General features: G+C 40.8%; 47 protein-coding genes, 1 tRNA gene and 1 riboswitch (1 of these 49 running past the window's edge). Of the genes, 21 read left to right on the forward strand and 27 right to left on the reverse strand.

Annotated elements, in window-relative coordinates; genetic code table 11:
- Positions 1 to 435: 435 nt before the first annotated feature.
- The 5 genes from ACHFIY_RS14735 to ACHFIY_RS14755 all read right to left on the reverse strand — a co-directional run bounded on the left by ACHFIY_RS14735 (position 436) and on the right by ACHFIY_RS14755 (position 8,449).
- Positions 436 to 4,032, reverse strand: coding sequence for an efflux RND transporter permease subunit (locus ACHFIY_RS14735; RefSeq protein ID WP_410846874.1), 3,597 nt, complete (start codon positions 4,030 to 4,032; stop codon positions 436 to 438).
- Between the two features lie 294 nt (positions 4,033 to 4,326).
- On the reverse strand, positions 4,327 to 5,580 hold the full coding sequence (locus tag ACHFIY_RS14740; protein ID WP_410846875.1) for an efflux RND transporter periplasmic adaptor subunit: 1,254 nt from the start codon (positions 5,578 to 5,580) through the stop codon (positions 4,327 to 4,329).
- Positions 5,581 to 5,590: 10 nt separating this feature from the next.
- Entirely contained in the window at positions 5,591 to 7,006 is a 1,416-nt protein-coding gene (locus ACHFIY_RS14745) for a TolC family protein (protein ID WP_410846876.1), read from the reverse strand.
- Between the two features lie 34 nt (positions 7,007 to 7,040).
- Positions 7,041 to 7,688: a TetR/AcrR family transcriptional regulator gene (locus ACHFIY_RS14750; protein ID WP_410846877.1), complete on the reverse strand. Its 648-nt coding sequence runs from the start codon at positions 7,686 to 7,688 to the stop codon at positions 7,041 to 7,043.
- Between the two features lie 365 nt (positions 7,689 to 8,053).
- Complete coding sequence (locus ACHFIY_RS14755) at positions 8,054 to 8,449, reverse strand: hypothetical protein (protein WP_410846878.1); 396 nt, start codon at positions 8,447 to 8,449, stop codon at positions 8,054 to 8,056.
- Between the two features lie 264 nt (positions 8,450 to 8,713).
- On the opposite strand from ACHFIY_RS14755, the gene rpsP reads away from it, so the two are divergent.
- Positions 8,714 to 9,163 carry a 30S ribosomal protein S16 gene (rpsP, locus tag ACHFIY_RS14760; protein WP_410846879.1) on the forward strand — a complete coding sequence of 150 codons (450 nt, stop codon included), beginning with the start codon at positions 8,714 to 8,716 and terminating at the stop codon, positions 9,161 to 9,163.
- A 107-nt stretch (positions 9,164 to 9,270) separates the two neighbouring features.
- Here rpsP and ACHFIY_RS14765 read toward each other — a convergent pair whose 3' ends face one another.
- Together ACHFIY_RS14765 and ACHFIY_RS14770 are read right to left on the reverse strand one after the other, a co-directional pair.
- Positions 9,271 to 12,336 carry an efflux RND transporter permease subunit gene (locus ACHFIY_RS14765; RefSeq protein ID WP_410846880.1) on the reverse strand — a complete coding sequence of 1,022 codons (3,066 nt, stop codon included), beginning with the start codon at positions 12,334 to 12,336 and terminating at the stop codon, positions 9,271 to 9,273.
- Positions 12,337 to 12,546: 210 nt separating this feature from the next.
- Positions 12,547 to 13,602 (reverse strand): efflux RND transporter periplasmic adaptor subunit, encoded by a 1,056-nt coding sequence (locus ACHFIY_RS14770; protein ID WP_410846881.1) that lies wholly within the window; start codon positions 13,600 to 13,602, stop codon positions 12,547 to 12,549.
- Between the two features lie 1,652 nt (positions 13,603 to 15,254).
- On the opposite strand from ACHFIY_RS14770, the gene ACHFIY_RS14775 reads away from it, so the two are divergent.
- Positions 15,255 to 17,816 carry a zinc-dependent metalloprotease gene (locus tag ACHFIY_RS14775; protein ID WP_410846882.1) on the forward strand — a complete coding sequence of 854 codons (2,562 nt, stop codon included), beginning with the start codon at positions 15,255 to 15,257 and terminating at the stop codon, positions 17,814 to 17,816.
- 487 nt (positions 17,817 to 18,303) lie between these two features.
- Here ACHFIY_RS14775 and metG read toward each other — a convergent pair whose 3' ends face one another.
- Complete coding sequence (gene metG, locus ACHFIY_RS14780; protein WP_410846883.1) at positions 18,304 to 20,514, reverse strand: methionine--tRNA ligase; 2,211 nt, start codon at positions 20,512 to 20,514, stop codon at positions 18,304 to 18,306.
- A 271-nt stretch (positions 20,515 to 20,785) separates the two neighbouring features.
- Here metG and ACHFIY_RS14785 point away from each other — a divergent pair, with 271 nt between their 5' ends.
- Positions 20,786 to 21,157, forward strand: coding sequence for a Uma2 family endonuclease (locus tag ACHFIY_RS14785; RefSeq protein WP_410846884.1), 372 nt, complete (start codon positions 20,786 to 20,788; stop codon positions 21,155 to 21,157).
- Between the two features lie 293 nt (positions 21,158 to 21,450).
- Here ACHFIY_RS14785 and ACHFIY_RS14790 read toward each other — a convergent pair whose 3' ends face one another.
- On the reverse strand, positions 21,451 to 22,107 hold the full coding sequence (locus ACHFIY_RS14790; protein WP_410846885.1) for a hypothetical protein: 657 nt from the start codon (positions 22,105 to 22,107) through the stop codon (positions 21,451 to 21,453).
- Positions 22,108 to 22,449: 342 nt separating this feature from the next.
- Here ACHFIY_RS14790 and ACHFIY_RS14795 point away from each other — a divergent pair, with 342 nt between their 5' ends.
- Positions 22,450 to 25,203, forward strand: a complete 2,754-nt coding sequence (locus tag ACHFIY_RS14795) for a PAS domain S-box protein (RefSeq protein ID WP_410846886.1) — start codon at positions 22,450 to 22,452, stop codon at positions 25,201 to 25,203.
- Positions 25,204 to 25,231: 28 nt separating this feature from the next.
- Here ACHFIY_RS14795 and ACHFIY_RS14800 read toward each other — a convergent pair whose 3' ends face one another.
- On the reverse strand, positions 25,232 to 25,594 hold the full coding sequence (locus ACHFIY_RS14800; protein WP_410846887.1) for a response regulator: 363 nt from the start codon (positions 25,592 to 25,594) through the stop codon (positions 25,232 to 25,234).
- A gap of 101 nt (positions 25,595 to 25,695) precedes the next feature.
- Here ACHFIY_RS14800 and ACHFIY_RS14805 point away from each other — a divergent pair, with 101 nt between their 5' ends.
- From ACHFIY_RS14805 to ACHFIY_RS14815, 3 genes are all read left to right on the forward strand, one after another.
- Positions 25,696 to 25,902 (forward strand): YtxH domain-containing protein, encoded by a 207-nt coding sequence (locus ACHFIY_RS14805; RefSeq protein ID WP_410846888.1) that lies wholly within the window; start codon positions 25,696 to 25,698, stop codon positions 25,900 to 25,902.
- A 103-nt stretch (positions 25,903 to 26,005) separates the two neighbouring features.
- A complete protein-coding gene (locus tag ACHFIY_RS14810) occupies positions 26,006 to 26,365 on the forward strand; it encodes a hypothetical protein (RefSeq protein ID WP_410846889.1) in 360 nt (119 codons plus the stop codon).
- Positions 26,358 to 26,693, forward strand: coding sequence for a hypothetical protein (locus ACHFIY_RS14815; protein ID WP_410846890.1), 336 nt, complete (start codon positions 26,358 to 26,360; stop codon positions 26,691 to 26,693). Before ACHFIY_RS14810 ends, ACHFIY_RS14815 begins: the two co-directional genes overlap by 8 nt.
- 32 nt (positions 26,694 to 26,725) lie before the next feature.
- Here ACHFIY_RS14815 and ACHFIY_RS14820 read toward each other — a convergent pair whose 3' ends face one another.
- Positions 26,726 to 27,325: a glutathione peroxidase gene (locus ACHFIY_RS14820; protein ID WP_410846891.1), complete on the reverse strand. Its 600-nt coding sequence runs from the start codon at positions 27,323 to 27,325 to the stop codon at positions 26,726 to 26,728.
- Between the two features lie 989 nt (positions 27,326 to 28,314).
- Here ACHFIY_RS14820 and ACHFIY_RS14825 point away from each other — a divergent pair.
- The 4 genes from ACHFIY_RS14825 to ACHFIY_RS14840 all read left to right on the forward strand — a co-directional run bounded on the left by ACHFIY_RS14825 (position 28,315) and on the right by ACHFIY_RS14840 (position 32,136).
- The gene (locus ACHFIY_RS14825; RefSeq protein ID WP_410846892.1) at positions 28,315 to 29,190 is read left to right on the forward strand and encodes a UDP-2,3-diacylglucosamine diphosphatase; all 876 of its coding nucleotides are present in this window, start codon (positions 28,315 to 28,317) and stop codon (positions 29,188 to 29,190) included.
- A gap of 15 nt (positions 29,191 to 29,205) precedes the next feature.
- A complete protein-coding gene (locus ACHFIY_RS14830; RefSeq protein ID WP_410846893.1) occupies positions 29,206 to 30,282 on the forward strand; it encodes a glycosyltransferase family protein in 1,077 nt (358 codons plus the stop codon).
- Positions 30,283 to 30,462: 180 nt separating this feature from the next.
- Complete coding sequence (locus tag ACHFIY_RS14835; protein WP_410846894.1) at positions 30,463 to 31,272, forward strand: glucose 1-dehydrogenase; 810 nt, start codon at positions 30,463 to 30,465, stop codon at positions 31,270 to 31,272.
- 78 nt (positions 31,273 to 31,350) lie between these two features.
- The gene (locus ACHFIY_RS14840; protein ID WP_410846895.1) at positions 31,351 to 32,136 is read left to right on the forward strand and encodes a glycosyltransferase family 2 protein; all 786 of its coding nucleotides are present in this window, start codon (positions 31,351 to 31,353) and stop codon (positions 32,134 to 32,136) included.
- A 209-nt stretch (positions 32,137 to 32,345) separates the two neighbouring features.
- Here ACHFIY_RS14840 and ACHFIY_RS14845 read toward each other — a convergent pair whose 3' ends face one another.
- The 5 genes from ACHFIY_RS14845 to ACHFIY_RS14865 all read right to left on the reverse strand — a co-directional run bounded on the left by ACHFIY_RS14845 (position 32,346) and on the right by ACHFIY_RS14865 (position 36,170).
- Positions 32,346 to 33,134, reverse strand: coding sequence for an MlaD family protein (locus ACHFIY_RS14845; RefSeq protein ID WP_410846896.1), 789 nt, complete (start codon positions 33,132 to 33,134; stop codon positions 32,346 to 32,348).
- Positions 33,131 to 33,874 (reverse strand): ABC transporter ATP-binding protein, encoded by a 744-nt coding sequence (locus tag ACHFIY_RS14850; protein ID WP_410846897.1) that lies wholly within the window; start codon positions 33,872 to 33,874, stop codon positions 33,131 to 33,133. Before ACHFIY_RS14850 ends, ACHFIY_RS14845 begins: the two co-directional genes overlap by 4 nt.
- Positions 33,875 to 33,880: 6 nt before the next feature.
- Positions 33,881 to 34,657 carry an MlaE family ABC transporter permease gene (locus ACHFIY_RS14855; RefSeq protein ID WP_410846898.1) on the reverse strand — a complete coding sequence of 259 codons (777 nt, stop codon included), beginning with the start codon at positions 34,655 to 34,657 and terminating at the stop codon, positions 33,881 to 33,883.
- Positions 34,658 to 34,870: 213 nt separating this feature from the next.
- Positions 34,871 to 35,479 (reverse strand): RdgB/HAM1 family non-canonical purine NTP pyrophosphatase, encoded by a 609-nt coding sequence (gene rdgB, locus ACHFIY_RS14860; RefSeq protein WP_410846899.1) that lies wholly within the window; start codon positions 35,477 to 35,479, stop codon positions 34,871 to 34,873.
- Positions 35,480 to 35,615: 136 nt separating this feature from the next.
- Positions 35,616 to 36,170 (reverse strand): hypothetical protein, encoded by a 555-nt coding sequence (locus ACHFIY_RS14865; protein WP_410846900.1) that lies wholly within the window; start codon positions 36,168 to 36,170, stop codon positions 35,616 to 35,618.
- 69 nt (positions 36,171 to 36,239) lie between these two features.
- Between ACHFIY_RS14865 and ACHFIY_RS14870 the strand changes: the two genes are divergently transcribed.
- The 5 genes from ACHFIY_RS14870 to ACHFIY_RS14890 all read left to right on the forward strand — a co-directional run bounded on the left by ACHFIY_RS14870 (position 36,240) and on the right by ACHFIY_RS14890 (position 40,357).
- Complete coding sequence (locus ACHFIY_RS14870; protein ID WP_410846901.1) at positions 36,240 to 37,307, forward strand: branched-chain amino acid aminotransferase; 1,068 nt, start codon at positions 36,240 to 36,242, stop codon at positions 37,305 to 37,307.
- Positions 37,308 to 37,631: 324 nt separating this feature from the next.
- Positions 37,632 to 38,012 carry a 30S ribosomal protein S12 gene (gene rpsL / locus ACHFIY_RS14875; protein ID WP_410846902.1) on the forward strand — a complete coding sequence of 127 codons (381 nt, stop codon included), beginning with the start codon at positions 37,632 to 37,634 and terminating at the stop codon, positions 38,010 to 38,012.
- Positions 38,013 to 38,039: 27 nt separating this feature from the next.
- Positions 38,040 to 38,507: a 30S ribosomal protein S7 gene (gene rpsG / locus ACHFIY_RS14880; protein WP_410846903.1), complete on the forward strand. Its 468-nt coding sequence runs from the start codon at positions 38,040 to 38,042 to the stop codon at positions 38,505 to 38,507.
- 268 nt (positions 38,508 to 38,775) lie between these two features.
- A complete protein-coding gene (locus ACHFIY_RS14885; RefSeq protein ID WP_410846904.1) occupies positions 38,776 to 39,975 on the forward strand; it encodes an anhydro-N-acetylmuramic acid kinase in 1,200 nt (399 codons plus the stop codon).
- Positions 39,976 to 40,081: 106 nt separating this feature from the next.
- Positions 40,082 to 40,357: a hypothetical protein gene (locus ACHFIY_RS14890; protein WP_410846905.1), complete on the forward strand. Its 276-nt coding sequence runs from the start codon at positions 40,082 to 40,084 to the stop codon at positions 40,355 to 40,357.
- A 54-nt stretch (positions 40,358 to 40,411) separates the two neighbouring features.
- Here the strand turns inward: ACHFIY_RS14890 and ACHFIY_RS14895 are convergent, their stop codons facing one another.
- From ACHFIY_RS14895 to ACHFIY_RS14945, 11 genes are all read right to left on the reverse strand, one after another.
- Positions 40,412 to 41,629 (reverse strand): DegT/DnrJ/EryC1/StrS family aminotransferase, encoded by a 1,218-nt coding sequence (locus ACHFIY_RS14895; RefSeq protein WP_410846906.1) that lies wholly within the window; start codon positions 41,627 to 41,629, stop codon positions 40,412 to 40,414.
- Positions 41,630 to 41,683: 54 nt separating this feature from the next.
- Positions 41,684 to 41,989 (reverse strand): cell division protein ZapA, encoded by a 306-nt coding sequence (locus ACHFIY_RS14900; protein WP_410846907.1) that lies wholly within the window; start codon positions 41,987 to 41,989, stop codon positions 41,684 to 41,686.
- A 79-nt stretch (positions 41,990 to 42,068) separates the two neighbouring features.
- A complete protein-coding gene (locus tag ACHFIY_RS14905) occupies positions 42,069 to 42,356 on the reverse strand; it encodes a hypothetical protein (protein ID WP_410846908.1) in 288 nt (95 codons plus the stop codon).
- A gap of 99 nt (positions 42,357 to 42,455) precedes the next feature.
- Positions 42,456 to 44,876, reverse strand: coding sequence for a phenylalanine--tRNA ligase subunit beta (gene pheT / locus ACHFIY_RS14910; protein ID WP_410846909.1), 2,421 nt, complete (start codon positions 44,874 to 44,876; stop codon positions 42,456 to 42,458).
- A gap of 126 nt (positions 44,877 to 45,002) precedes the next feature.
- Entirely contained in the window at positions 45,003 to 45,650 is a 648-nt protein-coding gene (locus ACHFIY_RS14915; RefSeq protein ID WP_410846910.1) for a hypothetical protein, read from the reverse strand.
- 302 nt (positions 45,651 to 45,952) lie between these two features.
- Positions 45,953 to 47,803, reverse strand: coding sequence for a tetratricopeptide repeat-containing sensor histidine kinase (locus ACHFIY_RS14920; RefSeq protein ID WP_410846911.1), 1,851 nt, complete (start codon positions 47,801 to 47,803; stop codon positions 45,953 to 45,955).
- 521 nt (positions 47,804 to 48,324) lie between these two features.
- Complete coding sequence (locus ACHFIY_RS14925; protein WP_410846912.1) at positions 48,325 to 48,597, reverse strand: Trm112 family protein; 273 nt, start codon at positions 48,595 to 48,597, stop codon at positions 48,325 to 48,327.
- Positions 48,598 to 48,608: 11 nt separating this feature from the next.
- Positions 48,609 to 49,250 (reverse strand): thiamine phosphate synthase, encoded by a 642-nt coding sequence (locus ACHFIY_RS14930; RefSeq protein ID WP_410846913.1) that lies wholly within the window; start codon positions 49,248 to 49,250, stop codon positions 48,609 to 48,611.
- A gap of 68 nt (positions 49,251 to 49,318) precedes the next feature.
- On the reverse strand, positions 49,319 to 50,383 hold the full coding sequence (locus ACHFIY_RS14935; protein WP_410846914.1) for an AIR synthase family protein: 1,065 nt from the start codon (positions 50,381 to 50,383) through the stop codon (positions 49,319 to 49,321).
- Positions 50,384 to 50,536: 153 nt separating this feature from the next.
- Positions 50,537 to 51,235: a class I SAM-dependent methyltransferase gene (locus tag ACHFIY_RS14940; RefSeq protein ID WP_410846915.1), complete on the reverse strand. Its 699-nt coding sequence runs from the start codon at positions 51,233 to 51,235 to the stop codon at positions 50,537 to 50,539.
- A 62-nt stretch (positions 51,236 to 51,297) separates the two neighbouring features.
- The gene (locus ACHFIY_RS14945) at positions 51,298 to 53,694 is read right to left on the reverse strand and encodes a TonB-dependent receptor (RefSeq protein WP_410846916.1); all 2,397 of its coding nucleotides are present in this window, start codon (positions 53,692 to 53,694) and stop codon (positions 51,298 to 51,300) included.
- A gap of 74 nt (positions 53,695 to 53,768) precedes the next feature.
- A riboswitch (TPP riboswitch) is annotated at positions 53,769 to 53,885 on the reverse strand.
- A 79-nt stretch (positions 53,886 to 53,964) separates the two neighbouring features.
- Here ACHFIY_RS14945 and ACHFIY_RS14950 point away from each other — a divergent pair.
- The 5 genes from ACHFIY_RS14950 to ACHFIY_RS14970 all read left to right on the forward strand — a co-directional run.
- Entirely contained in the window at positions 53,965 to 54,699 is a 735-nt protein-coding gene (locus ACHFIY_RS14950; protein ID WP_410846917.1) for a head GIN domain-containing protein, read from the forward strand.
- 192 nt (positions 54,700 to 54,891) lie between these two features.
- A tRNA-Met gene (locus ACHFIY_RS14955) sits at positions 54,892 to 54,963 on the forward strand.
- A gap of 177 nt (positions 54,964 to 55,140) precedes the next feature.
- Positions 55,141 to 56,013, forward strand: a complete 873-nt coding sequence (gene era / locus ACHFIY_RS14960; protein WP_410846918.1) for a GTPase Era — start codon at positions 55,141 to 55,143, stop codon at positions 56,011 to 56,013.
- Positions 56,014 to 56,134: 121 nt separating this feature from the next.
- Positions 56,135 to 57,451: a ribosome biogenesis GTPase Der gene (gene der / locus ACHFIY_RS14965; RefSeq protein ID WP_410846919.1), complete on the forward strand. Its 1,317-nt coding sequence runs from the start codon at positions 56,135 to 56,137 to the stop codon at positions 57,449 to 57,451.
- A 76-nt stretch (positions 57,452 to 57,527) separates the two neighbouring features.
- On the forward strand, positions 57,528 to 57,671 hold the 5' portion of the coding sequence (locus ACHFIY_RS14970) for a hypothetical protein (RefSeq protein WP_410846920.1). Its footprint extends 72 nt past the window's final position; 144 of the gene's 216 nt are visible here — the first part of the coding sequence; it begins with the start codon at positions 57,528 to 57,530; its stop codon lies beyond the right edge, outside the window.

A 57,671-nucleotide genomic window follows, 5' to 3' on the forward strand; every position in this document is an offset into this window, starting at 1 on the left:
AGGGGGCGTTTAGCCCCCTTTATACTACTTTTTTCTCAATTATTTTCTCGGACAACAGTGGAAAGAAACCTAAATTTATTATACACAATTATTTATATGCACAGCGAAACAAGAAAAATACATTTAATAGAAGAAGTGCTAAAAATAAATAAGAAGAAGTGCTAAAAATAAATAGCAATGCTACTTTATTAAAGCTAGGGGATATATTAAAGGAATTGAATAAAGTGCCTGTGAAAAAAAGAAACCTACTATTTACGATTTTGTATGTATGCTTAGCAAAGATGAAGCTAAAGACTTGAGGAAAGCAATCAAAGAAACCAGCGAATAGCCACACAAAAAAAAGCCCGGCTTCCCTAAAGAAACCAGGCCTTCAATTAAACCACCCTACTTATTTACTAGAAAAAATCGTTCCATCTTTTCTGTTTTTTGAAAATTCTAGAACCAACTGCTAATAAAGGCATTATTAACGTTTTTATCGTCCTTCAATTTCCTTGCGCGCCTTTTGCGCTTGATGCGGTGTGCAACCATTGTTACAATAATCATGGGCAGGAATATAAATGTCAATGGCGGTATGCCCATCATGCTTATCCATTTGCCACCATACATATTGCGCATTGGTCGGCGGAGGCGCTCGGTAATCAGGTACATGCTTGGCACAATAATCAAGGTCATGAAGAAGGCGAATGCAAGCCCAAAAATGATTGTCCAGCTAAGTGGTTTCCAAAACACCACATTGTCACCACCAAAGAAAATATGTGGTTTCAATTCACTGAACAAGGTAATGAAGTTGATATTGAACCCTACCGCAATAGGGATGAAAGCCAATATTGCAGCCAATGCCGTCAACATTACTGGGATAATACGGGTTTTGCCTGCTTCTATAGCGGCCTCCCTTGTTTTCATGCCACGGCCACGAAGCTCATCTGTAAACTCTATCACTAGTATACCATTTTTTACCACTATACCTGCCAAGCCTACAATACCCAAACCAGTCATCAATACTGATACTTCCATGCCACTGATAGAAAAGCCAAGGAATACCCCGATAACACTGAAGATAATCTCGGTAAGTATAATGATGGATTTGCTCACGCTATTAAACTGCAACACCAATATAAACAGGATGCCTCCCAAAGCATATATCAATGCGTTTAACAAGAACGCCCCAGTCTCTGCCTGTTGCTCGCCTTCCCCGGTTTGCTTGATGGTTACGCCATCGGCTTTGCCTTTGAAGTTGTCGATATACCCTTTGAGTACTTGGTTTACTGCTGTTGCATTGTACCCTTGTGTTGTCAATACATTCGATACCAAGCTAATCAATCGCTTTTGGTTCTTGCGTTTTACACTGCCCAATGTACTGGATGGCTCAATAGTAACCAAAGAACTGATGGGGATATTTTTAAACCCACCGGTGGTAAAGTCCCTAAAGTAAATCTTCATGTTCAGCAGCTCGGATAGGTTCTTCCTCTGAACTTCGTCGTTGCGGAGCTGTATTTTATATTCCTCTTTCCCTTCTTTTATCTTGGATACTTCCCTGCCGAATAAAGCCGTGCGGATAGATTGCCCAATTTGCGCAGTGGAAACGCCTTCTGTCAATGCACGTTGGCGGTTTACCTTCAAGGTTATCTCCGGGTTATTCAAATCCACACTCATCTTCAATTCTTCTACGCCCGGCACTTGTATCGAATCTAAATAGTTCTTAAGTGCATTGGCGGTTTTTATCAGCCCGTCAAAATCTTCGCTTGCTATTTCTATATTGATGGGTGGGTCTGTGGGTGGCCCGCCGCTTTCTTGGTCAACGGTTATTTGCGCACCCGGTATGCCTTTCATCTGGGCACGGATAGAATCCATGTAAGGGCGAGTGCCTACGCCATCCCTTTTTTCAAATTCAACGAACGATACCTGTATCCTGCCTAGTTCGCTACGGGTGCTGCGATCGCCACTGCTTGGATCATTAGCACCTAGTGCCACATTGCTAATTACGCTTTCTACCACAGGGTTCTTTTTGCCATTTTCTATGCCCAATACCTTTCTTACCCTGCCTTCCAGCACTTGGGTAATGCTGTCGGTGTATTCCACATTGGTACCTACTGGTAGCTTTAGGTACACATATACTTGATTGGGATCGCCTTTAGGGAAGAAGCTAATAGGGATACGGCCAGCCTTGATACAAGAAATAAATATAAATAAAGAAACAAAGAACAAACCTATCACGCTTAACAGCAAATACACGGGCTTCCAGCCTGCCAAAGCCCAACGGAGCAGGTTTTCATAGTGGCTCATAATCCAAGGCAATGCACGGTTTTGGAAACCATGGATGGCATCGTCCAACACATAAGTGTTCAGCAGCATCAGCAGGAGGAAGAAAATAAGCAAGTTGCCCATGAAAGGAGCACCAATCAAATCAAGCACTACACCACATATCAACACAACCCAAAGGATGGGCCTTTTAAAAATATCGCTTTTCTTTTTTGCGCCTTCATCGTCTGCATGGTTCATGAAATCCACAGCAAATACAGGGTTCATTAAGAACGCAACTAACAAAGAAGCTGCTAATGTAAAAATCAACATAGTAGGTAGGTAAACCATGAACTTACCAATAATACCCGGCCAAAACAGGAGCGGGAAGAATGGTGCAAGCGTGGTTAAAGTACCGGCTAATACAGGCACGAATACTTCCCCGGCAGCCATACGAGCGGCAATAACAGAAGATATTTTACCTTTTCCTTCAACAAATATCCGGTGGGTATTTTCTATTACAACAATGGCATCATCTACTATTATACCTAGCCCAAACAGCAGCGCAAACAACACGATGAAGTTTAATGTAACGTGCGTGCCTACAATCAAATCTGCCGCTGGCAAAAAGAGGAAGGCAACGAACATGCTCAACGGCACCGACAATGCCACAAAGAAGGCATTGGTAACGCCCATAAAGAACATCAGGATAATTAATACCAATACAAACCCAATAATGATAGAAGTAACCAAGTCATTAAAAGAAGTTTTTGTTTTAATGCTTAAATCGCCCGTGATAACGGTGTTCAAGTTTTTGGGATACAATACCCCTTTGCTTTCTTCTACTATTTTCTTTACCCCATCGCTGGTTTCTATCAAGTTCTCGCCACTACGCTTGATGATGTTTAATGTTACAACATTCTTGCCATCTAGGCGGGCATAGCTTTCCCGTTCCTTTGTCGTATCGATAATGGTGGCAATATCTTTTAGGTAAATAGGATTGCCTGTGCTGTTCCTAAGGATAATCTGCTGTATGTCAGCGGCTGTTTTTAACTGCCCTTTTAATTGCAGGTTCCTTTTCATAGTGCCTACATCCAACAAACCACCGGAAATATCCATATTTTCCCTTTGCACGGCATTGCTGATGTCGTCAAACGTAAGGCCTGCGCTTTGCATCCGGTAGTTGTCGACATTTATCTGAAATTCCCTTTCTGGTGCACCCACCACATCCACGCGGGTTATTTCTTTCAGGTCTTCCAGCTTATCTTTCAGGTCATCGGCATATTTTTTCAAATGCACTAGGTCAAAGTCGCCGCTTAGGTTCACATACATGATGGGTTGCTCGCTAAAGCTCACTTCCAATGCGGTAGGCTCCTGTGTAAGGTCTGTAGGCAAGTCCTGCTTGGCCTTGTCCATCGCATCCTTTACTTTTTGCAAGGCCACATCTGTTTTTACATCGGTATCAAATTCTACCATGATAGCACTGTAGTCCTGCTGGGACGTGCTGGTGAATTTCTTGATTTTTGCCCCTGTGATTCCCTTGATTTGTTTTTCTATCGGCCTAGTTACCAAGTTCTCAATATCCTTGGGCGAGTTGCCTACATAGATGGTTTGCACATATATGGTAGGGATCACAATATCGGGGAACTGCTCCTTGGGCAGTGTCAAGAACTTGCCTATCCCTACCAGCGATACAAATAGCATGGCTAGGTAGATAGTGGTCTTGTTGGTAATACTCCATGTCGTGGGGCCAAACTCTTTGAATTTGTCCTTTATGTTTTCGAGCGCACTCATAAAAGTTCGTTTTTATTAAATAAATTATTTTGCACCCAGTGTTTTGCCGCTGATTCTCCCCGTCATTTCGACGAAGGAGAAACCTAACTGAACTTAATAAACCTGATATCTTATAGCAGGTTACTTCTTATATCCAATTAGAAGTCTCTGTGCAATGAGATTTCTCCTTCTCGCCGAAATGACGGGGAGGGAAAACCTCAAAATCAAAGAAGATAGCGTGTTTAATTGGGTTTCTTTTTTACAGTAATCCCTATTGTGTCTATGTGGCAAAAAATAACCTATGTGGTGAAATTTTTACTTCGTAGTCAATAGCAGCCCTTCATACAGCCCTTGGTAGCCCTCGGTTATGATGGCATCTCCCACTTCTAAGCCGCTTTTTATTTCTAACTTGTCGCCATACAACTCGCCGATGGTTACCATTTTTTTCTTGGCTACTATTCTCTTGCCTTCTTGTAAGGCTACCATCACATACTTGCCTTTTTCATCGTTTTGAAGTGTATTGATTGGTACCGTAATGGCTTGCCCATTGGTATAATCCTGTATGTTTACTAATGCCACTTGGTTTGGATGGAAGTCTTTGTCGGCGGGTATCTTGGCTTCTATATAAAAACTACGGTTGCTGGCATCAATAATGCTACTGGCTACGGTTACTTTAGCATCTATGGTTTTGTGTATGTCGGGCAGGGTTATTTTTATATGGCTGCCTACCACTACTTTATTCAAGTAATTTTCTGGCACATTCACCGTTATTTTCAAGTCGCTTGTGTTCACTATTTTTATTTGCGGCGCATTGCCTAGCACGCCAGTAAACATTTCGCCAACCCGCACGTTTACATCGTCTGCCACGCCATCAACATCGCTATATATATTGGCAAAGTTTAGTTGCTCTTGGTATATTTTCAATTGTGCCTCAGAGGTAGCTAATTGTGTTTCCAAGTTGTCAACATTATTTTTAGCCGTTATTAGCTGCACTTCGGTGCCAATATTTTGGTCCCACAAGTTTTTTTGTTTTTGATACAATGTTTTTGCAAAACTCAGCTGTGTTTTTAACGTTTGCAAGCCCTGTTGCGATGCCGCTAACGTTTGCTTTGCAATAGTATTGTCCAATTGCAGCAGCAATTGCCCTTTTTTCACAGCATCGCCTTTCTTCACGTACACGGCTCTTACTTGCCCTCCACCATTTTTTGGGGTGATGTAGGAAATATTCACAGCGTCTATCTTTCCTTGCAAGTCGATAAAATGGCTAAAACTACCTTTGCTAATGGTATCGATGGTTACCAGTTTGGCTTTTTCTACTACCGACGAGGGGTCAAGCTTAGCTACTTCTGCTTCTAGTGCAGCAATGGCAGTAGTCAATTTAGTTTGCTGCTCTTTCATTTCCGAAAGTTGCTTTTTCTTTTTGTCAACCTCCGACAGCTTGCCGCCGCAGGCCGTTGCAATAGCTATTACTGTTAATAGCAGTACTATTTTGTGTATTTGCTTCATATTGATTGTGGTTAAATGTTTAAAATAATAATAATTGCTTCCGTTCACTAACTCATAACTCATAATTCATAACTTATAACTTGCCAACCGCTTTTGAATAATCTACCTTAGCAACAATGGCATTGTACAACGCATTGATGTAATTGGTCTGGGCAGTTATCAAATCTGTCTGGGCGGCGGTTATTTCTGTATTGCTGCCTGTGCCAGCCTCGTATTTTTTCCTTGTCTGGTCATAAACCGTTTCGGCCAGTTTCATGTTTTGCTTTTGGAAATCCATGGTGGCAATCGCTGTTTTAAAATTAAAGGTGGCCTGCTGCACCTCATTGTCTATAGTATGTTTCAGGTTGTCTATATTGTTGTCAGTTTGCTGCATTTCTAACCGGGCCTGCTTTATTTTTGCATCTTTTGAAAAGCCATCAAATAATGGTACATTCAAATTCAACCCTATATAAGAAGATGCATACCAATCCCCCTTTTGGAAGAAAGAATAAGTATTGCGTTGCGCCTGCTTGCTATAGTTGCCAGCTAGGCTAAGCCCTGGCAGGTAAGCCATTTTGTAACGCCTGATATTAAACTCGTTCAGTTTCCTGTTTAGTTGCAAGTACTGGTATTCGTGCCTGTCTGTGTAATTGTAAGCAGCATCCTGTAAAATGCCATCTTTTATTTGGGCTTCGCCCAATGTATCTGTTAATACCAATGCGTCGCTTATAGGCATACCAATCAACGTTTTTAAACCTAGGTAACCAATTTCTATATTGTTCAACACACTTAACTTTTGTGTTTGCAGGTTGGCGGTTTGCACGGAAATTTTATCAACATCCAATTTCTCGGCAAAGCCATTTTTGTACAGTTCCTTTGTGTCGTGCTGTAGTTTGTCTAAACGTGCAATATTGGCATCTATCAATGTTATTTGTGTTTTGGCCACCACTAGTTGATAGTACACCTTATAAACATTTGCTTTGATGGTTTGCGTAGTTACCTCGATATTCTGCTGTTGGAAATCCATGGAAGTCTGGCGGGCTTTTAAGCCAATAAACACTTGCCCATCAAACAAAATCTGGGATAGGGTTACGCCTGCCGAAGCGGTGTATTTAGTGCCAAACTGAGCAGCTACAATGCCAAAATCCGTAGGTGACTGTATAGGTGCACCACTGCCATTTTTAACGCCTTCGTGGGTTAAAACGCCATAAGTAGCTTGCGAAATAAAGTTAGGGAAACTTTGCACCGCAATATCCGGAAAATAGGTATTGGCTACATTACCATTTAGTTGCGGATAAGCCGCAGCTGTGATCCCCCTATTTTGTTGTTCCTGTATTTGCAGGCTCAGCAGTGCATTTTTCACTTGCACATTGTTCTTTTTTGCAAAATCCACTGCTTGCTGCAATGTGAAGCTATGGGAGGTAGCTGGGGCTTGTGCCATTGCAACACCCGACACCACCAATAAAACCATGCACAGCCAAAATGTTTGTAATTGTTTTCGTTTTATCATAATCCTTCTTGTTTTGTTTTTATAATTATTGTGCCTATGTAGTGAGTAGTACCTTGCTCCGTTCCATTTTATATTTCGTAATCCATTCCTTCCCTTTTGGCGTAGCCAAGCCATGTAAGAAGTTGTCCGTTATCTCTGAGCATAAAGTAGCTAGCGGATACTTTCCATGCGGAAAAAAATTGGCATTAAATATCATCAGCATCGTACCTATCCTGTACTTGCACATAATATCAATATTAATCTCTGGCCTGTACAACCCCTCCATGATGCCCCTTTCTATATTTGCTTTGTTACAATCATACAAATAGGTGTTATGGTGGTCGGTAAACTTTGTATATGCCTTTGGGTGGTATTTTTCCAAATCGTACAAGATGGCAGGGTTAAACCCTTTGAACATTTCTTCTACAATATCCATTGCCAAAAAAATTTCATGCACTGCATTGTTGCCTTCTATCCTGCTGCAAGTACAATCTATCTCCATCCGCCGCATCTCAATATCCAGCACCCCTTCCACCAGTGCATCTTTGTCCTTGTAAAACTGGTATATCGTTTTTTTTGATATACCTAGGTGGCCAGCTATTTCGTCCATGCTCACGCTGCGTATGCCAAAACGCATATACAGCTCGTGTGCCTTCTTCACTATCCTTTCATCCGTTTCCATTTCCTTATAAATCTGAAGCAAAACTAAGGAAACTTTTATTGTAACTAAAGTTTCTGGGAAAATATTTTTTTATTTTCTTTAAAAGATTTTGACCTGTGGTGAGTAGCAAGAAAGATTCAGCTAATTTATATAATAAAAATTGTTACTATCTGGGTGCAAGGTTGTTTAATCTGCCACGAAAGCTTGAATACATAAAGAGTCACAAAGATTTAAAGGAAGAAGAATTATGTCTTCAATACCTTTTAACCTTCTTTTTCTTTGCGCCCCTTCGTGTTTTTGTGCCTAAAAAGGCATATTAGATGTAGTGATTTGTAACTAATAATTTAAAATCAAGGCTAATTTTTTTGAAATGTCGATAGTTGTAAAAACACCCATGGCTATTGCTGCTACTGCCCGCCCCGCTGCTGGATGGCTTTTTGCCTGTTTAAGTAAAATGTTTCCACTTTTTTTATTTCTTCATCGCTAAGGCTTGCTGCTTTCCAGCGTTTTTTCCTTTGTTCACCAAGGGTTTTTAGTTTTGTTTTCTTGTCTTCTTCGGTAATGGTAGCATCCGCCATTATTTGTTTCGTTTTTGCATGAAAGTCCAGCTCTATTGCTGCTACTGAGTCTGCCTTTGCATCGCTTAGCTTTATTTCTTCTTTCATCCTCACCTTTATCATGTCCATTTTTTGCATAGGCCGTTCGCTGGGGTAATACTGCGGCTCGGGTGTTTGCCCAAGCACAACTGTACAGGCAGCAGAAACCAACAACGATAACAAGGTAAAAAAGCCCATTCTTTTCATACAAACCATTTCATTTAATAAGGAACGTAATTGCAAGATACTTATAAAATTTAATAATTTTCTTTACAAAAAAATAATTGCAATTCTATAACACTGTTAATGTTTAGCCTTTTATAGGCTTTGTGTTGCCCATTTAAACAAAATAAAAGCCTTTTGGCACTTTTAAATTTTTTAATTACAAACAGATGATTATTTTCGCAACCACAAATTAATTAACCCTATTTATTAACGCCACTAAATTTCTATTTAAACATGGCAGTAAAAATGAGATTACAAAGACACGGAAGTAAAAAAAGGCCTTTTTACTTTATAGTAGTAGCCGATGCCCGTGCGCCAAGAGATGGTAAATTCATCCAAAAAATTGGAACTTACAATCCTTTGACAGTTCCTGCAACCATTCAGTTAGACCGTCAAAAAGCCTTGGAATGGCTACACAAAGGTGCACAACCAACTGATACCGTTCGCCGTATCCTTTCTTTCAAGGGCGTATTGTATTTGAAGCACTTGTTGCGTGGCGTGAAACTTGGTTTGTTTGATGATGCCGCTGCGATGGTTAAGTTCCAGGAATGGCACTTGCAGCATGAAGCAGATTCTGTCCGCAGGGCCGAAGCACACAAAAAAGCGCAAAAAGATCGTCGCAACATTCCTGCAGTGCGTAAAGTAGTAGCTGCTCCAACGCATGTTGACGCAGAACAAGCTGGCGAAGAAGCATAGGCCTTTTTTAGCAACTTTTGGTAAAGTCCCCTGATTGGAAACGGTCAGGGGACTTTTTTTATAGCATTCCTTTACAAAAATAATACCCTACTTCCCCTCAAATCCCCTTACTCCGTTACCTCTGTTTCATGCACTTTATGCTTGCCACTAATATAGGTATATACCGCAGGTATAACAAACAAGGTAAGTATCAATGAGAATAAGATACCGCCTACAATTACAATACCCAATGGTATACGGCTGGTAGAGGAAGCCCCAAGGCTCAAAGCAATGGGCAATGCACCCAAGGATGTTGCCAAACTTGTCATCAATATGGGGCGTAGGCGTTGCTTGGCAGCTTCTACCACGGCTTCCATCTTATTTAGCCCTATCTCCCGTTTCTGGTTGGCAAATTCTACTATCAGGATGCCATTTTTGGTTACCAAGCCAATTAGCATTATCATCCCTATCTCGGAGAAAATGTTAATGGTCTGGTTGAAAATAAATAGGCTTAGCAATGCCCCGCTCAATGCCAATGGCACGGTAAGCATGATGGTAAGCGGGTCTGTAAAACTTTCAAACTGGGCAGACAGAACTAGGTATATTAATATTAATGCCAACCCAAAAGCAAACAATATATTGGAATTGCTTTCTGCATAGTCCCTAGATGGGCCGTTCAATGCTGTTTGGTAAGTATCGTCTAGCAGTCTTTTGGCAATAGCTTGCATGGCATTGATGCCATCGCCCACTGTTTTGCCTTCTGACAAAGAAGCGGAGATAGTTGCCGCCTTATACCGATTGAAGTTATACAAAGTGGCTGGGTTGCTGCTTTCTTCCAAATGAACAACTTCGCTTAGCGGCACTTGGTTGCCGCTGGCATTGCGCACATAAAGCTTGGTAATGTCGGCTGTTTGGTTTCTGTCTTCCCTGTCCACCTGGGCTATTACTTGGTATTGGTAGCCATTCATGATAAAATAGGCCAAACGCCCACCACTAAAAGCACTTTGCACGGCAGACTCCACATCTGTGCTAGAGAGGCCAAGGGCTTTTACCTTTGTCCTGTCAATGGTCAATTGCACTTCTGGTTTGTTGAATTTTAGGTTTACGTCGGCATTGGCAAACGTATTGTCTTTCCTTACTTCGTCTAAGAATTTGGGTATAATGGCCTTTAGTTTGTTCAAATCTTGATTTTGCAGCACAAATTGTACAGGCAATGCTGTCTTTGCCCCACCACCTACGGCAATGGTTTGTTCTTGCACAGCAAATATGCGTGCATCGTTAAAGCGACCCAGTTTCTTTTGCAAGTCGTTGGCAATATCTGCCTGGCTTCTTGTCCGTAATGTAGGGTCTATTAAGGAAAGACGAGGTTGTGAGCTATTGATGCTGCCATTGCCAGGAACACGCGAAAACACAAAATCCCTTTCGGGTATGGAGTCATAGAGATAGTTGCTTATTTTATCCGTAAGGTTTTGCATGGCATTAAAGCTCATGCCTTCTGCCCCTGTTACGGTAAAGCGGACGCTGCTCCTATCTTCCAATGGAGCAATTTCGCTTTGTAGGCTTTTCATGATAAAATAAATCATGCCCGCACAAATAGCTATGATTAGCCAAGCTATCCATCTGGCTTTCATAAAGCCCTCCAACAGGCGTTTGTACCCGTTTTCCATTCCTGCAAAGAAGGGTTCTGTTTTGTTGTACAGCCATCCATGCCCTGCATCTTTCCTATTAAGGTAAACGTTCAACACAGGCGTTATGGTAAGCGATACAAAAGCAGAAATTAATACCGCCGCAGCCAGCGTTACACCAAACTCACGGAACAACCTACCTACAAAACCTTCTAGGAAAATTACCGGTAAGAACACCACAGCTAATGTGATGGAAGTAGATACCACCGCAAAGAAAATCTCCTTGCTACCTTCTAGGGCAGCCTTGCGTAGGGGCAGGCCTTCTTCTATTTTACGGAAAATATTTTCCGTTACTACAATACCGTCATCTACCACCAGCCCTGTTGCCAATACAATACCCAGCAAGGTTAGGATATTGATAGAAAACCCAGCTATGTACATGATGAAGAAAGTAGCTACCAGAGAAATGGGTATGTCTATGAGTGGCCGCAATGCTATCAGCCAATCCCGGAAGAAAAAGAAGATAACCATTACCACCAAGGCAAAGGAAATAAGGAGGGTTTCTTTTACTTCATTCAATGATTTTCTGATGTTTACCGTATTGTCTACCAAAACATTTAACTCAATATCCGACTTATTGTTTTTCCGTATTTGCTCCAACCGTTTATTAAATTGGTTTGCAATCTCAATATTGTTGGCACCGGGTTGTGGAATGATGGCTAGGCCAACTGCATTCACACCATTGTATTTCCAGGATTGCTCCAATGTTTCGGGAGCAAGTTCTACCCTTGCCACATCGTTCAGCCGAACTATGCCAGCACTATCTTCCTTTAAAATCAGGTTTTTGAAATCTTTTTCCGAAGTAAGCCTACCCAATGTCCTAATCGTTACTTCTGTTTTATTGCCATATATTTTTCCGGGCGGCAAATCAACATTTTCCTTGTTCATGGCCGTTTTAATGTCAGAAAAATCAATATTATGGGCATTCATTTTATCTGGGTTCAACCAAAGGCGCATAGAATAGCGTTGCTGCCCAAAAATGTTTACCGCACTTACATCATTAATGGTTTGTATTTGTTGCTGCAATACATTTTCAGCATAGTCGCTCAGTTCCATCAGGTTCTTAGTACGGCTTTGGATGGCGAGTATCAAAATGAAATCACTATTGGCATCGGCCTTGGTTACTACGGGTGGGGCATCTATGTCCAGTGGAAGGCTCCTAGTGGCTTGCCCTACTTTGTCCCGCACATCGCTGGCAGCGGTTTCTAAATCTACCCCTAGGTTAAACTCAACCGTAATATTGCTACTGCCCAAAGTGCTGGAAGAGCTAATCGTCCTTATGCCCGGTATGCCATTGATTTGCTTTTCCAATGGCTCGGTAATTTGGTTAGAGATAATATCTGCATTGGCACCTGTATAGGAAGTGCTAACAGTAATAATAGGTGGGTCAATTGCCGGGTAATCCCTAATGGCAAGGTAGGTAAACCCCACTACCCCAAAAAGGATAATGGCCAGGTTCATTACCGTTGCCAGCACAGGCCGTTTTAAAGAAAGTTCAGAAATATTCATTCTTAATTATGAATTATGAGTTATACCCCCATCCCCTAAAGGGGTGTATTAAAGAAAGATTGTTGCGATTAGCCACCCCGGACTAAATGCCACCCCTTTGAGAGCGGAATTAGATCTCAAACAAATACACCAGCCCGCTTATCAGAGGCTAAATTCCCCTCTCGAGGGGTGGCCTTTAGGCCGGGGTGGGCCTGTTGAGGTGGGTGGTACTTACTGCGTTGTAAGGTCTTTTAAAGACTTCACCGCCCTTATTTTTGCATTACTGTTGGGTCGGGCAAATAATACACCTGTAACAATAACACTATCGCCCACATTAATGCCTTTGGTTACCTCTACCAAGTTGGCTTCCCTTACCCCGGTTTTTACATCCACAAATTTTGCCTTGCCGTTTTTTATGATGATGGCTTGGTTGCTCTTGTCGTTGGCAATCAAGCAATTGGTGGGTATCATAATGCCTTTTTTATCATCGCCAGCATCGAGATACACTTTTGCAAAACCACCGGGGTTGGCTTTTGCATTTTCCAATATAGCACGTACTTTCAGGTTTCGGGTGCTGGCATTGGCTTGTGGCTCTATCGCTACAATGCTGGCTTTTTGCTGTTTGCCATTGCCATCGTCTAAAATAACATTTACCTGTTTGCCCCTTTGAATCATGCTGCTGTAAATTTCAGGAACATTGAAATCTATTTTCAACTTGTCTATCTGCTGCATGGTAGCTATTAATGTGGTGGTTGACACAAATGCCCCAAGGCTTACTTGCCGCAAGCCCACCACGCCGCTAAAAGGGGCTTTCACCACTGTTTTATCAATTAAAGTTTGTGTATATAGAAGGTCTGCCTTGTAGCCATTTACTACATTCAATGCAGCATCGTAGTCGGCCTGGTTAATGCCATTAATGTCCAATAACTTGCGGTTGCGCTGCTCTGTCAGTTGCGCCAAGTCTAGCAGCACTTTGGTTTTGGCTAATTGTGCTTTTAGGTCTGCGTCGTTTACACGGGCTATCAACGTGCCCTTTTCTATACGCTTGCCTTCTGGCACGTCTAAGTAAGTGAGCCTGCCGCCCACTTCTGGGTGCAGTTCCACGTATTCATTGGCAACTACAGAGCCGTTTAGTTCTACCGTATTGCTAATAGGCTGGGTCGATGCCACCACCACATCTACCACCGTAGGAGGCGTGGCCGTAGGCTTGGGGTCTTTTTTGCCATGGCAGGCAACAGCAGTAATTACAACAACAGATGCAGTAGCGAACCATTTCAAAATATCCATTATGCTGCTTTTCAGTAAAAACAAAAGTGGTTAAATAAGGTTAAACCCGGATTTTGCAGTTGACTTCGTTACGAAAGGCTCAAATGCAATAAAGACAAGTATTTGAGCCGAATTTTTGGTCGAAAACATAGTGTACTATGACTAGGCCAAAAAATCAAGCAAATGCTTGTGTTTGAAGTAGTTGGGGCTTGCAATAGATTTCAACTGCAAAATCCGGGTTAAAGATAACTGCAATAATAGATGCAAAGATTTGCCAATATGGATGAATGGTGCAAAAGGGGATTGTGTATCGGTTATAAATTGCCTGTTAGGGGCAATTTATCTAAATTTCGAGAAAATGTATGTGCACCTTTTGAGTAGGGTGCATTTCAAATCTTCGCTTTTTATTGGCCTTTTTATTTAGAATGAGCTTTACTATGTGATTGTGAAAGCCCCACACTACATCCCGACTTTAGCCCAGCCCAACCTCACCCCAACCCTCTCCAAAGGGAGAAGGAGCAAGAAAAAAGGAGGGGAATGTGAAAGATTATGCGAATATTTGAAATGGGTCATTTTTTGTTTTTCGATGATTTATTTTTTTTGCTATCTTCCTTTTTGCCTTTAACTCATTGATATTCAGTTGTTTATATTTTTTTAGCCTCATTTTTTATGATAATAAAAGTAAATTTTATGATAGTTTATTGATAATAGAATGATAGTTTTATGATAGGAAAATCATATTTTATTGATAAGAAACTGATAAGATTTTGTTAGTGGATTATCATTTTCCTAAGCCAAATAACATCCGATGCTGCTGGTAAGGCCAAAATGCCCCTAGTTGCTACTTTAACCCAGATTTTAACTGCAATATCTGGGTTTACCGCAAAATTGGTATGGATAGGTATATAACCCCAAAAAAAAATCCTATATGGGGGAAATATGCCCCCATGGGTATCCCAAATTTCCCCCATATAGGATGCTTGCTTGGCAGCAAATGGCAGGGAGCATAAAACTTTTTCGGTTTGTCCTGATAGCCCCCAATGTATAAAAATCTTATCTTTGTACTAGAAATGCACTTGATACAAACTACTTACCAAACTAGTTTCTTGGCTTCCTAATCGTAGCTCTTTTTTTACTAATATTAAGATAGTTGTAGTCCCAAAATTTGTTCTTTTATTTATGGCTATAAAATAGGCATAAAATAAGCACAAAATGAGCATAAATTATGCACAAATCAGGCACAAATTATGCATAAAATAAGCATAAAATAAGCACAAATCACGCACAAAAATTTGATGTTATTGTTGATAATCAATGGCTTACAAGGGCGATAACGATTTTTGAAAAAAGAAACAAAGTAAAAATCCCACAAAAATGGCAAAACTGAAACTATTTTAATATAACACTAGGAGATATTGATATTATAAAATATGTAAATATTGTAACCTTGCCCTGTTCCTGTTACCTTTTCCTTTGGGTAACTTGTCCCGTTTTTCGGAAGGGGTGAGGTTGGGCTGGGTTGATTTTTCAATAAAAAAGCGAAAAGTTTTATGCACCCTTTTCAAACACATCTATATCTTTTTAAATGAAGCCGCTAATCACTTTAGCTATTTTTTAATCTTTCTCCCACTTATCTTTAAAAATTAATTATCATTGTTATTAGATACATGCTTATGCGGAAATTGTTTGTAACCACAGCCCTTTTAATAACTTTTAGTGCTTTTGCCCAGAAAAAAATACCCTTGCCAGACACCGCCAAGACAAAGCCAATGCCCACAAGGGCAGAACTCAATGCTTTCCTTGGGGTAAAATCATCGTCTGATGGGCCAAAGCCTTACAAGGATGTGATTACAGACAAAGCCATTTCTAAAATTGGGTTGTTTGTTGTGCACAAGGTAGAAGACAAATACTATTTTGAAATACCAGACACGTTGTTAGGGCGTGAAATATTGTCGGTAGTCCGTTTTGTAAAAGTGCCATCAGGGGCGGGCTATGGTGGCGAAATTGCCAACCAAAACACGCTGTCTTTTGAAAAAGGGCCCAATAATATGTTGTTCATCCGCACCATTACGCTGGTAAACACGGCCGACTCTTCCCAAGTTATATACAAGGCGGTAACCAATTCTAATGTAAACAGCATTGCAGCGGCTTTTCCCATTGCAGCAAAGGGCAAAGACAGCCTCCACCCCAGCAGCATTATAGACGTTACAGAGTTTTTTAAGGGCGACAATATGCTGGTAAGCATAGGTGCCAATGCCAAGCGAAAGTTTAGTTTTGGGGGGCTATCGCCAGATAGGTCTTATACCCAAACCATCAATACTTACCCCATTAACACAGAAATAAAAACGGTAAAAACATTTAGTTCTTTTGGTGGCGGCGGCTTTGGTTTGCCCTCCTCGCCATCTGCGTCTTTGACTGCAGCTACCGGGTCTGGGGCGGTAACGCTGGAACTAAACACATCTTTGCTATTACTGCCTAAAACACCAATGGCTAGGCGGCCAGCCGATAAAAGGGTAGGCTATTTTACTGAGGATTTCACGCAATACAACGATACCCAGCAGCAGGTAGAAAACAAGGAGTTTGCCATACGCTGGCGGTTGGAACCCAAGGAAGGGGAATGGCAAAAATGGATGAAAGGCGAACTGGTAGAACCACAAAAGCCATTGGTTTATTATATAGACCCTGCTACGCCCAAGCAATGGAGGCCTTACCTGATAGCGGGCATAAACGACTGGCAAAAAGCATTTGAAAAAGCGGGTTTTAAAAATGCCATTATAGGCAAAGAATGGCCAGAAAATGACACTACCATGAGCTTGGAAGACGCACGCTTTTCTGTATTGAGGTATTTTGCCTCCGACGTGGAAAATGCTTACGGCCCCAATGTACACGACCCCCGCAGCGGCGAAATAATAGAAAGCCATATAGGCTGGTACCATAATGTAATGAAACTGGTTCACGACTGGTACATGATTCAAACCGCAGCCGTGGACCCAAGAGCTAGGAAAATGAAGTTTGACGAAAGCCTAATGGGCGACCTGATACGTTTTGTTTCCTCCCACGAAGTGGGGCACACACTAGGCCTTAGGCACAACATGGGCAGCAGCAGCCGCACGCCAGTGGAAAAACTAAGGAACAAGGCCTGGGTGGAAGCCAATGGGCATACAGCATCTATCATGGATTATGCCCGCTTCAACTATGTGGCGCAGCCAGAAGATAGCATTGGCAAAATGGGGCTATACCCCCGCATTGGCGATTACGATTTATGGGCCATTAAATGGGGTTATAGCTTTATACCCGGCAGTACTGACGAGGAACTAAAAAAAGCAAGCAATAAAATGATTATTTCGGCCTTGAAAGAAAACCCAAGGACTTGGTTTGGCACCTACGAAGGCGGAAATACTTCCGACCCAAGAACCCAAAGTGAGGACTTAGGCGACAACGCAATAAAAGCCAGCGAATATGGCATTAAAAACCTGCAACGGATTCTGCCCAATCTTCCCCAATGGACAAAAGAGGAAGCAGGCCTAAACGAAAACCTAAGCGACATATACGGGCAATTAGTAACGCAATTCCGCCGCTATATTGGCCATGTAACAAGAAACGTGGGTGGTGTTTATGAAACATTCAAAAGCGTGGAAGAACAGGGTGCCGTGTATGAAATTACGCCCAAAGCCATGCAAAAAGATGCTGTTGCTTTTTTGAACAAGCAAGTATTTGCCACGCCCAAATGGCTAATAGAAAAAGACATCTGGGACAAAATAAACAACCCCGTTGGCGGCGACCCAATTGCCAGTTTGCAGGAAAATGCACTTAGCAACCTGATTAGTAATGAAAGGATGGTACGAATGCAGGCATGTGCCGAACGGTTTGGTGCAGACAAAGCATACAATGCAATAGAACTATTTACAGATGTGCAAAGCGGCTTGTTTACAGAGTTAACCAGCCACAAGCCCATTGAGCTATACAGGCGGTTGCTGCAAAAAAGCTATGTGGACAAGCTGGCTGCTATCGTGAACCCGGCACCTAGTTCTGCGCCTACCTTTAGTTTTCCTGGTTTTTCTTTTTCTATTGGAACAGATGCCAGCCGCAGCGACTTGCCAGCCATAGCAAGGGGGCAATTGCAACAATTGCGCAGCCAAATAATAGCTTCTATACCGTTAACCACAGATAAAATGAGCAGACTTCATTTGCAAGACTTGCAGGAAAGGATTAAAAGGGCGCTGGAGCCGAAGTGAGTGGTCAGTGGTGAGTGGTCAGTCATAAGTGGAAAGCCTTTAGAAAAGAATGTTACAGGTAGGGTTCAACTTTAGGTAATTAGCCACGAAGAGGCACAAAGTTTTAAAGAGAAGAGGAATACGTTATTACTCAACACATAGGCATATAGGACACATAAATTTAACCCGGATTATGCAGTTGACTTCGTTATGAAAGGCTCAAATGCAATAAATAGAAGTATTTGAGCCGAATTTTTGGTCGAAAACATAGTGTACTATGGCAAGGCCAAAAAATCAAGCAAATGCTTGTGTTTGAAGTAGTTGAGTCTTGCAATTGATTTCAACTGCAAAATCTGGGTTTAAGCAAGTAAAAAGAAAGAAACATAGTTATTTACCTCGGTTTTTTTATAAACTCTGGCAGGGGGTAAACAAAAGAGAAACATTATGTTTTCTCTTTTTCATTTCTTATCTATGTGTTCTGCATGTCTATGTATTGAAATTAAAGAAACTATTTTACACCAGCCCCATTTGTAATCGCTGTTTCAGGATTGATGAAATGTAATTTACCCGTACTATCTTCTGCCATTAAAATCATCCCATTACTGTCTATACCACGCATTTTACGTGGTGCAAGGTTGGCAACAATAGTTACTTGCTTGCCTACAATTTCTTCCGGGGTAAAATGCAGGGCAATGCCACTAACAATTGTTCTTGTTTCAAAACCGAGGTCAACAGAAAGCTTTAATAGCTTGTCTGCCTTTGGTACTTTTTCTGCGGCTACTATCGTGCCTACACGCAAATCAATCTTTGCAAAATCGTCAAATACTATTTCGGCAGCTATTGGCGCTGGTTCGTTTGCTACTACTGGTTGTTCTATTGTTGTTTTTGCTTCTTCCACTTTCTTTTCTGTTGATGCTTTTAATTTAGCCAATTGAGCTTCTATTTCTTCGTTCTCTATTTTCCTGAATAGCAATTGCGGTTCACGCAGGCTGTAGCCTACTTTTAGTAAATCTAACCTTCCTGCATTTTCCCATTCCAATATTTTATCTACCACTTTCATTATCTTGCAAAGCTTAGCTGCGGTAAATGGTAAAAATGGATGGATTAAAATAGCCAAGTTGGCTGTTAATTGCAAGCACAGGTGCATACAATTATCAATTCTCTTTTTCCCAGCTTCAGAAAGTTGCCCATCAATGGTTTCTTTTTTGGCAACAATCCATGGCTCTTTGTCCTGCATGTATTTATTTCCCTTCCGGGCTAAATCAATCACTTCAAACAAAGCATCCCTAAACTTATAAGCTTCCAATAAGCTTTCTACTTTTATAGCTGCTTCTTTAATATCTGCTATCAATTGCTTGTCAGCATCATCTATAATATCATTATGAAATGGTGGCACTTTTCCGCTGCAATGTTTGTGCATCATCACAAAAGTGCGGTTCACAAAATTGCCGAAGATGTTCGATAATTCATTATTGCTTGCATCTTGAAAACCCTTCCATGTAAATTCACTATCCTTTGATTCTGGGGCAATTTGCGTAAGGTAATAACGCAATACATCTGCCATGCTGTCGCCACCATTGTCTTTTTTTATCCAGCCGTTTATATAATCCTCTATTTCTATGCTCCATCCTCGGCTCGTACTCATTTTATCGCCTTCCAGGTTCATAAATTCGTTGGCAGGAACGTTGGTAGGTAATATATTGCCATGCAATTTCAGCATTACTGGGAAAATGATGCAATGGAAAACAATATTATCCTTACCTATAAAATGAACGAGTTTGGTATCAGGGGCATACCAGTAAGGCATCCAGTCTTTTTCGTTGTTGATGGCCCATTGTTTAGTGGCACTTATGTAACCGATTGGTGCATCGAACCAAACATAGAGGACCTTGCCAGCAGCATCTGTTTGGCTAACAGCTAACTGTTGACGGTCAACAGACTTTGTGGAATCGGTCAACGGCAAATGTATCCCCCAATCTAAATCCCTAGTTACGGCACGGGGTTGCAAGCCGCCATCAATCCAGCTTTTGCATTGACCAACAACGCTGGTACGCCAGTCGTTTTTATGGTCTTCTAAAATCCATTGCCTTAAAAAATCTTCGTGCCTATTCAGTGGCAAGTACCAGTGTTTGGTCGATTTTTTTATAGGTGCATTACCGCTCAAAGTACTTACTGGATTAATCAACATTTCAGGACTTAACGAACTGCCGCATTTTTCGCATTGATCTCCGTATGCATTTGGGTTGGCACATACCGGGCAAGTTCCTTTTATATACCTATCAGCCAAAAAAGTAGCTGTTGCTTCATCATAATATTGCTCGCTTTCCTTTACTTCCAAATCGCCATTGTTGTTTAGCACCGTAAAAAATTCCTGTGCCGTTTCGTGGTGAAGGGGGGAAGAGGTTCGGTGGTAAATGTCAAAGGCAATACCCAAGTCTTTAAAATTCTGTTCTATAATGGGATGGTACTTATCAATAATAGCCTGTGCAGTAGTACCTTCCTTCATCGCTTGGATGGGGATGGCTGTTCCATGCTCGTCGCTGCCGCAAACAAAAGCAACATCACGCTTCTGGGCTTTTAAATAGCGCACATAAATATCTGCTGGCAAGTAAGCCCCTGCCAAATGCCCAATATGTTTTAGCCCATTGGCATAGGGAAGTGCCGCTGTTATTAAATATCGTGCTGGTTTGCTGTTTATCGTATTGTTGTTGCTGTCCATTTTTTTCTGCGATTTTTTATTCTATAAACGTCCCGTCATTTCAACGAAGGAGAAATCTTTTAAAGTTTGCACCAATTTCTTTTCTTGCCTATAGCAAGGTGAGATTTCTCCTTCGTCGAAATGACGGGGAAAGATGATGTTTTTGAAGGGTGCAAAAATAGGTAAATACAAAGTAAGGAAAGGATTTTGGAAATATGCTATTGCTTAAAAAGCAGTTTGCTTGCTATCTTTCTACGGCTATTTTTTTGAAAAAAATCTTTATTTTTAGTTCATGGGGCTAGTAAACACTTTACTTAAATACACTTACAGCGACTACCTTGGCTGGGAAGGCAGGTGGGAACTCATTAATGGGCATCCTATAGATATTAGCCCATCGCCTGTGCCGCTGCATCAGGTGATAGCTGAAAACATAGCTTATGAATTTGGCAAGGCAATTAGGGAGGCAAAATGTAAGCATTGCAAAGTAGTACAGGCACTAGACTATAAAATAAGCGAGGAAACAGTGATATGCCCCGATGTATTAATTATGTGCAAACCAGCAAAGAAGAAATTCCTCGATTTTTCCCCATCACTTGTAGTTGAAATATTATCTCCTTCCACAGCTTTGCGGGATAGGAATATAAAATTCAATATTTACGAATAATAAGGCGTACCTTTTTACCTAATTGTAGATATAAACAAGGAACAAACGGACATATTCGTTTTGAAGGATGGAAAATATGAATTGGTTGCTATAAATGATGTTGATACCCCTTTTGCCTTCACTTTAGATGAAGGATGCAAAGTATCGCCTTACTTGCATGAAATATGGTGAGTTTTACATCACTAATTAAATGATTAGGGTAATGTTGAAGAAAGCACTTTCCCTAAGTTGGTATTTCACAAAACCTGTTTGATTGGCCACTTGAATGTGATACAAAAACCTTGGCGCTTATTTTATTTGTTTACCACCATAAAGCCTCCATAAAAATCGTCTGTAACCGGTACTTTTTTCCCGTAGTTGTCCATATAGCCGTTGCAGATATAAGCCACATGCTTTTTACGCCAACCTACCACGTTGCATTTGTCGCTAAAATCGGGGTGGTAGCCCAGCATCACAATATTGTTTTCAAGCCCCAGCTTATAAAAACTTTTCTTGCCACTAGATATGCGGACCAATCTATAAATTGATGCGTCGTAAGTAGGTATGTTTTCCAATGTTTGCTTTACCTTGGCCATCACTGCAAAGCACCGTTTGGCATACTGCATCACTTCGGGGATGCCTGCATCGCCTTTCCTGATGTGCATAATGGTGTCTGCAATATTAAATTCCCGTTGGCTAATATTGTAAGTTGCCCCATTTTTCAGGGTTACCTCCGTGAGCGTGTCATTCACAGGGCGTTCTTTAAAAACACCATAAAGGCCAAAAACACTGATGGCAGCTTTTATAACGCCTATAGAAACACAGTCGCCATGGTCGCCTTGTTTAAAACAGCTAAATATCAGCTCCTTGTCCACCGGTTTTATTTCGTGGGTTTGCGCTTTTGCCACGCCACTTACAGCAAGCAATAGAAGCAATAAATTCTTTTTGAACATTACACCCTGTTTATCCATTTTTTTTGGTGATTGAAAAATTGGTTACCAATTACAAGGTGTGCCGCGATGCTAATTTGTAATATAGCTTTGGCTAAGTTCTAAACAGCTTTGTAGGATTCAAAAACCTATAAAGGTTATCAAGGCATCATCTTCGCAAACTATCGTTGCAACTTGGCGTAAGGTTTGTTCAAAATATGTAGAAAAAAGAATACAAATTATAGCTATTAATGCTTTGTTGCTTGAATAGGCATGTTCTTAATTAAAAATTGGTGAAAAAATGCCCTTAAATTTTATATTGTAGAATATATTCCACAATATTTATTTATTGGCACGTTTTAATAAAATAACTATTGGCACTTCATGGAAAATACATACCTGCAGCAGAATTTAACAGCTATTTTTACGCAATTGCCCATTGCAATATGTATTTTAAATGGGCCTGACTTTACTATTGCAATGGCCAATGACAAAGCACTTGAGTTATGGGGTAAAACCAAAGAGGAGGTAATGAACAAACCTACATTCCAAGTATTTCCAGAACTGGAGGCACAAGGTTTTTTAGATATACTAAATGGCGTTTATACTACAGGCAAGCATTTTATTTCTAGTGAAAACCCAGTAAAACTAATACGTAATGACAACATAAAAGAAATATTTGTACACTTTGAATACAACCCTATATATGGTACTGATGGTAGAATAACAGGCATTATAGGCACATCTATTGATAATACAGCACAAATAGAAGCGAAGAAAAAAATAGAACAAAGCGAACAGCAACTAAAAATTGCCCTAGAAGGGGGCGAATTAGGCACTTTCGATTATAGCCCACTTACAAACGAGCTAAACTGGTCGGGCAAAACAAAGGAATTTTTTGGATTGCCAGAAGATGCACCAGTAAGCTATGATTTATATGTAAAAGCAATACACCCGCAAGACAGGATAAACTCCAAAGCTATTTTGGCTAAATATGAAAAAGACATGCAGCGTAATGGGTTGTATGAATTGGAATATAGGGCTATTGGCATAAAAGACGGAAAAATAAGGTGGTTGCGATCTAAAGGAAAAGTTACGCACGATGAAGGCGGCAAGCCAATACGCTATACAGGCATACTACAAGATATTAGCAAGCAAAAAGAAGCTGAGGATGCTTTAAAAGAAAGCGAAAACGAATTTCGCCAACTAGCAGATTTGCTGCCTGCGCTAGTGTGGACTACAGACAGCAAAGGACAGCAAACTTTTGCATCAAAACGCTGGAAAGAATTTACGGGGCTGGACCCTTGCGATGCTAGTACATTTGAAAAAATGGTGCATCCAGACGATTTGCCAGAAATTATTAAAACATGGACTCATTGCCTTGGCACAGGCAAACCATATAAAACCTATTGCCGCCTAAAAAATAAAAATGATGAATATGAATGGTTTTATGTAAACGGCGAGGCGATAAAAAATGACAATGGGGATATTGAAAAATGGATAGGCACCTTTACCAATATAAATGAGCAAAAAAAAGTAGAAGAATACCTTACTACTGCATTGCGTAAAGTAGCGGAAAGCGAGGAGCGGAGCAGGCTAGCAATAGAGGCAGCAGACCTAGGCACTTTTGACTGGAATTTATTAACCCAAGAATTTATTAGCTCGCAAAGGCTAAATGACATTTTTGGTTATCAGTTTGAATCAAAAATTACGCATGAACAGTTAGTAGCAGCTTTTCATCCTGAAGATATAACTATTAGGAACAAAGCTGTGTCCATGGCACCTGAGAAAGGCTCTTTAATTTATGAGGCAAGAACTATATGGCCAGACAAATCAATACATTGGGCAAGGGTTTATGGCAAAATCATATATGATGCAAATAATGTAGCGCAACGCATGTATGGGACGGTGATGGACATTACAGAACGGAGAATGGTAGAAAAAGAATTAGAAGAAAAGGTAATAGCCAGGACATTGGAGCTAAAGAAAAGCGAAGAAACAATTTTTAGGATGGTAAACGAAGTGCAAGACTATGCTATTCTTTTATTAAGCAAAGAAGGCATAATTGAAAACTGGAACAAAGGTGCCCAAAAAATAAAAGGATACACTAGCGATGAAATAATAGGGAAGCATTTTAGCATATTTTACAACTCGCACGATTTGGAGGCAAGCGTGCCAAACGAACTGCTTAAAAAAGCTGCAACCGTAGGTAAGGCAAGCGATGAGGGGTGGAGGGTAAAAAAAGATGGCAGCCTTTTTTGGGCAAGTGTTGCCCTTACTGCCTTGCACGACCAGGAAAACAATATAATCGGTTTTTCTAAAGTTACCCGCGACCTTACCCAAAAAAAAATTGCCGAGCAGGAACTAGAGGCAAAATCTGCCGACTTAGAAAAGGCAAATCTTGCCTTGGAAAAATCGAACAGCGAGCTGGAGCAGTTTGCCTACGTAGCAAGCCACGATTTGCAAGAGCCACTCCGGAAAATCCAGTTTTTTATTGAACGACTGAGAATTGCTTTGCCAACAACAGATACCAATGCTATCCTATATTTCGACAAAATTAAAAACAGCACCATGCGTATGAACACCTTGATAAACGATTTGCTCGATTTTTCAAGGCTATCCAGCATGAATGAACAATATGTAACGGTTGATTTGAATGCGGTGCTTCAAAACATTAAAACAGACTTTGAATTGATGATCCTGCAAAAAAATGCAACGGTTACCGTTTCGGCCCTGCCAACCATCGATGCTATACCGCTTCAAATGCAGCAGTTGTTTTATAATTTAGTAAGCAATGCTTTAAAGTTTTCTAAAGAAAGCGTACCCCCAGTAATATCTGTTGGGTGCGGCAGGCTTACAGAAGCTGAAATAGCAGCATCGCACCCAAACCTAGATCCAAACCTAAGTTACTATTGCATACAAGTAAAGGATAATGGTATTGGCTTTGACCAGCAATATGCAGAAAAAATATTTGTAATTTTTCTGCGCCTCAACGATTTTTACACTTACGGCGGCACAGGCATAGGATTGGCACTTTGCAAAAAAATAATGATTAACCACCATGGGGATATTTATGCAAGAAGCGTGGAAAACGAAGGCTCGTCTTTCTATGTAGTCATCCCTGAGAAGCAATCTTAAACCCGGATTTAAATAAGTGTGTAAATATTTACCCAGTCGTTGTGTGTATAATATTGTCCAATTGCAACAATGACAGTGGTTTTAAATAACAGGATATGCGCTCGTCCTTTTTGTAGTATGTATTATTTGACTTTTCAAAACTATTTTTAGCAGTAATTAAATTCAGCGAAATATGAGGGTACTTGCCCAGCAAATAGTCTGCATGCTGCCAACCATACCCATCTGGCAAATTATTGTCTAAAATCACTACATCTGGCACAAAATCATTCAATAGGCTTATCCCTTCCGCAATGGTGTTTGCGTACCTGCATTCAACGCCGTTTCGCAGGCATTGCAATTTTACTAAGGTACAAAAATCGTCCTCATCATCTATAACCACTAGTTTCTTCATAATTGAAAGGTAATAATCTTTAATGAGAAATTTCAGTGCCACAAAAATGATTATGGCATATTATTTTCATTAATTGTGGAAAACAATTAAACATAATCATTATGACAACTACATTAAAGATTTTCGTAGGCATCTTTGGTGCTGCCGCTATCGGGGTTACCATTGGCATGTTGGTAAACCCTGAAAAAACAAAGGAAATATGCGACAAAGCAAAAGCGAATATTGCAGACTGGTCAGCCAATTTAAAAAACCAAGTAATACAAACTGCCTCTACCGTAGATGAGCATGTTCAGGAAGCTACTGCATAAACTTTTTTTACTACTCACCACATTTACAATGTTTTTTTGTGCCTTCGTGGCCGATTAACAAAACTTGCACCTCAATAGTAATACCTATTTTAATATTTATTTCATGGAAGTTATAAAAGACACAGAAGTATTAAAAGATCGGCTAGAAGACATAACCGAGAACCTTACAGATATTATAGACACTTATTACCACCTCACTGTTCTAAAGGTTGCAGACAGGGCTGCCACAACGCTGAGTATATTTTTTTTGTACTTGGTTTTAATGGCAATAGCACTTTTTGTGGTGCTTTTTGCAAGCATTGGCTTGGCTGTATATTTCAACCGGGTTTTGCATACAGACATGGAAGGGTATTTTGTTGTAGCGGGCATGTATACTTTAATAGGGTTGGTATTGATGATTTTCAGGAAAACAACCATTTTTGGTATTGTACGAAATGTTTTAATCAGAAAACTATATGAATAGTAGCCCCGTTATAAATAATTATGAAGACTTACAGCGAGAAAAAAAGCGTTTGGAAGCCCAGCTTTTTAGGCAGAAAGAACAGTTAAGCAAAAATATAGGCAAAATAAAAGGCGACTTGGAGCCAGGCTTGTCTTTTATTAAATTATTGGGTAAACTTACGTCTAGGAACCCAGACAATAAGGTATTGAATACTGTAGTGGACTATGCAGTAGGCTTGTTGCAAAGAACAGTTTTTAAAAGGTTTAGTTGGCCATTAAAGCTAATCCTTCCTTTTGTAAGCAAAAACCTAGCATCCCATCTTTTGGGAAGTGGGAAAGAAAAAAAATGAATAGTTATAAATTTTATTTTCACCCCCCTCCCTTATTTTGCAGGTGCATTCACGGCTGCTACCACACGCTTGTCTAGCGGCGAGATGTTTTGGTTGAAAAAATGGGTAAGCACGCCATTTTCGTCTATTAGGTATTTACAAAAATTCCACACGGGGGGCTGGCTACACCAGCCGTTTTTTGCCGGGTCTGTCAACCATTGATAAACGCTGTTTTGCCCATTGCCTTTTATGACGATTGACTTTGCCATTAAAGGGAACGAAACACCATAATTTAGCTTGCAGAATTGTGCAATAGCCGTATCGCTCCCCGGTTCCTGCCCTTGAAAATCATTTGCCGGGAAGCCAATCACCACCAATTTATCTTTGTATTGCTTGTACAGGCTTTCCAATTCATTGTACTGGGCCGTGTAGCCACAATTGCTGGCCGTGTTTACAAGCAATATTTTCTTGCCCTTGTACTGGGCAAAAGAAAATGGCTGCTTATGATTGTCATTTACCTGCAAGGCATACAAACTATCAATAGGCTTCACATTGCCACTATTGGGTAGTGCAAGCCCCCATGCAGGAAAAATCTTTGCCATCAACATCAGCACATGATATACTTGTTTTAAAATAACTTGTTTTATTGTCATCGTTGTTTCTTTAGGACATCTTATATACAAATGAATGGAAGAATAAGTTTTATTAAAAAACTTTATCACAAAGGTACAAAGGCTCAAAATGGCACAAAGGAAATAAGGGGGAAAAGAAGAAAATAAGAGCCTGCTTTAAAAGGTGCATTTCAAATATTCACTTTTTTATTAGCCTTTTTTATTTAGAAGAAGCTTTACTATGTGATTGTGAAAGCACCACCTTACAGACCAGCCTCACCCCAACACTCTCCAAAAGGAGTTTTGGCAAGAACAAGGGAGATGGAGCAGGGAAAAAGGAGGGGAATGCGAAGACTTGAGCGAATATTTGAACTGGGTTATTTTTTGTTTTTCATCGGTTTATTTTTTTTTGCTAATTTCCTTAATTTGCCTGTAACTCATTGATATTCATTTGTTTATGCTTTATTAGGCCTCATTTTTTATTATAATTTAAGTGAATTTTAGGATAATACACTGATAATATAATGATAGTTTTATGATAAGAAACTGATAGTTTATTGATAAGAAACTGATAAGATTTTGATGGTGGATTATCATTTTCCTAAGCCAGTTAACATCCGATGCAGGAGGCAAGGCCAAAAAGCCCCTAGTTGCTCCTTTAATGTAAAATTAGTATGCATAGCTACATAGCCCAAAATAAAAATCCTATATGGGGGAAATATTCCCCCATGAGTATCCAAAATTTCCCCCATATAGGATTCTTGTTGGGCAGGAAACAGCAGGGATTGTCTTGTAGCAAGATTGAATATTTCGTGATTCTACCAACCTGAAAACAACAAAAAGAGAAATTTTTAAATGCGCCTACTTTAAGTTGTCCAATACCCTTTAACTTTTTTCTTTGCGCTTCTTTGTGTTTTCATGCCTTTCTGGCTATTATTTCAATTTAGCATGCGCTAGAGGTTACAATTTGATTGCAATTGGGTAACATTCAGTTAACAAGCGAGCAGGAATTTTGGTCAACTTTAAAGCACATGGAAAAAAGGCAAGTTGAGGTAGTGGTACTAAGCGACCTGCATTTGGGTACATACGGTTGCAACGCCACAGAAATAGTCAATTATTTAAAAAGTATCAACCCAAAGATACTTATCCTAAACGGAGATATAATAGACGTTTGGCAATTCAACAAGCGGTATTTCCCGGTTTCGCACATGCAAGTTATAAAGGAAATAATGAACCTGCTTAGCAAAAATACGCATGTTATCTATATAACTGGCAACCACGACGAAGCCATGAGGCGTTACACAGACCTAGTAATGGGCAATTTTCAACTAACGGACAAATTGGTGATAGAAATAGATGGCAAACTTGCTTGGCTTTTCCACGGCGATGTGTTTGATGCCACCACCAAAGGAAGTGCTAAGCTGCTGGCAAAACTTGGTGGGCATGGGTACGATTTGCTGATTATGATCAATAGTTTCATCAACTGGCTGCTGAAGCTGATGGGCAGGGAAAAAATGAGCTTTAGCAAGAAAGTAAAAAATGGAGTGAAAAAAGCAGTGTCGTGGATTGGCGATTTTGAACAGACAGCCGCCGAGCTGGCCATTGAGAAAAAATATGACTATGTTATTTGCGGGCATATACACCAGCCCCAGAAAAGAGTGATTACCACCGATAAAGGTAGCGTAACCTACCTGAACAGTGGCGACTGGATCGAGAACCTTACCGCACTGGAATACAACAAAAAAGAATGGACAATTTACCAGTACGATGCAAAGCAATTCGACACGAATGCGGCACCCGTTGTAGCATTGGAAAAAAGGCTACCGAAGTTAAATGTAGTGCCAGAGGAAGTATTATTTTTTAGTGCGTTGCCCAGCATAGAAAACATCATTAAAATGTCGGTTTAAGTAAAACACCCTATTATGGCTTATGTAACCCCCAAAATAAAAATTCTATACGCCGTTCAGGCAACAGGCAATGGGCATATAGCCCGGGCAATGCAACTAATGCCATATTTGGAGAAATATGGAGAAGTAGATGTTTTTCTTAGCGGCAGCAACAGTAACCTAAAAGCAGCACTACCTGTAAAATACAGGAGTAATGGGCTAAGCCTGTTTTATGGCAACAGGGGTGGGCTAGACTATATGAAAATATGGAAGCAACTGGATGTAAGGCAATTGTGGAAAGAAGCCAACCAACTTCCGGTAGAGCAATATGATATTGTAATAAACGACTTTGAGTGCATCACCTCCCTTGCCTGCAAGCTGAAACAAATACCCAGTATTAACTTTGGCCACCAGGCCAGCTTTATTTCTCCCAACACACCTAAGCCCTTACAAAAAGACATGTTGGGAGAATGGGTCCTAACGCATTACGCAACCGCAACCAATTATATAGGATTGCATTTTGAGAACTATGACGATTTTATTTTTTCGCCCATTATCAAGCAGCAAATTTTAGAGGCCACGCCTAGCAACAAAGGGCATGTATCGGTTTATTTATCGCACTATAGCGATGAGGTAGTGATAGCTGCACTGCAAAAATGCAAGGACATACCCTTCCATCTGTTTTCTAAAAAAGCAACCGCCATTGAACAAAAACGGAATATTACGCTAATGCCGATTAGCAACGATGGCTTTGCCAGCAGCATGATTGATGCAGCAGGCATTATTACAGGTGCGGGCTTTGAAACGCCCGCAGAAGCACTGTACCTAGGTAAAAAATTATTGTGCTTGCCCATAAAAGGCCAATACGAGCAACTGTGCAACGCAGCAGCACTAGAAAAGTTCAGGGTGCCGATTATCAACACGATTGACGAGCATTTTACTGCCACGATATACAAATGGCTGTCTAGCTTGGCACCAAAGCCATTAACCTTGCAGCAATCTACCAACGAAATAGTAGGCATGGTAATGGAAAAAGGGATAGTAAGGAAAACCGCACCACGCACAGAAAATGACTTTTATTTGCTTTACCCAGACGAGTTGTCGTTTGCATAGCGTTAACCTCCAACTTCCCGAAAGTTTTAAACTTTCGGGAAGTTATTTGCTAGACTTGATTACCAAAGCAAATCACCACTAATAAACCAATTATAATATTTACGATAAAAACTTGGTCCACTTTCCATAATTTAGTAGCTGAAACAATTTTAAACCACCCTTAATAAACTTAAAAAACAAATGGAAAAAAAATTACAAAACCAAGTAGCTATTGTTACCGGGGCAAGTAGTGGCATAGGGGCAGGCGTGGCAAAATCATTGGCTGAAGCTGGAGCAACCGTAATAGTAAACTACCCATTTGAAGGGGCAAAAGATGCGGCAGAGGCTGTTATTGCAGCTATTGTGGCTGGTGGTGGCAAAGCCGTTAGTTGCCAGTGCGATGTAAGCAAAGAGGCAGACGTACAACAGATGTTTGCCAGCACAGTGGCACAGTTTGGCACAGTGGATATACTGGTAAACAATGCTGGCATACAAAAAGATGCACGGTTTGAAGAAATGACACTAGACCAGTGGAACCTAGTCTTAGGCATTAACCTTACAGGGTTTTTCTTGTGTGCAAGGGAGGCTGTGAGGGAATTTTTGCGAAGGGGCATCGACTCTACAAAATCGAAAGCTGCGGGCAAAATTATTTGCATGAGCAGTGTGCACGAAGTTATTCCTTGGGCAGGACATGCAAACTATGCGGCTAGCAAAGGTGGGATAATGCTACTTATGAAAACATTGTCACAGGAATTTGCCTTTAAGAAAATACGCATCAATAGTATTTGCCCAGGTGCCATACAAACGCCTATCAACCGCAGCGCATGGGATACGCCAGAGGCATTGTCGGCTTTACTTACGCTTATACCATACAAACGTATTGGCCAACCGGAAGATATTGGAAATGCAGCGGTGTGGCTAGCAAGTGATGATAGCGATTATGTAAATGGCATTTCTTTGTTTGTAGATGGTGGTATGACTTTGTATCCCGGATTTACTACGAATGGGTAATCAGTTGTAAATATTTTACCTTTGGCACTTGTATTATTTTGAGTATAAGTTTACTCTTTAAATTAATACAGGTGCTTTATGGCTAATGTGTCTGCTTATATTATTGGGTATAATGAAGAAAGGAAAATTAAACAAGCAATTGACAGTGTTATTGGCTGGGCAAGCGAAGTAATTGTAGTGGATTCTTTTAGTACAGACAAAACTGCGGAGATTGCTGCCCTTGCTGGCGCAAAAGTGGTGCAAGTGCCTTTCGAAGGCTTTGGCAAGCTTAGGAACGATGCTATAGATAATTGCAAGCACGATTGGATATTTAGCCTAGATGCTGATGAAAGATGCACGCCAGAGGCAAGGGATGAAATTAAAAAAATAATAACGGAAGAATACAAAAAAGGACAGCCAGTTGCTTACTATGTACCTAGGAAAAATTTTTTCTTAGGGCAATGGATAAAACATTCAGGTTGGTATCCCGACTATCGGCAGCCACAATTATTCAGGAAAAACAGTATGCGGTACATGGAAGATGCTGTACACGAACGCTACAAAGTAGAGGGAGAAACTGGTATTATGAAAAACGCTATCTGGCAATACCCATTCGAGAACCTTGAACAAATACTGGCAAAAACCAATCGGTACTCCTCGCTCGGGGCACAAAAATTACTCAACAAAAAAAAAGGCGGGCTAAGAGTTGCTTTGTTGCATGGCATTACTAGCTTTATCCAAACCTATTTTATTAAAAAGGGTTTTTTAGATGGCCGTGCAGGCCTGGTGATTGCAATGTATAATTTTACTTCTACTTATTATAAATACATAAAACTGGCAGAATTGCAACACAATTGGAAAGAACCTACTGGAATTAAGAAATAAAATAAAGATGCTGTTTTATTATGTTGTGCGTAGCCACCACAATAAAACAGCATTTTCAGCATCTCCCTTTAGCAGGCCTCCCAGCGTGTTCGTAGGCGTTACTTAATGCAGGTGTTTACAGCAAAAAGAAAATGATTGTATTTTTAGAATTAAGTAATGCACTTGCACAAGACAGAGCCCTGTGCGAGCGGAGCAGGAACAATATTTTTTTAATTTTTCTTATCCTTTTTCTTATCTAGGTCTGGTTGTTGTGCAGCTTTTACTTGTGCTATAGAATCGGCAATGCGTTTCTTTTCCTTGCTCTTGAAAAAACCTTTCAGCAAAAAGTTGTGCTTGGCCGCTTCCATGTTTTGGCTTAGACCTTCTGCTGCTTTGTTTGCCGTTCTTACAGTTGTTTTAGCCGAGGCTACGGTTTCTTCCAGCTCAGTGGCCAGCTTGTCGTTGTTTATCAACCTGCCAAGTGTGCCACGGCCATTGTTTACTTTGCCAAATATAGACGACAAGTGGCCAGACAAGGTATCCATATTGGTTACAATATTTTCTATTTTTGCACCTACTTTTTCTGCCTTGCCCATCAGCTTGTCCATGTCGTAAGGGTTGATGGCTTTTAAAGTGCCGTTTTCTTTTATCAAGGCCGAACTGTCTTTACCAGGCATTATTTGTACCAGTTTGTCGCCCATTAGCCCATCGCTGCCAATGCTGGCCCGGCTATCGGCCTTTATAAATTTTTGTACTTTTTTCTGTACAATAAGGGTTACGTCAACCGTAGTGTCGTTTTCAATGTCTATCAGGTCCACTACGCCTACATTGATCCCTGCAAACCTTACATAAGCCCCTTGCTGTAAGCCAGAGACAGTTTTGTATTTTACATGCAGGCTGATGGTGCTGCTAAAAAGATTTTTTTTGCTGCTGATAAAATACATAATAAGCAGCAATACCCCTACGCCAGCAAGTATAAAAATGCCTGTCTTTATTTTTTGGGTTGCATTGTTTGTCATAAACCGAGTTTAAAAAATGAATTAATAAATGTGTCGCTCGAATGTTCCAGCTCTTCATAGCTGCCTTCTGCTATGTACCTGCCATCGTTCATCACCACTATCCTGTCTGCAGTCATTTTGGCGCAAGACATATCGTGGGTAATGATAATAGAGGAGGCGTTGTACTTTTTCCTTATATCCAAAATAAGCTGACTTATTTCCTTACTGGTAACGGTATCCAGCCCCGTTGTAGGCTCGTCGTATAAAATAATTTCTGGTTTTACAATCAAAGTCCTGGCAAGCCCCATCCTTTTGCGTTGCCCGCCCGATAAGTCAGAAGGCATTTTATCTATTGCATCAGCTAGTCCTACGGCTTCTAGTGCCTCGATAGAGCGTTTTTCAATCTCTGCTGCGTCTTTTATTTTCAGCACACGCTTTAAAGGGAATGCAAGGTTTTCCCGCACAGTCATGGAGTCGTACAGGGCGGCATGTTGAAAAAGGAAACCAACTTTTACCCTTATGTCTTTCAGTTGCTCCTCATTTAGGTCACCAATTTCCTGCCCCAATACTTTTACGCTGCCTTCGTCTGGGGTTATCATACCCACTATACATTGGATGGTTACGCTTTTGCCCTGCCCGCTTTTGCCAATCACCACAATGTTCTCACCTTTTTTCAGGGTCAGGTCAATGCCTTTTAATACCTCCTTGCCGTTGAAAGATTTTTTAAGCCCGTGAATTTCTATAACTTTTTCGTTTTCCATTAGCTTTTAATTATAAACAAATATGCTGGTTACCTGCACTGCAACGGCATCAATAACAATAATCCATATAGAGGCAGCAACCACGGCCGTATTTGCAGCTATGCCCACGCTTTCTGTGCCTTTGTCAGCATTAAAGCCCTTATAGCAACCCACAACGCCAATTGCAAAGCCAAACAGGAATGTTTTAATAAAGGCAGGGAAAAAATCAGTGAAATCGAGTGTTGAAAAGGATTTGTTGAAATACAGCATACCAGACATGCTGCCCGAAATATTAGTGCCCACAAACCCACCAAAAAATGCACAGGCATCTGCAAATAAAACAAGCAGCGGCACCATAAAGAAACAAGAAAGGATGCGAGTAACCACCAGGTATTGCACTGGATTGGCACCAGACACGTCCATGGCGGCAATTTGCTCGGTTACTTTCATGCTGCCTAGCTCGGCACCAATGCCAGAAGCTATTTTACCAGCACAAATAAGCGCAGTAACCACCGGGCCTATTTCACGGATTACAGAAATAGTAACCATGGTAGGTACAAAACTTTCTGCCCCAAATGCCTTGAAAGATGGCTCGGATTGAAGCGTAAGTACAAAGCCCAGCACAAATCCTGTAATCATCACTATGTTTAAAGACTTTAGGCCGATAAGGTAGCATTGGCGCATTAGTTCTTCCCACTCAAAACCACCTCTGAAAATATTCCGGAAGAAGGAGGAAATAAACATGGCTTGGTCGCCGATGCTTTCCAAAAATCCGTTTAGGTATAATGTTATTTTTTCACTCATTGCAAAAGACAATAAGAAAAAACTATTCCTAAAATATTTTACAGGTAAATAAAAATAAATTTATACTTAAAAAAGCATTGTTGGGTAAATAATTCTACATATTTACTTGCCAAATCAAAGTCAAGCATTACCCTTTCGCCCCTTAGTTTTTTATATCCTATTTGTATAAATTGTATTATTTGCAAAGTGGCATTAAAAAACTTTGAGCAAGCTTTATTTACCCAAAAATGCAATCAACCCACTAATTGCCTTCTTCCGGTGGCTGAAACTGTTTTTTTCATCCATCGTCATCTCTGCAAAAGTTTTGTCGCTACCAGCAGGGATAAAAATGGGGTCGTAGCCAAAGCCTTGCAAGCCTTTCTGGTCTTCAGTTATTTTCCCTTTGCAAATGCCTTCAAACAAATATTCTTTGCCATCCAATATCAGGGAAACAATGGTACGGAATTGTGCTCCCCTATTAGGTTTACCTTCTAGGTTGAGCAATAGCTTGTCAATATTCGCCTGGAAATCCCGCCCTTCGCCGGCATAGCGGGCGCTTTTTACGCCAGGCTCGCCATTTAGTGCTGGCACTTCCAAGCCTGTGTCTTCGCTAAAAACATTTTGCCCAGTCATTTTAAAAATGATGGACGACTTTTCGGTTGCATTGGCCTCTAAGGTATCGTATGGCTCGGGTATATCAATATCTATGCCCGCTGCTTTCAGGGTTATGATATTGAAATAGCCACCAGCTACGCTTTGTATTTCTGCTACTTTGTGCTGGTTGTTGGTGGCGAATATGAGTATGGGGAGGTTATTTTGCATGGTGGTGTGTTTTTTTGCCATAAATTTTAATTGCCACAAAGGCACTAAGACTCAAAGAAGCACAAAGGGTTAAAAGGAAACGGAAGAAAAAAGCCAACAATTTATTTCTTATATTTCTTCGTGCATCTTAGTGCCTTCGAGCCTTTTTGGCTATTTATTAAATATTGAACATTTTTTTCAAACTAAGCCAAAGCTTTGTTTTTTCTACTTTAACGGCTTCTGTGTTGCCCAGCATCAAAGACAATGCAGGGGCTTGCAGGATGCTGCAATTATTGTAGGCTTGTACTTGGTAATCGGGTATGGTAAATGGCAACTGCACCGTACTGCAGCTTACCCCAAACATGATTAGGAATTTGGGCATAGTGGTTGCCTGCAAGTTTGTAAAACTAATTTCTGTTTTAAATTGGTTTACAATGGCCACATCGCCAATATTTAGCTTGCATGCACCTAATATACTGGTGAGGAATTGTAGCCATTCGTCTCGCAAGTAAACCGCTTCTGCATCGTGCACAACAATAGAAATTTGCTTTTGATTGCTCCCTAAAAACCATTGTTTATCAGCATTCGGCACAGCTTTTTCCACGAGTAGGGCAGGGGGTTTGCTTGCAGGCTTTAATGGTGAAACTGGTGGTGCAGCATCGGTAAGCACAAGATTGCCCCGGTACAAATCTGCAATTACAAAGCCGGGAAGTTGTATTTTATCGAAACTCATCCGCAATTTTAGGATAATAGTAGGTATTCTTTTTCTATTTTTTAGTTAATTTGCAGCAAATTCACAGTTATGGTGGAAACGATGAGTATTAGCGTTACAAAAACTACGCACAGCAAATTAAAGGATGTAGACTTTAACCATCTCCCTTTTGGAAAATATTTTACTGACCACATGCTGGTGGCCGAGTATGCAAACGGCGAATGGCAAAGCGTGGAAATAAAACCGTATCAGCCATTGGCATTGGACCCTGCCTTGGCGGCAATCCATTATGGGCAATCTATTTTTGAAGGCATCAAGGCATTTAAAAATGACGATGGCGAAGCGGTTGTTTTTAGGCCTTATGAAAACCTAAAGCGTTTCAATACTTCTGCTGAACGTATGTGTATGCCTGCCGTGCCAGAAGAAATATTTATAGAAGGCATGAAGCAATTGATTGCTGTGGATAAAGATTGGATTCCTTCCAAACCGGACCATTCTTTATACATCAGGCCGTTTATGTTTGCTACCGACGAAGTGCTGGGTGTGAAACCTTCTGATACCTATTTGTTCATCATCATATTAAGCCCAACAGGACCTTATTATGCCGCCCCCATGAAGATATGCGTGGAGGAGGTATATACCCGTGCTGCGCCTGGCGGTGTGGGGTTTGCTAAAAATGCAGGGAACTATGGAGGAAGCTTAATTGCTACGCAAATAGCCAAGAAAACAGGCTATGACCAGATTTTGTGGACAGATGCTTTTGAACACAAATGGTTGCAAGAGGTAGGTACCATGAATGTATTTTTCATTATTGACGGCGTGGCGATAACCCCTAGCTTGGAAGAAGGTACTATTTTGGCTGGCGTTACTAGGGATAGTGCATTAACGGTGCTGCAAGAAATGGGTTACCCTGTGGAAGAAAGGAGGATAAGCATTGATGAATTAATAGAAGCCTATAAAGCTGGCTTAGTAGCCGAAGTTTTTGGCACTGGCACTGCTGTTACCATCTCCCCAATCCAAGAATTGAAATACCAAGATACGGTAATGAAGTTTGATGTGGGCAGCATGACGATCGCCCCTGAGTTAAAAAGCAGGCTAGACGATATTAAAACAGGCAAAGTACCAGATGTGCATGGGTGGATGGTAGCGGTGAGATAATTAGGAATTCTAAATTAGGAATTAGGTTTGCTTAAATAACGTTGTCATAATAGCTTTTTTAAAATAAGGTAGCTTAGCCAAAAACCCTGATAGGGTTGAACAATTGTAGCCACGGGAGCAACCCGTGGTAGATAAATGGGGCAATTGCCAACTCCTAATAGGGTTGGTGGGAAAGAAAAAAGATATTTTAATCCATTGTAACTTGCAACTATCCACTTGTTTCCCTGTGGATATTAAGTGAGTTTGAAAATATTTATTAATTTATTTGGAACATAACGGCAAGGTGCGTACTTTTGCCGTCCGAAAAAAAATAGAAGGTTAAAAATGCCTACAATACAACAATTAGTTAGAAAAGGCCGTGAGATAATCAGGGCAAAAAGTAAATCAAGGGCTTTAGATGCCTGTCCTCAACGCCGTGGTGTTTGCACCAGGGTTTATACTACTACGCCTAAAAAGCCAAACTCTGCGTTGCGTAAAGTAGCAAAAGTTCGTTTGACTAACAAGGTTGAGGTGATAGCCTATATACCGGGCGAGGGGCATAATTTGCAAGAACACTCCATCGTATTGATACGTGGTGGCAGGGTAAAAGATTTGCCAGGCGTACGTTATCATATTGTACGGGGTAGTTTGGATACTGCTGGCGTGAAAGACCGGAAGAAAAGCCGTTCTAAATACGGTACTAAGAAAGCAAAAGCAAAAAAATAATTTAAAACATTTTTCAATAGTTAATCCATGCGTAAAGCACAAGCTAAAAAATTACCATTAGCACCAGACGGTCGTTTCAACGACAAACTGGTTACTCGTTTTATCAACAACCTAATGTGGGACGGTAAAAAGAGTACAGCCATCACCATTTTTTATGATGCCGTTGACAAAGTGAGCAAAATAACTAATGAAGATGGCTACGAAATTTGGAAAAAAGCCATTTCTAATGTTACGCCTGCTGTAGAGGTACGTAGCCGCCGTATTGGTGGTTCTACTTTCCAAATACCTACGGAAGTACGTGCTGACAGGAAAATTTCTTTGAGCATCAAATGGTTGATTCGTTACAGTCGTGAAAGGAATGGGCGTACCATGGCAGACAAATTAGCCAACGAAATAATCGCAGCAAGCAAGGGTGAAGGTGCTTCTTACAAAAAGAAAGAAGATATTCACCGTATGGCTGAAGCCAATAAAGCTTTCTCTCACTTTAAGATATAAGTGTAGTGTATATTTTTTGGAAAAAGCAGTAGCCGATTATTTTGGCTACTGCTTTTTTTGTTATTACTTAAGTGAAAATTTGGTTAATCTGCCACGAAGACACGAAAGCACAAAGTGGCACAAAGTTTTAAGGGAAGAAGATGAAAAGAAAAAAAACTATATTATCAGTTCCTTTTAACCTTCGTGTTTGTTCGTGTTTTTGTGCCTTTGTGGCAAAAAAGCATATTCGATTTGGTAAGTAGTAACAAAAACTTTAATCCACCAAGTTTTGAATCCCAACATCTCGCACCTCTATTCAATTGCACAAAAGCCACAACGGATAATCATTGGGCTAATGAGCGGTACATCCTTGGATGGCTTGGACGTAGCCATATGCAGGTTTAAAGGTGCTGGCATGGATACAAAAATGGAACTATTACGTTTTGAAACAGTACCTTATACAGAAACAGTCACCAATGCAGTAAGGCAGGTATTCAGCAAAAAACAAGTGAACCTAGAACAGCTTTGCCTATTAAACGGATGGATAGGCACAGAGCATGGCAATATGGTAAACACCTGCTTGCAGAAATGGGGAATAGCCAATACCAGCGTGGACATTATTGCCAGCCATGGTCAAACCATTTACCACGCCCCTAAGCGTTTACATGGCTTGGATATGTTTGGCAATGGCACCCTGCAAATTGGCGATGGCGACCATATAGCTGTTGCAACAGGCATCATTACCCTTAGCGATTTCAGGCAAAAGCACATTGCAGCAGGTGGTGAAGGCGCACCATTGGCCATTTATGGCGATTATTTTTTGTTTGGCAAAAAAGGGGAGAACAGGGTAATGCTAAACATTGGCGGTATTGCCAATTTCACATGGCTACCCGCTAGCGGGGATATAAGCGAAGTGTTCAGCACAGATATTGGCCCAGGCAATACCTTGATGGATGCCTACACAAGGGAATATTTCCCCGGCAAGTTATATGACAAGGATGCTGCCATAGCATTGCAAGGGAAAGTGAATGAGCCGTTATTAGCAGCGTTGAAAAAAGATGACTTCTTTAAGCAACCATTCCCCAAAAGCACGGGGCCAGAACTGTTTAGCCTAGCTTTTATAGAACAAGCAAAGCAAGCAGCAGGCATTGTTGCTATTTCGCATTACGACATGCTGGCAACCTTAATCCGCTTTAGTGCCGATATGATTGTGGATGCCTTGCAAAGCAAAGCAGCATCAGGCAAAACAGTAAAAGTCTATGCAAGCGGTGGCGGCATACACAATCCACTGCTGATGAATGATATACAATCACAATTACCTACGTTTGAATTTAATGATTTTAACGAGTTGGGCATCAACCCAGATGCAAAAGAAGCAGTCTTGTTTGCTCTGTTGGCAAATGAAGCCATTGCAGGGAGAAATTTGAATGGAAAGGGTACAGCAAGTATGCCAATGGTTAGCATGGGGAAAATCAGCTTCCCAGCATAAATCTACTCCATAGAGTGAGCCACTCTTCGAGAGTGGCTCACTCTATGGAGTACCCATCGTGGCAACTAAATAAAATCCTTAACTTCATACAAATCGTACATCCATCATGCGGGCAAAAAATGCAGTCATATCTATCGTATTGCTTTTGGCAGGCAAACCTGCCCATGCCCAGCTTACCATGAAACAGAATGTAGATAGCCTAAAACACATACCCATAAACTTATTACCCAGCAACTACTACAGCAGCAAACTAGGGTTTATGTGCAAGAAAGAATTACAGGTGGAAAAATCGACCAAGATACCCCTTAGGTTCCGGCTAGGCAGCTTGGAATATGTAGATAAAATGGAAGGGAAAGGAGGAACAGTCGTAAGTCATAAGTAATAAGTTGTAAGTCTTTTTCATACCTAAAACCTATTACTTACAACCTAAAATTATTTATGCTTCTACACTTGCCGCTTCCAATACCTTTTGTATAGCAGCAGCCATTTTTGCACCTTTATCATGTACTTGTTCTTCTGTCCATGATAGGGCTATGGAAGTGGAAACGCAACGACTCATGATTGCATCGCTGGTACTAAAGTCCTTATCTTTCAAGGCAAGCAAAGCCGTTTTTTGTGCTTCGCTTATATTGTTCAGGCTCACGGCGTTTTGCAGGTGCTGCCATTTGCGCACATAATGCCAGTTGTTATCGAACCAATAGAAATTACCAGCGAGTATGCCTTGTGCTTTCATCTCAGCGACTACTGCTTGCGCCAACTCAGCCGTTGGTAAAAACCAGCTAATAAAGGAATGGCTATCACCTTCTGGATCGGGCAATGAGCGGAAACTAATTTCGGGTATCTGCTCCAAATAACTTTTTAGTATGCCGTGGTTTTTCTTTTGGATGCCCAAAATAGTAGGCAATTTGCCTATCTGCCCCAGTCCAATGGCCGCATGTAATTCACTAATCCTGAAATTATATCCCAGGAATGGGTGCAAATCTGTACCACGGTCCACGCCCAAATGGTCATGCCCATGATCGGTATAGCCATCGCATTTGGTATGGATGTCTTTACTGTTTGTCATTACCACGCCACCTTCGCCGCAGGTGATTGTCTTTACAAAGTCGAAGCTAAACGTGCCTGCATCGCCAATTGTACCCAAATGCTTGCCTTTATAAGTGCCGCCAATAGCTTGACAAGCATCTTCAAGCAAAATGAGATTATGTTCAGCACAAATAGCTTTTAACGCATCCATATCTGCCATACTGCCGCACATGTGCACGGGCATTACGCATTTTGTTTTAGGGGTAATGGCAGCTGTTACTGCTTCTGGGCTTAGTGTTAGGGTTTCATCTATATCAACCATTACTGGTATTGCCCCAACGCTTAAAATAGCTTCAAAGCTAGCTACAAAAGTAAAACTCGGCATTATTACCTCATCACCCGCGCCAATATTTAGCGCAGCCATCACTGTAGTTAATGCCGCAGTGCCACTACTAACCAATTGCGCATAGCCACAGCCAAAAACTTCCATAACCTTTTTTTCCAGTTCAAGCGACTTAAAAATGCCTTTGCGTGGGCCATCAAAACCATAACGCATAATAATGCCTGTGTCCATTACATCGTTAATGTGTTTCCTTTCTTCTTCACCAAATAATTCAAAACCTGGCATATGTATTTAATTGATAATTAATAATTGATAGGTGACAATTTGGGGCAAAAACGCTTAAATGGTTATTTCCGTTGTTAATGCCCTTTCCAACTGGTTTTCTAAAGTGGTAATCGTATCCAGTGCATCTTGTATCTCTATGATATGGTCTGCAGATTTGGTTTGCTCCGTGGCTAACCAAATCAATACCATGCTAATATAATCCTGAATATCCTTCCCGGCAAACTGTGTTTTGTATTCAACAATTTTTTCATTAATAAGTTTTACGGTCTTGCGTAAAACCTCCTCGTCTTTTGTCATTGTTTTTAGGCGGTATGTCCTGTCGGCAATGGCAATATTTACAGTTATTAATTCATTTGACATGGTAGTGAGTTTTAAGTTTTAAGTTTTAAGTTTTAAGTTCTTTTAATACAAAACTTAAAACACAAAACTCAAAACAGTCCTAGGTGTTCAAAAGCGACATGCACCTGTCTATTTCCTTTACATATACATCTATCCTTTTTTCCAGTTCCTTTTTTTCTTCCAGGGTAAAGCCGTCTTTGCTTAGCTTCAAGGCATCTACCTGCTGCTGCAATTGTTTCAGTTGCTGCTCCCTGTCAGCCAATTGGGCTTGCTTTTTGGCCAATTCCTTTTTCAATTGCACATTCTCCTTCTGCATCTGCCCATAATACTTGAGCAGTTGCTGGAGTTTTTGCTGTAATTGTGCTAACCGGGTGTTTATTGTACTCATTTACATAATAATTAGGAATTAGTAATTAATAATTAGGAATTAGGACGGGAAATGGGGATTAGGTGCCTTCATTCCTAATTCCTAATTTATAATTCCTAATTATTTCCTTATCTCCGCCCCCAATTCTTTTTCAAATGCCTCTACTATCTTGCCTACCATGCTGTCTGTTTCCTTATCTGTCAATGTTTTTTCATCGTCAAGAAAGGTAAAGTTAACAGCCATTGATTTCTTTCCGGCACCTAATTTATCACTTTCAAACACATCAAACAAGCGCATGGACTGTAATTTGGCAAGGTTGGCTTTTTTTACTACTGTTTCCAGTTTGCCATAAGTGGTTGCTTTATCTACCACCAGAGCCAAATCTCTTTGTACTGCCGGGAACTTGGAAACTTCTTTATATTCTATTTTCTTCTTTTCTATTTGTTGCAATAAAGGTACAAATAGTATATCAATAAAATAGACAGCTTGTTTTATATCGAATGTTTTCAGCTTAGCATTGCCTACAGTAGTTACATAACCAATTGCTTGCTTTGCATGGCTGATGGTTATTATAGTGTTGCCTTCATCCTGTGAAAATTTCAAGTTGTCTAGCCCGCACAGGTTGAACAAGGCTTGCGCAATGCCTTTTGCACGAAAAAAATCCATTGGCTTGGCTTTTTCCTGCCAGTTGTCTTCATGGTTGTTCCCGGTGATGTATAAAGCAAGATGTTCATCTTCCCTGTAACTGCCCACGCCTTTTGCATGATAGCTTTTGCCAAATTCAAACAATTGCAGGTTGGTGTTTTTGCGGTTGCTGTTGTAGGCAATACATTCCAAGCCTGTTTCCAGCATCGATGGGCGCAGCACATCCAAATCGGCACTTAGGTTGTTCATCATCTTCACCGTTCCTTCCAAAGTTGCCTCGTCAAAATACTTACTGTTGGTAATGGAATTGGTAACTATTTCATTAAAACCCTGTCCAACCAAATAGGTAGCCAATTTATCTTTCAACGCTTCTTTTTGTCCTAAGCTATTGATAGATGGCGATATCGTAATGGTGGTTGGGATTCCGATATTATCCAGGCCATCAATGCGGATCACCTCCTCTACTATATCCGCAGGCAAGCTAATATCTGGCTTACTGAATGGCACTGAAACAGATAGTTCATCTATCCCTTCCCTGTTTATATCAAAGCCTAAGGCAATCAAGATGCGTTTAACGGTATCAGGATGATAATTCTTGCCACTCAGTTTTTTCAGGTATTGGTATTTTAAACCTACCTGTGTTTTTGTTTTTGGTGCTGGGTAAATATCAATTATCTCGCTGCTGATACTGCCGCCAGCTACTTCTTTTATCAACAAGGCCGCACGTTTCAGCACATGCACGGTGTTTGAAATATCCACGCCTTTCTCAAACCGTGTAGCAGCATCTGTACGAAGGCCATGCCGCAAAGAACTTTTGCGTATGCCGGAAGAAGCAAAGCAAGCACTCTCTAAAAATATATTGGTTGTACTAGCTGTAACACCGCTATGCAACCCGCCAAATACCCCGGCAATACACATAGGCTCGCCATTGCTATTGCAAATCAACAGGTCTTCGGCAGATAGTTTCCTTTCTTTTTCGTCAAGCGTAGTGAAAAGGCTATCGGCTATTGCTTTTTTTACAATGATGCTGCCACCCTCTATTTGGTCTGCGTCAAAAGCATGTAAAGGCTGCCCTGTTTCATGGAGTATGAAGTTGGTAATATCCACCACATTGTTGATGCTCCTTAATCCAATAGCATTCAACTTGTTTTTCAACCATTCCGGCGATTCTTTCACGGTAAGATCGCTGATGGTTACCCCTGCATACCTAGGGCAGGCTGCTGTATCCTCTACCGTGACAGGGATAACCAATTGGGTATTTTCTATGGGGAAGGCATTTACAAAAGGGCTTTTTACCTTTGGCTCGCCTTTAAAATGGTGTATTAAATAAGCACATACATCTTTGGCTACCCCCAAATGGCTCATGGCATCCATGCGGTTGGGTGTAAGTCCAATCTCGTAAACGATGTCTGTGTATGTATTAAAAAAAGCTGCTGCCGGAGTGCCTGGCACTACCTCGTTGGGTAAAACCAATATTCCTTCGTGGCTGGTTCCATGGCCTATTTCATCCTCGGCACAAATCATCCCAAAACTTTCTACTCCCCTTATCTTGGCCACTTTCATGGTTAGTGGGTCGCCAGTGGATGGGTAAATGGTAGTTCCTACGGTAGCCACCACTACTTTTTGCCCTGCGGCAACATTGGCTGCCCCGCATACTACTTGTATGGGTTCGCCAGAACCGATATTTACAGTGGTTATTTTTAATTTATCTGCATTAGGGTGCGGCTCGCAAGTAAGTACTTCGCCTAACACCAACCCTTTCAAACCACCTTTGATGCTCTCGTAGGGTTCCATGCTTTCTACTTCCAAGCCAATGCTGGTAAGGATTTTAGAAAGTTTCTCGGGTTCTATTGACTCGGGCAAATATTCGCTTAACCAATTATAACTAATCGTCATTATCTACTTTATTGGATTGCAAATATAAAGGCGTAGTTAGGAGTTATGAATTATGAATTATGAATTATGAGTTGAAAGATTGTGTTTACAACTCATAATTTATAACTCCTAACTCCTAATTAAAATTCACCATTTACCCTTGCTTTTGATGCTTTTAATAGTGTGGCGGTCATATTTGTACCAAGTAAGGCAGCCATATACCAAGTGGAGGATGCCAAAGCCAAATGCCCATTCGTAAAGCCCCCACTGCATGACGAAAATATTAATCAGCCCAACAGCTATCTGCCCATAACCTACCCAAACTGCTTTGCTCTCCAAGTATTTACAGGCATTTACCAGCCCAAGTCCATAGAAAATAAGGCTGCAAGGGGTAATAAAACCATAAGCCCCCTCAGCAATTAATTTAATAATAAGTAACGCCCCTATGAATACAGGCAAGAATAAAGTAATCAATAGCCCCTTTACCGAGCTGTGCCAGATAGGCTGGTTGTTTTTTTTGTTACGCCTGTGAGTAAAGTAAAAAGAAAAGAAAAGGGCTGCAAACAAAGCAACAATAGCAATAAGGAACAATTTTTCGCCCATGTACTCGTTCATGGTAGAAGTGTATTGGCTATAGCTGCTGATAATTTCTTTCAGGTATTTTTCTTCCTTGGAGCCAACATCTATAATTTGATGGGCAGCCCAGCCTGCAGTCAAGGCGCATATGCCAACAACAATGCCGCTAAGCCCATGCAGGCTAATAAACCGGCTATTATTTTGCGTTATTTTATCCATAATATTTCTTGTGTGTATTCATTGGAAGATTGCATAATCTTCTTAAATAATATGTTTATTTAAAGGGTGGGTTTTTTACACAAAATGGATTTGGGGGATGCTAAAGCAACAGCTTGTTGGGCAATAAAATTAGCAAGATTGCTTTTGATAATATTGTTATTTGTAGTTTTTGGGTATAAAAAAAGCAAAAGTGGAAGTTAGATTTGTGTAAATGTGCAAAAAGTGGATAATCAGTGGCTGCGTCCTCAGCGTAAGGGCAGAAGATTTTCTGCCCTTACTGGTATGACTCTTTTACAATGTAATTACGCCATTGCTACGGCTGGCAGCGTAAAGTAAAAAATACTCCCTTTGCCTACCTCGCTGGTTACCCAAAACTGCCCGCCATTTTTCTCCACAAACTCCTTGCAAAGCAACAAGCCCAGGCCTGTCCCTTTTTCCTGCGAAGTGCCATTGGTAGTTATGCTTTCATGGTTTTGTATTTTTTTTAGTACATCTTCGTTTATGCCTGTGCCAGTATCTTTAATGCGTATTTCTATTGTATGGGCATTTGCTTTGACTGCTTCTATTTGTATTGTATTGCCTTTGTTGCAAAACTTAATGGCATTGCTAACGAGGTTGCGAAAAATAATTTGTACCATGTTGGGGTCTGCATAAACCTCTAATGCTTCGGGTATTGCTAGTTGCAGGTCTAGTTGTTTTTCGTTTGCTTGCTCCTGTAGCAATGCAAAAGTCGATTTGCTCGTTTCGAGGATATTTATATTGGCAGGAGTAACCACTAGGCCATTCATTTGGCTGTTTGCCCAATTAAATAAAGTAGCAACAAGGTCAGAAGCATTGTTTACCTGCTTTGTAAGCCCTGCCACCAGGGTTTCCAACTGTGCTTCCTGTATTTTTTTTCTTTGCCATAAATTCAATACTCCTTTCAGCGAATTTAAAGGGCTGCGCAAATCGTGTGATACAATAGAGAATAACTTATCCTTAAAATGGTTATTTACCTCTAATGCCTTAGCTTGTTTTTCCAGTTCTTCCTTTTGCTTGCTTATTTTCTGGTTTTTTTCATTTAAAAGCAGGTTAGATTTCTGTTTATTTGCTCTACTTATATATAAAACAACGGCAGCCAAGCAGGCTAGAATGGCCGATAGTGCAGCCAATAAGGTTTTTTGACGTGCATTCTGTAGCTCGTTCTGTGCTATAAAGTCTTTTCGTTCTTGTTCTTCTTGCCTTGCCCTTTCCTTTTTTTCATAGGCATATTTTGTTTCTAGTTCATAGGTTTTTTTTCGTGTGTCTTCATTAAACACGCTATCAGAATAGGTTTTAAATAGCTTGAAGTAGGTAAAAGCATGTGCGATGTCTTTTTTGTTTTGGTATGCACCCGCTAAAATTTCGGAGGCGTCCATGGGTTCCCTTTTTAGTTTAATGCTTTGCGCAGCCTCCAATGCTTGGCTAGCATAAAAAATGGCTGAATCGTTCCTATTTAATTTAAGGTAGCATTGACCAATAAAGACAGAGGTATTTATTTTGCCCAATTTGTCCTTTGTGCTTATATAGTAATGATAGGAAGGAGTAAAGTGCAGCAAAGCCTCCTGATAGCGCCCATTGGCAAAGTGTATATTGCCAATGGAACTATTTATAAAGGCAATAATATAGGGGTTGTTGATAGATACAGCCAATTGAAACCCTAGTTGGTTGTAGTATAAAGCACTGTCATATTGCTTTTTGTAAAAGTAGTCATCACCCAAATCGGATAGCGAACCTGCCATGTCTGGCTTACTACCCATGGAAACGTAGGTTTGGTAAGCTTTTCTGGTATACAAAAGGGCTTCGTCATATTTAGCCGTGGAGCTATAATAGATACCTAAGTTGGAATTTACTTTTGCTATCAGCCTTTTGTCCTTTATTTTTTCGGCTATAGAAAGTGACTGCTGGTAATAATTGAACATCTGCACCATATCACTCGTTAGGCGATAACTACTCGCAATTAGCCGCAGGCTTTCGGCCTGCCCTTTTAAGTAGCCTGATTGTTGCGAAAGGGACAAAGCGGTGCGGGCAAAGTAGCGCATACTATCGGCATCCAAAGAGTAATAGCCTTTAGACAATAAGCAAAGGGTAGTGATATAGACCGTGTCTTTCTGGTAGCCCTGTTGGTGTTTCAAACTGTCTACCCGTTTTTTTAACAATGGTATTTCCGTGGCTGTGCAAAACTACCAGCGTAAAAAATGAATAGCAAACTGAACGTATAAACAAAAGTCCTGATTTTCTCTGTAAGCATTATTAAGGGAGTAAAAGTTGCTGTACAATTGTAGGAAACTACTGTGTACAGCAACAGCGAAATTATGCTAAAATTTGCTTTACACAAAGGTTTAATCAAGATTGATGACGAAAATCATCCATGCTACTACAAGATGTATATGTGAGGTAGTAAGGGATATTGGAAGGCTGGATGTCATAAACAGTTGGATATGTTGCACCATTTGCTTTATTAGCTTTGGATTAATGGGTAGTTTTGGCAGGTGGGTTCATTAAAGAAGGAAACCGAACCCTGCCTTTATCAGGTGCTTATTTAGCCAATATCGTTTTCATACACTCTCCAAACTGTCTTCATACTGTTCCTATAAAGGAGCCATTTTCGATTTCTTGCTATGGTGCGCTACTAAATTCAATCCATATTATACCCTTATTTATCTTCCAATAAAAACTTGGGAGTTGGCGTACCGTTGCTTATTTGGTGCCCCCATTTTTCCAACATAGGTTGTTCAAGATGGAACTGACGGTATTCGTCTGGGCTCATGATGGGCAAGCCATAGATTACGGGATAATAACGCTTGCATGTAGGGCAGGTAAACAAGCCTTCAATAATTTCCTGGTCTGTGTTGGTAGCAAATACTTGTAGTTTCAATTCGCTTTTGTCTACTGGGCAAACCAATTTGTCTGCAAAGGATTTTTTCATGTGTATGTTGTTTAAATATGATTCAATTGAGCTAGAGCATGTTTATATGCCGATGCGGATAATGCAGGGTTTTCTGTACCCATAATGCCTGATATAACCGCGATACCATCTAGCCCTGTGTCTTTTAATAAGGGTAGGTTGTTTAAGTCTATGCCCCCAGAAAGGAAGATGGGCATTTGCGTGAAAGCCCTTGTTTTTTGTATGATGTCTCGGCTTACCAAATCGCAGGTGTTTACCGATTTGGAAGGGAAAACAGAACAGAAAGAAATATAATCCAGTTCGTTTTCCACTGCCCATTCTATCTTGCTAAAGTTGTTTCCGCAGGTAATGCCAATGATTTTATGCTTGCCCAAAGATTGTTTGAAACGGCTGAAATCAGGCGGTATTTCATCGAAATGGATGCCGTCAACCAGGCTTAGTAAACTGGTATCCTCATTGATTAATACGGGTACATTGTTTTTATGTGCAAGGTTCACAATAGAGCCAATAATTTCTGCCTTATCAACCCCCTCTTTAAAATAGTTCCATATCTGTATGATATCTACCCCTCCTTGCAAAGCCGCCGCTACTTTTTCTACTAAAATAGGTAAGGGCATGGATGGGTCAATCACTAGATAAAGCCCTTGTTTTATGGTGAAATGTTGTTTGTCCATGGGAGTTTTACGTTGAAAGTTGTACGTTTTAAGTTTTACGTTGTACGTTATACGTTTTACGTTAAGTATTATTTCCAGCCTTCGGCAAAGGCATTGTAAAAGGTGTCCCAATAGGCATCCAAGCCCGGATGGGTAAGGGGCTGCTTTTTATCGTCATTGGACAACAGTATCTTCCCCTCGGTATTTTCTGTAAAATGCCCAACTACTACTGCTTCAATATTCTTTTCCTGCAAGCGATTTAAAACATTCCCTGCTGTTTCTGCCTTTGCTGCAATAATAATGGAACCCGCACCCACTACATACCTTGGGTCAAGGTGGAAAATGTTGCAGATGCTTTTTTGTACTTCACCCACGGGTATTTTATCATTGTCTACCATTACACCACAATTGGCTGCCGTAGCCATTTCGTAAATAGCCCCCAATACACCGCCTTCGGTTACATCGTGCATGGCAGTTACTTCGGTGCAACCCTCGGATGCAAGTGCTGCGACCAATCCATCCTGCAAGGAAGATGTTTGGTAAAATGCCTCGCAGCCTTGCTGCCAAACTTCTTTTCCTGCTTTTGCCGTCACGGTTTCGGGGAAACTCATCGCCAATACGGAACTAGCCGTTAATGCCGCACTTTTGGTAACAATAATCATATTGCCCGCTTTCGCTTTGTTGCTAGTCAATATAGAAGTTTCGGGAGCTACCGTTATCATGGTGCCACCACCCGCAACGGTAGAGTTTTGACCCACCACTTGCCCGGTATGCCCTCCTGTAATGGCAATGCCTATTTCCTCGCAATAACCATGTACATGTTGCCAGTATTCTTTGAATTGCGCTGTATTTACGGTGGTGGGAAGATTCAATACAAACTGGGCGTACATGGGTGCAAAGCCAGTAGTAACCATATCATTTGCCAATATTTGCACAGATAACCATGCCGATTCCCGCAAACCCAAGGATGGTATCAGGGTAAGCGGGTCGCTGGTTAGTGCCATAGCCATGCCGCCGGGTAGTTGTATAACTGAAACATCTACCCCATATTGGGAGCCAACTAATACTTCTGGCCTTTGCTTGCCACAATTGGGGAAGATGACTTCGCTGAAGAAGCCTTCCTGTATTTTACCTGCATCGGGGAAAGAGGACATGGGTTTAAGTTGTAAGTGGTAAGTAATAAGTGGTAAGTGAGGCAAGGAGGCAAACAGTTATAAAAAAAGGCAAAGAGTGGAAGATGGACGCGAAACGTAGTGCCAGAAAAACTCATAATTTATAATTCATAACTCTCTTTGCCTCTTTGCCTGCTAATTAAACTTTACATGCAATCCAAAGAAATCGCCATAGGGCACGCTCCATTGTTGTACGGGAAACCACTTGGGTAAGCCTGTGCAACTCCATTCAATGGTATAATCCATGCCAGCAAGTGCTTCGTGGATAAGGGCAATCAATATTTCAGGGGTATAAAATGTGGCCGTTACATAAAACGGGTTCTTGCCAAAAAATTGTTGCACCCGCCTGCGGACAAACTTGGTGGTATTCCTGTTCATCATCCCGAAAACAATACCATATTTACCCACCCGGGCAGCCTCACGTATTACTTTTACCGGATCTTTGTAGTATTCGAATGTGGTAATGAAGGCTAGTGCATCAAATGCACCATCCCTAAAAGGCATATGGTGGCTGTCTGCCAAAACCAAGTCACCACCAAATAAATGCACCCCTTGCCCCAACATAAAAGGCGATAAATCGGCACCGGTAGCATCTATGCCAATATCTTTCCACCAACGGGTAAAGCGGGTAGTTCCGCAACCATATTCCAACAGGGTTTTTACACGGGTATCTTTTAATATCAGCTCGCCAATTACTTTCTTTTGCCATACTTCGGCACGTTTGTAGCGGCCTTCGTACCACTGTTCGTAAGTGTCGGTATGCTCTCTGTTAAAGAACCACTCCTGCCTATCTTGCCAGTTTTGCAGGTGGTTGGTCATCATTTCAAACTTCATGGTATAGGTTTTAAAGGTGATGAACTTCCCGAAAGTTTAAAACTTTCGGGAAGTTGAAAAGGCTACAACTTTATATTCAGCCCAACCATATAGTTGGTGCCTGCCATTGGGAAATAATAATTGCCATTGGTATAATACCCGCTATAAACAGCGGGATAAGTAGCCCCATTTGGTTCGTACAACCTATTTAACACATTGTTTACCTGCGCAATCAAGTTGCATTCTTTTATTATTTTCCCTTTCAGGGTAATAATAGCACGGATATCCTGTGTGTAATAATCGCCTAGGCTGCGGTCTTTGTTTTGCGTATTATCCATATACTGCCTGCCAACATATTTACTCAGTAAGCTTAATTCTAGATGTTTGCAAGGCAATATGTTGATAGTTGCTGCCGCAATCTTATTAGGCGAAAAGGAGATATTGGTATTTGAGTGCTGTACTACAGAATCCCCAACTACGTTGTAGTTGTCATCATAACTATAAATATGCTCTGTAAACGCTTTTATTTTATTGCTGCTCAATGTAATATTCCCACTAGCATTTAGCCAATTGTTGATGATAATGCTACCTTGTAATTCTATACCAGCACGGTGGCTATTGGGTGTATTTGACCTTATGGCAAGACCTACATCATCCAATTTTCCAGTCAATACCAATTGGTCTTTGTAATTCATATAATAGAAAGTAGCACCGTAGGCATAGGTGTGGTTTTTTTTCTCTACACCTAGTTCAAGGTCGTTCAGGCGTTCTGGTTTTGGGTCGTTGCCTGCAATGGCATTTTCAAAATCGGTACGGTTGGGTTCTTTATTGGCAACTGCATAGCTGGCATATACCTGCCATCCTTTATGGTTGTAACTAATGCCTAGTTTAGGATTGAAGAAATTAAATTCCTTGCTCACCAATCTAGTAGGGTCACTATCAAATCCATTCATCCTATGGAATACGTATTTGTATTGGGCATCGGCATAAAATTGTAATTGGTTAGTCAATTGATGTTCCCATTTAGCATAAATATTTGCATCGCCTTTCAAAGCTTGGTTGTTGTACCACTGGTAGTCTTTTTCAACACCTCCATTTTGTGCCCAAATCACATTGCCATAGTGCCCGCCTTCATAGCGGCTCCAGCCACCACCTAGTATTATTTGGTCTTTTTCTGTTTTATATTGCAATGAACCAATTTGCCCATAGAATTTATTGTTCAACCATTTTTGCCTTACGAAATCAGATTGGGTAATGGTATCTGTTCCAATAATATGGTTAGGTAGACCATAGCTAGCATAATAACCACTATTATCATACTCTTCGTAATAGCCTTTTCCAGGTGTAAAGAAAAAAGCAGTGCTAAAGGATAAGCGTTTGCTTAATGCGGTATTAAAAAACAACTGATACTGGTTTTGCAGGTAATTATCTGTTTGGTTAGGGTAGAAAGTGCCATTGCTTTTCGCTCCTTCAGGATTGTCGGTTCTATGCGTTGCCAATGAATCTTGGGCAACACCATACCAAGCTTGGTAAGTTTTTTCTGTGCCAGAAAAGATATTCAGCCTTATAGAGGTGCTTTTATTGATATAAGCTGCAGAAATAGCGAAAGATTGCAAGTTACTAGCAGCCCTGTCTATATACCCATCGCTTACAACCCTGCTGAGGCGTGCATCAAACGTAAAATGGTTATTAATTAAGCCCGAGCCAACCTTTACAGTATTTTTAATGGTATTGAAAGAACCATAGCTATTATTGATTTCTGCATAGGCTTTTTCATTGAACTCATTGGTTTGTAGGTTGATGCCCGCACCAAAAGCACCTGTTCCATTGGACGATGTGCCCACACCTCTTTGTATCTGGATAGAATTAAGGGAGGATGTAAAGTCTGGCATATCTACAAAATAAACCCCTTGGTCTTCCGCATCATTGTACGGGATGCCATTGATGGTAACATTAGTGCGCTGTGCATCTACACCCCTAATGGAAACACGGGTATACCCTACGCCATTGCCCGCATCGGATGCAATAACTGTAGAAGGTGTTTGGTTCAACATAAAAGGCAAGTCTTGACCCAAGTTGGTTTTGGCCAACTGGTTTTTGCCCAAATTGGTTTTGGTAAAAGGCGATTTGTCACTTGCCCGTAAAGACTTTACTTCCAATGCCTGCAAGAAAAGTGGGCTACTTTTCAGTTTAATGACGATAGTATTGTTTGTTGGGATATCGATTGTTTCTACACTTTCCATATAACCAACACTGCTGGCTACAATAACATAATGCCCCTTGGCTAATTTGATGAATTTGAACTGACCGTTTTCATCGGCTATGGCAATAGTATTGCCTAGTTGCAAACTGGCGGATGGCACAGGTTTCTGTGTTGCCCAGTCAATTACTTGTCCGCTAACGGAAGTTTTCTGTGTTTTTTGTGCAATGGAAAAAAGGCAGGTGAGTGTCACGGCCAATGTTCCCAATAATTGTTTCATTTCTTTTTGTTTAAAAGTTTGAAAAATTTGGGAACAGAATAATAAAGTAGCTAAGAGGAGAGGAACGTTTTACAGTAAAATTTGTACGCCTTCCCTTCGCAGGCATTACCCTGTTCAGGTTCTACGGGTATTATCTCAGCTTTTTCAGTGTGGGATCCACACACCAAAAATTAGCACCCCGAGGAATTATCGGCAAAGTAAATGGATTTTTGAGTAAATATTTGTAACATAATTTCAAGTTGACCGTTATAACAAGAAAGAAGGATAGTTATGAAGAAGTTTTTAGTGCCAATATTAATTGCTTTTGCAACAACAAGCTGCATGGGGCAAAATGAAAAAAACATTGTGTATGATGCCAATGCCGTGGCAAGGGTTGCAAAAAATTTCCATGAAGTAGAAGTTTCTGGTGCTATAGACCTGTACCTATCCCAAGGCAATGAGGAAGCCGTGGCCGTAAGCGGCTCATCCAGCGAAATTGCTGCTAAAATAAAAACAGAAGTGAAAAATGGAGTATTGAAAATATATTTCGACAACCAAGGCAGTGGCTGGAAAAGCTGGGGTAATGCCAAAATGAAAGCCTATGTAACTTTCAAGAACCTAAATAGGATAGAAGCATCGGGAGCCTGTAACGTAAAAGCCCCACAAACAATAAAAGCGGCCGACCTAAAAATAGAAATGTCTGGCGCCAGCGATTTTGTAGGCGATATTGTTGCTAGTAATTTAAAACTAGATGCAAGCGGTGCATCGAATATGAAAGTGTCTGGAATGGCATCGGATGTTACCATAGATGCAAGCGGGGCATCTTCCATAAAAGGGTACGAACTGAAAACAGCTATGTGCAAAATAGACGCTAGTGGCGCAGCCAGTGTACGCATAAGGGTAAACAAAGAACTAACTGCCGAGGCAAGTGGTGGCAGCTGCGTGTATTACAAAGGCGATGGCGTAATTAAATACATGGACGCTAGTGGCGGTGCTTCAATAAAAAAGAAGGCAGAGGGGGAGTAAAGTGGTAAGTAATAAGTCATAAGGTTTATGATTTGGCAACTTTTGAAAAGTTGCCAAATATTATAGTGCAAAGCGGAAATTTTCATGTAACCTAAACAACTTCGCAGCCAGTTTTCTTGTAAAATTCATTGGCTTTTAAAATATTTATTCTTTGTTACCAAAAAAATCCTTACATTTACACCCCAAACAAATCGCGAGGTAGAGCAGCGGTAGCTCGTCGGGCTCATAACCCGAAGGTCATAGGTTCGAACCCTATCCTCGCAACTTTAGGAAGAGCCTTCGGAAGAAGGCTTTTTTTATTTCTAGCAGTTGATATATATTTGAGCGTATAAACTGTACATAAAAAAGACATTTTAAGCAGGTAATACTTTTCTTTTTTCTCCTTGGTGCTGCTTTCTGTCTTTGCCCCTTTGTGGCAAAAAATAACATTAAATTGCAAACATGAAAGCAGGCTTTGTAAACATTTTTGGCAAACCCAACGCAGGCAAAAGCACATTGCTCAATGCGTTGATGGGGGAGAAAATGGCCATCGTGTCGCCTAAAGTGCAAACGACTAGGCACCGCATCAAGGCATTTTTGAACAAGCCGGGCGAATACCAAATTATATTTTCCGACACCCCTGGCATTATAGAAGCGAAGTACAAGCTGCACGAAAAAATGATGCACGCCGTGAAAGGCGCATTGGAAGACGCAGATTTGGCATTGCTGATACTGGATGTTAATGATGGCTTGCAAGAATGCGATGCCATTTTCCAAGCATTGAAACTAAAAGTACCTTGCTTGGTGGTGCTAAATAAAATAGACATTGCCCAAAACGGAAAGATTGCAGAGGCAGAGGCTTTTTTTAAAGACAAGCCTTATTGCAAGCAAACCATACGCATATCTGCCTTGCAGAAAAACCATTTGCAAAAATTATTGGCTGCTATTTTGGAAGGCTTGCCAGAAGGCGTGCCTTTTTATAGCGAGGATGATTTGAGCGACTTGCCTACCCGTTTCTTTGTAAGTGAAATCATCAGGGAGAAGATATACGAATTATTTGGCGATGAAATACCTTACCATACTGCCGTGTTGATCAATGAATACAAGGAGAAAGACTCCTTGACCAAGATACAGGCAGACATTATCGTGAACCGTGATACACAAAAATCTATCATTATTGGCGATAAAGGAAGCATGGTGAAGAAAATAGGTACGGCAGCCCGCTTAGATATTGAGGCATTCATACAGCAAAAAGTTTTTTTGGAACTGTTTGTAAAAGTGAGGCCTAAATGGCGGGACAACGATTTGAAGTTGAAGGAATACGGATACCATTAGAGAATTAGGAATTAAGAATTATAAATTAGGAATTAGTAGCCCAATTAAGAGAAGGGCTTAATTTTAATCAGAAGTCAGTCTTTAATACTCCTTTAGGGGATAGAGGCAAAATATAAAAATCATGGGTGGATATACAATAGCAATAGCAGGCAGACCCAACGTGGGCAAGAGTACTTTGTTCAACCGTTTGTTGGAACAGCGTAAAGCTATTGTGGACGATGTAAGCGGCGTAACCCGTGACAGGCAATATGGCGTTGCAGACTGGAACGGTAAATTGTTCAACCTGATAGACACGGGAGGCTTTGTACCAAACAGTGCCGATATTTTTGAAACAGAGATACGGAAACAGGTAAAAATAGCCATTGAGGAAGCTAATGCCATCATATTCATGGTAGATGTTACAACTGGCATTACAGAGCTTGACGAGTCTATGGCCGATTTGCTCCGCCGCAGCACGAAGCCTGTTTACCTAGTGGTTAACAAGGTAGATAATGGCCAACGCAACCTAGATGCCACCGAGTTTTACAGCCTTGGCTTTGATGTGTTATACACGGTTAGTTGCCTTAGCGGTACTGGTACTGGTGAATTGCTAGATGCCCTAGTAGAGCCAATAACGCAGGAAGACGTGGATGCTGCTCTAAATGAAGTAGAACTGCCAAAATTTGCCATCATGGGGCAGCCCAATGCGGGTAAGTCTTCCTTGTTGAACGCCATGGTAGGCGAGGAAAGGACAATCGTAAGCGAAATTGCAGGCACCACAAGGGATACGATACATACGCACTACAACCTTTTCCAAAAGGAATTTATACTGATAGATACCGCCGGGCTAAGAAAAAAATCGAAGGAAAAGGAAGATTTGGAGTTCTACTCTGTAATACGTGCTATTAGAGCAATGGACGAGGCCGATGTTTGCTTGTTGGTAATTGATGCAGTGAACGGCATTACTGCGCAAGACGTTAGCATATTCAGCCTTGCAACCCGTAAAGGCAAGGGTGTAGTGGTATTAGTAAACAAATGGGATTTGGTAGAGAAATCTACCAATACAGCCCGTGATTATGAAAAATTGTTGAAACAAAAAATAGCGCCTTTTACAGACGTGCCAGTAATTTTCATTTCTGCCAAAGACAAGACAAGGGTTTTTAAAGTAATAGAAACGGCGTTGGAGGTTTATGAAAGCAAGAAACGCCGTATAGCTACTTCAAAATTGAATGAAGTAATGCTAAAGGCAATTGAAAGCTATCAGGCCCCGGTGGTGAGAGGCAATTTGGTGAAGATAAAATATGTAACCCAGATCCCTACACACGTGCCTTCTTTTGCTTTTTTTACCAATTACCCAGATGATATTAAAATGGCATACAAAAATTACTTGGAAAACCAGTTGCGGCAGCATTTTGACTTTAAAGGCGTGCCAATAAGGATATTCTTTAGGAAAAAATAAGTATATAAAAAATTTGGCTGTTTCGATTGTACGCTTATATTTGCACACTAATTATAAAAGTTAATTAAAAATTACAATGAAAAAATTATTCGCAATCCTTTCTTTAGCAGTTGTATTTGCTGCTTGTGGTAGTGGTGAAAACAAAGCCGCTGCTGTTGATTCAACTAAAATCGCTGATTCTATCAAAATGGCTGCTGCTGCTGATTCTGCTGCAAAAGCT

The organism is Parasediminibacterium schistidii, assembly GCF_046546515.1.
Taxonomy (GTDB): Bacteria; Bacteroidota; Bacteroidia; order Chitinophagales; family Chitinophagaceae; genus Parasediminibacterium.

Excerpts from the sequence above, each read along its gene's own strand:
- ACHFIY_RS14735 (WP_410846874.1), bottom strand. The coding sequence starts at position 4,032 with ATGAGTGCGCTCGAAAACATAAAGGACAAATTCAAAGAGTTTGGCCCC.
- ACHFIY_RS14740 (WP_410846875.1), bottom strand. The coding sequence starts at position 5,580 with ATGAGTTATGAGTTAGTGAACGGAAGCAATTATTATTATTTTAAACAT.
- ACHFIY_RS14745 (WP_410846876.1), bottom strand. The coding sequence starts at position 7,006 with ATGATAAAACGAAAACAATTACAAACATTTTGGCTGTGCATGGTTTTA.
- ACHFIY_RS14755 (WP_410846878.1), bottom strand. The coding sequence starts at position 8,449 with ATGAAAAGAATGGGCTTTTTTACCTTGTTATCGTTGTTGGTTTCTGCT.
- rpsP (WP_410846879.1), top strand. The coding sequence starts at position 8,714 with ATGAGATTACAAAGACACGGAAGTAAAAAAAGGCCTTTTTACTTTATA.
- ACHFIY_RS14765 (WP_410846880.1), bottom strand. The coding sequence starts at position 12,336 with ATGAATATTTCTGAACTTTCTTTAAAACGGCCTGTGCTGGCAACGGTA.
- ACHFIY_RS14770 (WP_410846881.1), bottom strand. The coding sequence starts at position 13,602 with ATGGATATTTTGAAATGGTTCGCTACTGCATCTGTTGTTGTAATTACT.
- ACHFIY_RS14775 (WP_410846882.1), top strand. The coding sequence starts at position 15,255 with ATGCGGAAATTGTTTGTAACCACAGCCCTTTTAATAACTTTTAGTGCT.
- metG (WP_410846883.1), bottom strand. The coding sequence starts at position 20,514 with ATGGACAGCAACAACAATACGATAAACAGCAAACCAGCACGATATTTA.
- ACHFIY_RS14785 (WP_410846884.1), top strand. The coding sequence starts at position 20,786 with ATGGGGCTAGTAAACACTTTACTTAAATACACTTACAGCGACTACCTT.
- ACHFIY_RS14790 (WP_410846885.1), bottom strand. The coding sequence starts at position 22,107 with ATGGATAAACAGGGTGTAATGTTCAAAAAGAATTTATTGCTTCTATTG.
- ACHFIY_RS14795 (WP_410846886.1), top strand. The coding sequence starts at position 22,450 with ATGGAAAATACATACCTGCAGCAGAATTTAACAGCTATTTTTACGCAA.
- ACHFIY_RS14800 (WP_410846887.1), bottom strand. The coding sequence starts at position 25,594 with ATGAAGAAACTAGTGGTTATAGATGATGAGGACGATTTTTGTACCTTA.
- ACHFIY_RS14805 (WP_410846888.1), top strand. The coding sequence starts at position 25,696 with ATGACAACTACATTAAAGATTTTCGTAGGCATCTTTGGTGCTGCCGCT.
- ACHFIY_RS14810 (WP_410846889.1), top strand. The coding sequence starts at position 26,006 with ATGGAAGTTATAAAAGACACAGAAGTATTAAAAGATCGGCTAGAAGAC.
- ACHFIY_RS14815 (WP_410846890.1), top strand. The coding sequence starts at position 26,358 with ATGAATAGTAGCCCCGTTATAAATAATTATGAAGACTTACAGCGAGAA.
- ACHFIY_RS14820 (WP_410846891.1), bottom strand. The coding sequence starts at position 27,325 with ATGACAATAAAACAAGTTATTTTAAAACAAGTATATCATGTGCTGATG.
- ACHFIY_RS14825 (WP_410846892.1), top strand. The coding sequence starts at position 28,315 with ATGGAAAAAAGGCAAGTTGAGGTAGTGGTACTAAGCGACCTGCATTTG.
- ACHFIY_RS14830 (WP_410846893.1), top strand. The coding sequence starts at position 29,206 with ATGGCTTATGTAACCCCCAAAATAAAAATTCTATACGCCGTTCAGGCA.
- ACHFIY_RS14835 (WP_410846894.1), top strand. The coding sequence starts at position 30,463 with ATGGAAAAAAAATTACAAAACCAAGTAGCTATTGTTACCGGGGCAAGT.
- ACHFIY_RS14840 (WP_410846895.1), top strand. The coding sequence starts at position 31,351 with ATGGCTAATGTGTCTGCTTATATTATTGGGTATAATGAAGAAAGGAAA.
- ACHFIY_RS14845 (WP_410846896.1), bottom strand. The coding sequence starts at position 33,134 with ATGACAAACAATGCAACCCAAAAAATAAAGACAGGCATTTTTATACTT.
- ACHFIY_RS14850 (WP_410846897.1), bottom strand. The coding sequence starts at position 33,874 with ATGGAAAACGAAAAAGTTATAGAAATTCACGGGCTTAAAAAATCTTTC.
- ACHFIY_RS14855 (WP_410846898.1), bottom strand. The coding sequence starts at position 34,657 with ATGAGTGAAAAAATAACATTATACCTAAACGGATTTTTGGAAAGCATC.
- rdgB (WP_410846899.1), bottom strand. The coding sequence starts at position 35,479 with ATGGCAAAAAAACACACCACCATGCAAAATAACCTCCCCATACTCATA.
- ACHFIY_RS14865 (WP_410846900.1), bottom strand. The coding sequence starts at position 36,170 with ATGAGTTTCGATAAAATACAACTTCCCGGCTTTGTAATTGCAGATTTG.
- ACHFIY_RS14870 (WP_410846901.1), top strand. The coding sequence starts at position 36,240 with ATGGTGGAAACGATGAGTATTAGCGTTACAAAAACTACGCACAGCAAA.
- rpsL (WP_410846902.1), top strand. The coding sequence starts at position 37,632 with ATGCCTACAATACAACAATTAGTTAGAAAAGGCCGTGAGATAATCAGG.
- rpsG (WP_410846903.1), top strand. The coding sequence starts at position 38,040 with ATGCGTAAAGCACAAGCTAAAAAATTACCATTAGCACCAGACGGTCGT.
- ACHFIY_RS14890 (WP_410846905.1), top strand. The coding sequence starts at position 40,082 with ATGCGGGCAAAAAATGCAGTCATATCTATCGTATTGCTTTTGGCAGGC.
- ACHFIY_RS14895 (WP_410846906.1), bottom strand. The coding sequence starts at position 41,629 with ATGCCAGGTTTTGAATTATTTGGTGAAGAAGAAAGGAAACACATTAAC.
- ACHFIY_RS14900 (WP_410846907.1), bottom strand. The coding sequence starts at position 41,989 with ATGTCAAATGAATTAATAACTGTAAATATTGCCATTGCCGACAGGACA.
- ACHFIY_RS14905 (WP_410846908.1), bottom strand. The coding sequence starts at position 42,356 with ATGAGTACAATAAACACCCGGTTAGCACAATTACAGCAAAAACTCCAG.
- pheT (WP_410846909.1), bottom strand. The coding sequence starts at position 44,876 with ATGACGATTAGTTATAATTGGTTAAGCGAATATTTGCCCGAGTCAATA.
- ACHFIY_RS14915 (WP_410846910.1), bottom strand. The coding sequence starts at position 45,650 with ATGGATAAAATAACGCAAAATAATAGCCGGTTTATTAGCCTGCATGGG.
- ACHFIY_RS14925 (WP_410846912.1), bottom strand. The coding sequence starts at position 48,597 with ATGAAAAAATCCTTTGCAGACAAATTGGTTTGCCCAGTAGACAAAAGC.
- ACHFIY_RS14930 (WP_410846913.1), bottom strand. The coding sequence starts at position 49,250 with ATGGACAAACAACATTTCACCATAAAACAAGGGCTTTATCTAGTGATT.
- ACHFIY_RS14935 (WP_410846914.1), bottom strand. The coding sequence starts at position 50,383 with ATGTCCTCTTTCCCCGATGCAGGTAAAATACAGGAAGGCTTCTTCAGC.
- ACHFIY_RS14940 (WP_410846915.1), bottom strand. The coding sequence starts at position 51,235 with ATGAAGTTTGAAATGATGACCAACCACCTGCAAAACTGGCAAGATAGG.
- ACHFIY_RS14945 (WP_410846916.1), bottom strand. The coding sequence starts at position 53,694 with ATGAAACAATTATTGGGAACATTGGCCGTGACACTCACCTGCCTTTTT.
- ACHFIY_RS14950 (WP_410846917.1), top strand. The coding sequence starts at position 53,965 with ATGAAGAAGTTTTTAGTGCCAATATTAATTGCTTTTGCAACAACAAGC.
- era (WP_410846918.1), top strand. The coding sequence starts at position 55,141 with ATGAAAGCAGGCTTTGTAAACATTTTTGGCAAACCCAACGCAGGCAAA.
- der (WP_410846919.1), top strand. The coding sequence starts at position 56,135 with ATGGGTGGATATACAATAGCAATAGCAGGCAGACCCAACGTGGGCAAG.